Raw genomic sequence first — 55,860 nt, forward strand, 5'->3', positions numbered from 1 at the left:
AGCGTCTCGGCCGACCGCATCGGCACCTTGATGCACTATCACTACCCGACGACGTGGAACCACATCCTCATCGACCATGCCGTTACTTTCCGCGTGCTGCCGATCAGCGCCACGGAAACCGCGGTGACGACCAAATGGCTGGTGCACAAGGATGCGGTCGAGGGCGTCGACTACGATCTTGCCGAGCTCACCCATGTCTGGACCGAGACCAACGACCAGGACCGCCGCATCGTCGAGGAAAACGCCCTTGGCATCCTGTCGCCGGCCTATGAACCCGGCCCCTATTCGGAGCTGCATGAGGGCGGCGTGATCCAGTTCGTCGACTGGTACGCGCGCTTCATCGGTCCGCGCCTGGCCGAAGGCGGCCGGCCGGCGCTGCGCAGCGTGGCTTGAGAGGTTGAGGAATGAACGCCATGACTGACCTTGGGCTTTATCGCCATCTCGATCAGATGGCGCCCTGGAACGACAGGCTCCAGGTGCTGGAAGTGATCGGCGTCAGCGACGAGGCGCCTGACGTGAAGACCTTCACCTTCCGCTCCGACAACCAGACCTGGTTCCGCTACAAGCCGGGCCAGTTCGTGACGCTGGAGCTGCCGGCGCCAGACGGGCCGCTGATGCGCACCTATACGCTGTCGTCGTCGCCGTCACGGCCGTTCTCCATCGCGGTGACGGTGAAGGCGCAGGCGGGCAGCATCGGCACACGCTGGATGTTCGACCATCTGAAGCCCGGCTCGCACGTCAAGGCCTATGGACCGAGTGGCGACTTCTCGCTGCACAGCCATCCGGCGGCCAAATATCTGTTCATCTCGGCCGGTTCGGGCGTGACGCCGATGATGTCGATGCTGCGCTGGCTGAACGACTGCGCGCCATGGACCGATGTCGGCTTCGTCAATTGCGCGCGGCGCGCCGAAGAGATCATCTTCCGCAAGGAGCTCGAATTGCTCGGCGGCCATATGCCGGGCCTGTCGCTCGGCTTCATGATCGAGGAGCGGTCGAGCCGCGAGGGCTGGTACGGCCATATGGGCCGCATCGACGCCATCCGGCTGCCGCTGCTGGCGCCCGATTTCCGCGAACGTGAAATCTTTTGCTGCGGCCCCGATCCTTTCATGCGTGCAGTGCGTGGCATGCTGGACGCTTCTGGTTTCGACATGACGAAGTATCACCAGGAAAGCTTTGCCGCGCCTGCGGTGGAGGAAATCCCGGCGCCATTCGCAGCGCCGGCGCAAGACGGCGTTGCGGTCCCCGTCGAAGCCGCAACCCCGATCCGGTTCGCGCTTTCGGACGTCGATGCCGAATGCGTCGCCGGCCAGACCGTGCTGCAGACGGCGCGCTCTTCGGGCGTGCGCATTCCAGCCGCCTGCGAATTCGGCCTGTGCGGAACCTGCAAGGTCAAGAAAGTCTCCGGCGCTGTCGAGATGAGCCACAATGGCGGCATCCTCGATCATGAGATCGATGACGGCTTCATCCTGGCCTGTTGCTCGAAGCCGCTGTCGGCGCTCGAAATCGAAGCGTGATCCGGTTGGCGACCAACCTGACCCCCGAAAGGGCGGCACCTTGCCGGCACCGGTTGCCTTGCCAAGAAAGAACCGAGCGTTTACAGGCGTTGTAGGTGAAGCGATGCTGCTGGAGGGCAGAATTGCGGGGCGGGGCGACGATGATGCGTGATTCCAATGCCTATGCGGTTGCGAGCAGGGATATTGTCTTCGAATCCTTCGATGGCGAGGCCGTGGTGCTCAACCTTGCCAACGGCAAATATTTCGGCTTCTCAGATTCCGGCAGCAGGGTGTGGCAGGCGCTGTCGTCAGGGGTCGATGCCCAGGCCCTGATCGGGCTGACCGCCGGCGGCTCGACAATAGCCGCGGCCGAACTCGACCACTTCATATCGCAATTGCTCGACCTGGGGTTGCTGGCACGTCTGGAAGCGACGGCTCAGCCGCTGCCGGGCGAGCTTCCCGCCGAGCTTGCCGCCACGAGCGAGCCGCTCCATGTGAGCATTCACGACGACCTCGCCGACCTGATCATCGTGGATCCCATTCACGAGGTCGAGGAACCCCTGGGCTGGCCGGCGGTCAAGCAGGCATCCTGACGGGCCGATTGCGGCGGGGATAGAGGCGCAGGATGCCGCGCGTCACGCTCGAAACCTTGCCGGATTACGCCCGGTATCTCATCACCACCGCCGAAAGCGCGGCCAAGGATTATCCGGCCACGCGGAAGGTCCAGCTGCCCCGACTGGAACTGACCGCTCATGTCGGTCCCGGGGTGCTTGCGGATGCGCTTGGTCATGCTTTCGTGGAGGCCGCGCAAGACCAGCGGGAATCGCTGGCATGCCGCATCTTCATCCTCCATCCCGGCATCGCCGGCATCCCCGAGCCGGCGCGATGGGGCGACGCGCATTTCACCGAACACGGCTTTGCCGAACGGCTCGCCGAGGCCGGGCTGCGTGGCCACTATTTTCACGATCTGGATTTCTGGCAGGTCTACGATCCGCAAAGTCGCACTGGCGTGCAACTGATGGCCTCGGCCGATGCCTTTCCGCCCTGGGAACCGACAGCGCCGCTGCGGGCCTTCCTGCATTGGGAATATGCGGCGCGTAGCATGCGGCTGACCCATGCCGGCACGCTCGGTGCCAACGGCAAGGGCATGCTGCTCGCCGGTGCGGGCGGCGCCGGCAAATCCGGCACCGTCGCCGCCGGTCTGCTCAACGGGCTGGACAGCGTCGGCGACGACTACGTGCTGATCGATCTTGCCGGCGGCGTGACCGCGCGACCCTTGTTTTCAACGCTGAAACAGGATCCGCGAGGTTTCGCCCGGCTGGGCCTGAAGCAGCGGCTGAGCAATGAGAGCCCCTTGAACTGGCAGGGCAAGCACACTTTTCACATCGCCGACATCGCGCCCCGGCCAGTGCCCGCGGCGCTGGACATCGTCGCGCTGGTGGTGCCACATATCAGCGGTGGCGAGACGAGTTCGATCGTGCCAATGTCGCGTCGAGACGCCATGATAGCACTGGCACCGTCGGGCATCATGCAGATGCCGGGAGAGCGCGAAAGCGGCTTCCGTTTCTTCGGCGACCTCACCCGGCTGCTGCCAAGCTACCGTCTGTCCTTGGGAACGCATCCTGAGGAGATCGCCGGCACTATTGCGGATTTTCTAACGCGGGTTGCCTCGTGAAGTTGAGCGTGATCATGCCTGTCTACAACCGCGAACGCTATGTCCTTTCGGCCTTGCGCTCGCTGATCCGCCAGGGCGATGCGGCCGATCTCGACATCATCGTCATCGACGACGGTTCGACCGATGGCTCGGCGGAGGCCGTGCGCTCGATGATGGTCGAGAATCCCTGCATCCGCCTGTTCCGGCAAGAGAATATGGGCGTTGCCAAGACACGCAATGCCGGGCTGAGGCAGCTGCCCGCGGACGCCGAATTCGTGTCCTTCCTGGATTCGGACGACATCTCCCTGGCCGAGCGCTTCAAGACCGATCTTGCACATTTCCGCGCCACCCCCAGCCTGGAGTTGACCTATTCACTGATGACCCTGGCTGACCGGATTGACGACGAGCGGCTGGAGCCTACATTTGACAGCCGTATCGTCACGCTTCGGGGAATTTCGCTGAGCACCGCCCTGTTCCGCAGGAGTCTTGTCGAGCGCACGGGCCAATTCGACGAGGAGTTCGAGCAGTCCGAGGACACCGACTATCTGCTGCGGGTTTTCGAAAGGGGTCCGAACTACGAATTGTTGGACACCGTCGCGATCTACTACCGGCGCCACGCGGGGAATGTAACCAGGGAACACGGCGATAGGGTCCGGAATCATTTGCGCGCAATCCACAAGTCGATTCGCCGGCGCAAGGCCGATCCGTCGCTGCGCGAGATTCCGGGTATTTTCGAGATGAAGAGCCCCTTAAATGATTGGCCTATGACGTGATGCCGGGCGCAATCGGATCAGATCCAGCAGATTTGGAACGGTCGTGGAGGCTGAGCGTGATCATGCCCGTCCACAACCGTGAGGCCCTTGTCGGCCCGGCCCTGCGCTCGCTGCTCAGGCAGCGCGACGCCGCCGATCTCGACATCATCGTCATCGATGACGGCTCGACCGACGGATCGGCCGAAGCGGTGCGCTCGATAATGCGTGAGAACCCCTGCATCCGCCTGTTTCAACAACCCAACATGGGCGTGACCCGGGCGCGCAACACAGGGCTGAGACTGCTTGGGCCAGAAACGGGACTGGTCTCCTTTCTGGATTCGGACGATATTTCCCCGTTTGGGCGCTTTGCGGCCGATATCCAACTCTTCCGTGACGATCCCGAGCTGGATCTCACCTATTCAAGGATGATGCTGGTCGACAAGATCGACGACGAGCGCCTGGAGCCCGCCGCTGACAGCCGCAGCATCACGGTTCGCGGCATCCATTTGTCGGCGGCGATCTTCACGCGCCGGCTTGTCGAGCGTATCGGTGTCTTCGATGAAGCCTTCAATCAGGCAGAGGACACGGACTACCTGCTGCGCACTTTTGAAAGCGGGCCAAGATACGTTATGCCCGAGACCGTGGCCCTCTATTACAGACGCCATCCCGGTAACATGACTCGACAAACCGAGGTCCAGTCCCGTGAATTCATGCGCGCCATCTACAAGTCGATGACCCGCCGCAAGGCAGATCCGACCTTGCGGCGGATCGAAGGCATCTTCGAACTCAAGGATCTCGCTGACTGGCAGTTCATGTGATGAGTGGATACGGCGTCGTCATCCCGGCCTTCAACGCCAGCGGCACCATTGCCGAGACGCTGCGATCGGTCGGCGCCCAGACTGTTCGCCCGGACCTGGTGGTGATCGTCGATGATGGTTCGACCGACGATCTTGCGTCGGCGGTCAGCGATACGGACCTGCCGGTATGCTTGTTGCGGCAGGAGAATGCCGGGCCTGGCAGCGCCACGACCCGAGGCATCGCCGCGCTGTCGACGCAGCTCATTGCGACGCTCGACGCGGACGACCTCTGGCTGCCGAACAAGATCGAAAGACAGCTCGCGCATCTCGAAAAATCTCCCGCGACAGCGGGGGTTTTCTGTCATTGGCGCAATTTCCGCAACGACCAGCCCGACGCACCCGAGGCTACTTCGGTGCCCGGCTGGTCACGCACCACCATGATGATCCGCCGTGCGGTCGCCGAGACCGTTGGACCAATCGTTGATCCACCGGGCGGCCGTGGCGAAATGATCGACTGGATCGCCCGGGCGCGCGAGGCAGGCCTTGCTCTCGACATGCTGGAGGAGGCTTTGGCGCTGCGCCGCATCCGGCCGGGCAGCCTGTCCTATGGACGCGATGCGGCACGCGACCGCGGCTATCTCGAAGTGGCGCGGCTCGCCATGCTGCGGCGGGCACGCAACAAGGCCGGCTCGGGCTGATGACTGATATTCGCCGCGTCACCCGTCGCTTCCCGGATTATGGCTGGTCCTGGCCGACGGGCGGGCTCGACCAGTTGCTCAAGGCCGCACTTCTTCCAGACGAGGAAGCCGCAGCCGCTAGCGCCGGCCGCTGGCTGGACGAGAACGATATCGATCTCGTCTCGTTTCGCGAGCATCGGCTGCTGGCCGCGATCTCCGACCGGTTCGGCAGGAAGCTGGCCGGCCATTCCGCCTATCCGCGCCTCGTCGGCCTGCAAAAGATGCTGTGGACCAAATCGCGCATGGCGATGCGGGAAGCAGAACCGGCGCTGAAGGCGATGGCCGATGCGGGATGCCAGGTAATGCTGATCAAGGGCGCCAGCCGCATTGCGTTGAACGCCTCGGCACAGCGCGGCCGGGTGGCGCATGACATCGACATATTGGTGCGGCCGCAGGACATGCAAACGGCTTTTGACGTGCTGCGCGACGGCGACTGGCAGATCGCCACCGGGGTCAGCCCGCAATATCTAAGGACAAGACTGGCTTCACTGCGCTCGATGAATTTCTTCAAGGGCAATCTTGGCGACATCGACCTGCACCAGCTCGCCTATGACGGTTCGCAGCGCAGCGAGGAAGACGACCTGGCCATATGGCAACGGGCTGATAGCGCCGAGTTCAGCGACGTCGGCGTGCTGGTGCCGTCGCCCGCCGACCGCATCGCGCTTGCCATCGCGCATGGCGGGCTCGACGCCCACACGCATAGCGACTGGCTGGTCGATTGCGCCGTGGCCATCCGCGGCGACGACGTCGACTGGGATGTGTTCCTCGATGTTGTCGCCAGGCGCGGCCTTGCCGTTGCCGCGGCGGTGGCGCTCTCTTACCTCACGCTTGAAACAGGCGTGGCGGTGCCGGACCGGGTGCTGGCGCGCGTGCTTGATATGGCCGACCACACCGGCCTTTCGCGGTGGTCGGCCGTGCTGCAGGCCAAGCCACGGACCGATTTCGGCAGGCTGGTCTGGTTGTCGCGCGGCCTTGCCAAGCAGTTGCGGCTGCGGCGCAAGAGCGGCCGGCTGCGGCAGGAGCCGTCAGCCAAAGCCTGGCGCGGCAGGCCAGCCCGCCGCGAGCCACCGGAAGCACCATCGCCATCGGTGCTCTCCCAAATCATACCCTGCCCGCCAACGGCGGGGGAGATGATGCTGGACATCACGGTCAGGATCAGTGTTCCACCAGTCCGGCGCCGCATCGAGATGGAGATCAATGCCGATGACCACCATGTCGCGCGCCTGCGCGCCATGGCCATCAGCCGGTCCGGCAGGGAACGGGTGCTGCATTTTCGCGGCAAGGTGACGCTTGATGGGCAAAGGCATGCCTTGACACTGGAGGCGCGACCCTCCCGGCAATTCCGCCAATGGGACGATGCGGCGGCGGTCGCCGCCTATGGCGCGCTGCCGTTCCAGCTGATCTCGGCGACATTTTCACCGCTGCGCTGAGAATCGCGCGGCCCTGGGCTTATGATGCCTGACCGTCCGCCGCCGTCGAAACAATGTCCGTGCGTTCACGCGCCCTGATCTCGGCAAGCATCCATGCCGACAGCGACAACGGCACCAGGACACCGATGCCAAGCCCGACCCCGTTCACCAGATGAGCGATGGCCGGGTAGAGCCAGACCAGCGCCAGGAAGAGCCGAGGTATGTTGGCGCGCGTCGAAAACAGGTAGGCGACGGCAACGGCAAGACCGACCGTGTCGTAGCTGTAGCCATAAGGCGTCGCAACCGTTGCCAGCACGGCGGTGAGCACCACTCTTTCGCCATGCTGGACCTGCCGCCAGGGTAGCCAGACCCAGACGGCGGCGGCGATGGCCGCGATCGTCGCAATGGCCTGCATTGCATAGGCGACCGTCAGCCCTGCCCCGCTTGCGCGCGCCAGGAAGAACATGGTTGCGGCGTTGGCCTGGTAAGGCTGCGGATAGGGTGCCTCCAGTATCGCCGTCATCAAGGGGCGGGTTTCGGTCCAGAACAGCTGCCAGACGTCGAAGCCGAGCGAGGCGCCCGTCAGGATGAACAGCGCCGCCGATGACAAGGCGGCGGCAATGATGGCGCGCCAGTTGCCGCTGGCCAGCAGGCAGAACGGGACCAGAATGCCCAGATGCGGCTTGACCGTCAGCAACCCGAACAGCAACCCGGCCAAGATCGGCCGCCTTGGTGCGACGGCCAGTCCGCCGATGAGGAAGGCGGTGGTCAAGGCGCCGTTCTGACCGAAGATGGCGTTGATGAAGACGGCCGGGCACACAAGGATGGCCGCTTCGGCAAGCATGCCCAGTTTCAGCGGCCGCACCGCCAGCCACAGGCAGAAGACAGTGCCGAAGGTCCAGATGAAATAGGCCGAGAAAATCGGCAGCAGCGCAAGCGGCGCGCCGAAGATGAGGATGCTGGGCGGGTAGCTCCATTCCTGATTGGGAAGATCGGGCGAGAACATCCGACGCAAGGCCGCTCGATACGTGTCGACGTCGAACAGCCAGGCCACATGGCCGTCGAGCGCCATGCGCCCGCCGGCCCACAGATTGGTGAAATCCCAATAGGGCAGCCGGTCGCTTAGCTCCGAGAAACCATGCTCACCGAAGGTCCACAGAGCAAGATGGTAGCGCACCCCGATCAGAACCCCGGTACACAGCACAAGTGCAGCGAAACGCAAATCGGATCGATTGCGAACAGTTTGATTGACCGGTGTCATCGCGCAGTTTTCCAAGACCCTGGCAGCCTTGATAAGGTACGCGCGTTAAGATCGGCTTATGCGGAACCCTCGTCCAGCTTGGTCACCCGCCGCAGCGTCAGATTGATCCTGCCGCCGTTCTTGAGCAGCGCCGAGGTCGACGGGTAGATGCGGTCGACGCCGTGAAAGGCGAGACGACCCTCGCCGCCGAGCACGACGACGTCGCCACTCTTCAGCCTGAACGACTTGGTGCCGCCCTCTCGCGTCGTCTGGCCGACCCTGAACAGGCAATCGTCACCCAGCGAGACGGAGACGACGGGTGCCGAGAAGTCGGCCTCGTCGCGGTCCTGGTGCAGGCCCATCTTTGCTTCGGCCGTGTAGAAATTGATCAGGCAGGCCTGCGGCGGGCCCGGATAGCCCGATACCTGCCGCCACAGATCGAGCGGGCAGTCGGGGATCGGCGGCCATGGCTCTCCGGTCAGCGGATGCGTCGGCTGGTAGCGGTAGCCGCGTTCCTTGTCGGTGACCCAGCCGAGCGGGCCGCAATTGGTCATGCGCACGCTCATCTCCTTGCCGGTGCGCGGCATGGCGGGCACGAACAGCGGCGCCTGCTGGACGATGCCTCTGACCGCCTCGACGAGTGCCTCCTGAACAGGGCGGGAGAGATAGGCCGGCATGTGGCGGACGCCCTTTGGCAGAACGAGCATGGATTGACGCACCTCGAGATGGTTCGGCCCCGCAAGATGCCACCATCGAAAGAAAACGGCGACCCGAAAGCCGTCACCGATCTCACCACAATTGCAAATGCCGAAATGGGCGGTGAATTCGCCCCCCGACTGCGCGAAAGACGGTTGACGGATAAATATGAATTCCATAGTCAAGTTTTGAACTTGAGTGTTTAAATCAACAATTTGGATGCCGGCGAGAGGGAGAGGCCGTCGGCGGCGAATGGCAAAGAGCGAGGCATATCGACGTGACGTTTCATGAGGGATTTGACATGGTCAGGGGTGGCAAGGTCTGGGGCCGAGGGTTGCTCGCCACGACGTCTCTGGCGATGCTGCTAGGTGCTCATCCAGCGCTTGCTCAGCAAGCCGGCACCCATACACAAGATGGCACGCTCGAACCTATCAGGGTTGACGGCAAGGCCGGTCGAGACGATTCCCGGGATGACGACAAGACGGTGGCTGCCAAGCGCAGCGCCGGTGCTACCAAGACGGATACCCCGCTCATCGAGACGCCGCGCTCGGTCTCGGTGGTGACACGCAAGGAGCTCGAGGAGCGCGGCGCGCAGGATATCATCGAGGCGGTGCGCTATTCGGCGGGCGTCAGCACCGGCGCCTATGGCTTCGATCCGCGCTTCGACCAGATCTATATCAGGGGCTACGACGCCACCACGCTCGGCGACTACAAAGACGGACTGCGCCAACCCTACATCAACTACGGCACGTTCCGCACCGACCCCTATTCGCTCGAACGCGTCGAGGTCATCAAGGGACCGGTGTCGGTGCTTTACGGCGCGGGAACGCCGGCCGGCATCGTCAACAAGGTGCCCAAGCTGCCGACCGAGGACAGGATCCGCGAAGTCGAGTTGCTCTATGGCACGAAGGACAGGTCGCAGGCGGCCTTCGATTTCGGCGGCCCGGTCACGCAGGGCAGCGACGAGTTCCTTTACCGAATCGTCGGCCTGGCGCGAAACGGCGACACCAATTTCGACATCGCCGACGACCGCTATTTCCTGCAGCCGTCGCTGACCTGGAATCCCGATGCCGCGACCTCCTTCACCATCTACGGCCTGGCGCAGGCCGACGAGACCGATTCCAATGTCGGCGTGATCACCGACCCGGCGGGAAAGATCCACGCTCTGCGCGAGAGCGATCCGGACTACGACTATCAGAAGATCCGGCAGCAGCAGATCGGCTACAAGTTCGAGCACGATTTCGGCGACGGCATCACCGTGCGGCAGAATGTTCGATATTCTCACCTCGACCTGAGGTCGCGCTATCTAGCGGTCGCCAGTTGGACAGGCACTGTCGCGCATCGTTACGCGAATTCGATCCGCGACGAAATGAACGTGTTCCAGGCCGACAACCAGATCGAGGCCAAGTTCGACACCGGGGCGCTCGCCCATACGGTCCTTCTCGGCCTCGACTACACGAACCTGACCTCGTCTTTCGGCTACGGGATAGGTACCGTTAATCCTGCCTATGATTTCGACATCGCCAATCCGACCTACGGTGTTTCCGGTCCGACGCCGGACTACAATTTCACGACGTCCGATGCGGATCTGCGCCAGACCGGCATTTATGCGCTGGACCAGGTCGAACTGGACAAATGGCGCTTCACGCTTGGCGGACGCCAGACCTGGGTCGAGCAGACGCGTGAATACGGTGACGGCAGTTCCGAGGGCTTGAACAAGAACGCCTTCAGCGTCCAGGCCGGCGCCCTCTATCTGTTCGACAATGGCGTTGCACCTTTCGCGAGTTATGCGACCTCGTTCGAGCCGGTCACGAACCGGTCCGAGTCAGGCGACATTCTCGAGCCGACGAAGGGCGAGCAGTTCGAACTGGGGGTCAAATATCAACCGCTGGGAACCGACATCCTGCTGTCGGCTGTCGCCTATCATCTCGTTGAGAAGAACAAGCCGGTCGTCGTCAACGCCAACACGGGCACCTACCGCGCTCTGGGCGAAGTCACCAGCAACGGCTTTGAACTCGAGGCGCGCGCCGGCATTTTGGACGGGCTGGATCTGATCGCGGCCTATAATTACAATCGTGCCGAGATCACTGACGCCTTCGACACAACGGAGATCGGCAAGGTTCCGGCCGTCACGCCCGAGCACGTGGCGAGCCTCTGGGCCAACTACAAGTTCGATGAGGGCAGTGCCGTGCCAGGCCTTTCTGTCGGCGCCGGCGTGCGGCTGCAGAGCGCCATCTATACCGACACATCAAACACCGCCAAGAATGATGCCGCGGTCTATCTCGACGCCTCGGCATCCTATGATTTCGGCGCCATCGACAAGAAATATGAAGGTGTTTCCGCCGCCTTCGCCGTCCGCAACATCGCCGATGAGCGCGCCACGGTGTGCAACAGCGGCTATTGCTACATGGGTCAGGGCCGCAACATCACGGCTTCGCTGAAGCGCAGCTGGTAAAATCGAAAACGCCGCGCGTCCTTTCGGATGCGCGGCGCGAAATGGAAAGTCGCTTTATACACGCGTTGGTGTGACGCTTAATCGTTATCCACCCGGCCGCGCAATTTCTTGATCGTGCCGCGTCCGGCCTTGCTCTTCAGCCGCCGCTCCACCGCGCCCTTCGAGGGCCGCGTCTTCTTGCGCGGCGGTGGTGGCGGCTCCGCGGCCTTGGCGACGAGTGCTGTCAGTCTTGCCCGGGCGTCGGCCCGGTTCTGTTCCTGAGTGCGAAAGCGTCCGGCCTCGATGACGATGACGCCGTCCTTGGTGGCGCGCTGGCCGGCAAGCTTGATCGTGCGCTCGCGCACACGTTCCGACAGGCCGGCCGCGTTGGCCGCGTCGAAGCGCAGTTGCACGGCGGTCGCCACCTTGTTGACGTTCTGACCACCGGGACCCGACGAGCGGATAAAATCCTCGTGCAGGTCGCCCGGGTGGATCACGGCTTCGCCAGATATGATGATGTCGTCGTCGATCGGCATGGCGCAGTCATGGCGCGGCGCCGTGAAAAAGAAAAGGCCCGATCGAAATCGGGCCTTCACTGGTGCCGAGCGGCAATGATGCCAAGCGGTCTGACTGCTACTCCGCCGCTTCCTGCATACGGGGCGCCGCACCCATGACGGTTGCATCGACATGCGGCTCGAACTTCTCGAAATTGACCGCGAACATGCCGACCAGCCGTGCCGCCTGGCGGTCATAGGCTGCCTTGTCGGCCCAGGTCGAGCGCGGGTCGAGAATGGCGCTGTCGACGCCAGGCACGGACACCGGCACTTCGAAGCCGAAATTGGCGTCGCGACGGAAGGCGACTGTCTTCAGCGAGCCGTCGAGGGCGGCGGCAAGCAAGGCGCGTGTCGCCTTGATCGGCATGCGCTTGCCGGTGCCGTAGGCGCCACCGGTCCAGCCGGTGTTGACCAGCCAGCAATCGGCGCCATGCAGTGCGATAAGCTCGCGCAGCAGATTGCCGTATTCCGACGGGTGGCGCGGCATGAATGGCGCGCCGAAGCAGGTCGAGAACGTCGCCTCTGGCTCGGTCACACCCTTTTCTGTGCCCGCCACCTTGGCCGTATAGCCGGACAGGAAATGATACATCGCCTGCGCCGGGGTCAGCCGCGCGATCGGCGGCATCACGCCGAAGGCATCGGCGGTCAGCATGATGATGTTCCTGGGATGACTGGCTCGGCCCGTCTTCGAGGCATTGGGGATGAAATCGAGCGGGTAGGCGCAGCGCGTGTTTTCGGTGAGGCGGCCGTCGTTGAAATCCGGCACGCCATCGGCGTCGAGCACGACATTTTCCAGCACAGTGCCGAAGCGCTGCGTGGTGGCGAAGATCTCCGGCTCGGCTTCGGCCGACAGCTTGATCGTCTTGGCGTAGCAACCGCCCTCGAAATTGAAGATGCCGTGCGGCCCCCAGCCATGCTCGTCATCGCCGATCAGCGTGCGCGACGGATCGGCCGACAGCGTCGTCTTGCCCGTTCCGGAAAGGCCGAAGAAGATGGCGGCGTCACCTGCCGGCCCCTCATTGGCCGAGCAATGCATCGGCATCACGCCCTTTTCCGGCAGGAGATAGTTGAGCATGGTGAACACCGACTTCTTCATCTCGCCGGCATAGGAGGTTCCGCCGATCAGCACGATCTTGCGGGTGAGATCGACGGCGATCACCGTCTCGGTGCGGCTGCCGTGGCGGGCCGGATCGGCGCGGAAGGACGGCAGGTCGATGATCGTCATCTCAGCCACGAACTGCTCGAGTTCGGCCTTGTCGGGACGGATGAGCAGGTTGCGGATGAACAGCGAGTGCCAGGCAAATTCGGTGATTACCCGGGTGGGCAGCTTCAGGTCGGCGTCGGCGCCGCCGACCAGGTCCTGCACGTAGAGATCCTTGTCCGCGGCGTGGGTAAGGAAATCGGCAAACAGCGTCTCGAACTGGGCCGGCGAGATCGCCTTGTTGTTGTCCCACCAGACATGTGGCTCGGTGGCACCGTCGCGGACGACGAACTTGTCCTTGGGCGAGCGGCCGGTGTGCTGGCCGGTCTCGGCCACCAGCGCGCCATGCGCGGTCAGTCGGGCTTCGCCACGCCGGATCGAGTCCTCGTAAAGGGCTGCCGCGCCGAAATTGTAGCGCACCACGCCGGTGGTTTTCAGGCCGATACGATCGATCGGGCAAGCAGGATTGCGTTTGCCGACTTCCGACATTGGTGTCCCTTCTTCGATTTTCCGCATCTTTGCCGGCGCGTTTCCGGCACGCCCACTACGAAGGCTGACATGGTCAGAACCAGAAAAGCCAAATGATATCAAATCATTAATCGATTTAAATATTTTGAAAGTTGTTTAAATCGTTTATATATGCGAAAAGTTTCACGGTTGCCCAAAGGATTGGCGATGTTCGTTCGTCCAATCCATGTCGAGGTTGAATTGTGGCCGGCGGCACCCCGCGCGTGACAGCGGACAAGGCCTATGCCACATTTTGTACCTAATTTGTCCTGCAAAAGCCCCTTCTCTACGAAAGAAGGGACAGCTCATGAGGGAGCCGCTTGAAATGGCAACAATCGCGCTTGTCGATGACGACCGCAACATTCTGACGTCTGTGTCGATCGCCCTGGAATCCGAGGGGTATCGCGTCGAGACCTACACGGATGGTGCGTCTGCGCTGGAAGGCTTGGCGGCACGTCCGCCGAATCTTGCCATTCTCGACATCAAGATGCCGCGCATGGACGGCATGGAGCTTTTGCGCCGGATGCGCCAGAAGTCCGACCTGCCCGTGATCTTCCTGACCTCCAAGGACGACGAGATCGATGAATTGTTCGGCCTCAAGATGGGCGCCGACGATTTCATCCGCAAACCGTTCTCGCAGCGCCTGCTGGTCGAGCGGGTGCGCGCCGTGCTGCGCCGGGCCAGTGCCCGTGAGGCAGCCGCCAAGACACCCAGCCAACAGGCCCGCTCGCTCGAGCGCGGCCAGCTTGTCATGGACCAGGAACGCCACACCTGCACCTGGAAGGGCGAGCCGGTGACGCTCACAGTCACCGAATTCCTGATCCTGCATTCGCTGGCGCAACGTCCCGGTGTCGTAAAAAGCCGTGATGCGCTTATGGATTCGGCCTATGATGAACAGGTCTATGTCGATGACCGCACGATCGACAGCCACATCAAGCGGCTGCGCAAGAAGTTCAAGGCTGTCGACGACGACTTCGAGATGATCGAAACCCTTTACGGAGTCGGATATCGGTTCCGCGAAGCGTAATTTGATGTATGTCGCCCATAAGCGGTCCCGGGTTTGGGGCCGCGACATGCGTCAAACCACGGATTAGGCGGGAGCTGCTATTCGATGGCAGTGGAAGCACAGCGAACACGACCGACGGGCGCCGCCAGGCGGCCGTCGCGCATCATGCCGTCCTTCGTGTCGAAGTTCACGGTGCCGATGCGCCGCTTCCTCGGCCACCACATCTTTTCCAGCCTGACGCGGCGCATCCTCTTCCTCAACCTTGCTGGTCTGGCCGTCCTGGTCACCGGCATCCTCTATCTCAACACCTTCCGCGACGGGCTGATCGACGCCCGCGTCGAAAGCCTGATGACGCAGGGTGAGATCATCGCCGGCGCTATCGCGGCTTCGGCAACGGTCGAAACCGATTCGATCAGCATCGACCCGGAGAAGCTGCTTGAGCTGCAGGCCGGCGAGAGCCTGGGACCAGGCTCGGACCAGCTCGACAATCTCGATTTTCCGATCAATCCCGAGCGTGTCGCACCGGTGCTGCGGCGACTGATCTCGCCGACGCGCACGCGCGCCCGTATCTATGACCGCGACGCCAACCTGCTGCTCGATTCGCGACATCTCTATTCGCGCGGCCAGATCCTGCGCTACGACCTGCCGCCGGTCGACGAAGAAGAGCCCGACCTTGTCGAACGCGTGCAGAAATTCATCTTCGACTTCTTCCGCAACACCGACCTGCCGGTCTATCACGAGCAGCCAGGCGGTAACGGCGCGGCCTTCCCGGAAGTGGTCAAGGCGCTGACAGGCAGCCCGTCGACCATCGTGCGCGTCTCGGAACAGGGTGAGCAAATCGTTTCGGTGGCGGTGCCGATCCAGCGCTTCCGCGCCGTCCTCGGCGTGCTGATGCTGTCGACGGAAGGCGGCGACATCGACAAGATTGTTGCCGCCGAGCGCAAGGCGATCCTGCGCGTCTTTGGCATCGCGGCCCTCGTCACCGCCATCCTGTCGATGCTTCTCGCCTCGACCATCGCCAACCCGCTGCGCCGGCTCTCCGCCGCGGCGGTGCGGGTCAGGCGCGGCGTCAAGAGCCGTGAGGAAATCCCCGACTTTTCCGACCGCCAGGACGAGATCGGCAATCTGTCGATCGCCGTGCGCGACATGACCAACGCGCTCTACGCCCGTATCGAGGCGATCGAAAGCTTCGCCGCCGATGTTTCCCATGAGTTGAAGAACCCGCTGACCTCGCTGCGCAGTGCGGTGGAAACCCTGCCGCTGGCCAAGAACGACAATTCGCGCAGCCGGTTGATGGAGATCATCCAGCACGACGTCAAACGGCTGGACCGCCTCATCACCGACATTTCCGACGCCTCCCGGCTCGACGCCGAGCTCGCGCGGGAGGATGCAGGCACGGTCGACCTGAAGAAATTCATCACCGATCTTGTCGCCGTGTCGCGTGAGGCCACGCGCAACAAGAAGGCGGTCGAGATCGAACTCAAGGTCGCCAAGCTGCCGCAAGGCGTCAAAGGCTATGTCGTCGTCGGCCATGATCTGCGCATCGGCCAGGTTGTCACCAATTTGATCGAGAACGCCCGCTCCTTCGTTCCCGATGACCACGGCCACATCAGCCTGTCGCTGGCGCGCGCCGGCAAGTTCAACATCCTGACCGTCGACGACAATGGTCCCGGCATCCGCGCCGACAACATCGACCGCATCTTCGAGCGCTTCTACACCGACCGGCCGGCCGGCGAGGCGTTCGGCCAGAATTCGGGTCTTGGCCTGTCCATATCCAGGCAGATCGTCGAGGCCCATGGCGGCACGCTGACGGCCGAAAACATCCCCGGCACCAAGCCCGGCGAGATCAAGGGCGCGCGCTTTGTCGTGACACTTCCGGCCGAAGCATGAGGCCAGGTTCGCACGATCCCCAGAGATGACCGGTCCGATCGTGCCGCCTGAAAACATTCATGCAACGGCAATCCTTATTGGCGAACGTGGCATTCTCGTCAGTGGGGCCTCCGGTTCTGGCAAGACGACGCTGGCGCTTACTCTCATCGATCATTGCCGCCAGCGCGGACTGTTTTCGCGGCTGGTCGGCGACGATCAGCTTTTCGTCGAGGCGCATGTCGGGCGCCTGGTGTGCCGCGCTCCCGCCACCATCGAAGGCCTCGCCGAGGTGCCGGGGCTCGGGCCACGGAAGCTGCCGTTCGAAGCGGCCTGCGTCATCGACCTGCACGTGCGCCTGCTGCCGGCCGGTGAAATCGCACGCTTCCAGGAGGACACCAGCGACGACATTGCCGGCTGCGCGGTGCCGAGGATCGATCTGGCCGAGCGCAATGTCCAGGCTGCCTTGCCGGCCGTGATGGCGCGGCTGTCGATCCCGCCTTTTCTATGATCCGCCCCGGATTTTTTGCTGCAATGCGTCAAAATGGCATGGGCCGGCGCAATTTTGGGCTTGTCAACGGGCCGCGCGTCGACAAGATAGCGCTCCCGCCGCCTGGAATGGTTGGCGAGCATAAAATACGCCTGTGAAGCGGCGATGACGGGAGCCACCAAAGAATGATCGGACTCGTGCTTGTAACGCACGGTCAACTGGCCACCGAGTTCCGACATGCCGTCGAACATGTCGTCGGGCCACAAGACAATTTCGAAACCGTGGCGATCGGTGCCGATGACGATATGGAGCAGCGTCGCCGCGACATCGTCGACGCTGTGGCGCGCGTCGATACGGGGACTGGCGTCATCGTGCTGACCGACATGTTCGGCGGCACGCCGTCGAATCTCGCCATCTCGGTGATGGAGTCCGGCCGCACGGAGGTGATCGCCGGCATGAACCTGCCGATGCTGATCAAGCTGTCATCGATCCGCAAAGGCGACAACATGGCGGCCGCGCTCGACGAGGCGCAGGCCGCCGGCCGCAAATACATCAATGTCGCCAGCCAGCTTCTGAGCAGCAAATGAGCGCGCTATCCCCGGAAAAAGACCAGATCGCCAAAGATCCGATCACCCGGGAATTTCCGATCGTCAACCAGCGCGGCCTGCACGCGCGCGCCTCGGCGAAATTCGTCCAGCTCGCCAGCGGCTTCGACGCTTCGGTGCATGTCGAGAAGGATGGCGTCAAGGTCGGCGGTACGTCGATCATGGGCCTGATGATGCTGGCCGCGAGCCCGGGCTACTCGATCCGCGTCACCGCGAGCGGCCCGGAGGCGCTCGAGGTCATGGACGCGCTGGAGCAATTGGTGGCCTCCCGCTTCGGCGAGGAATGCTGATCCCGCATACCGCCCAAGCATGCCCGAGAGACATGCAGGGATAAAGATTTCTTTATATCCCATTGTCGTCTTGAGCCTGATCTGCTAGTCAGGCCGGCAATTCGCGCCCTTCGACGCGCCGACCGGCGCGGGCGCATCCGCAACCAATTCGCAAGCACATCAAATCGCAGGGAGACTGCCATGACGGGTAGCAAGGACTATGTGGTCGCCGACATCTCGCTTGCCGGCTGGGGCCGCAAGGAGCTCGATATCGCCGAAACCGAAATGCCGGGCCTGATGGCCTGCCGCGAGGAATTTGGCGCCAAGAAGCCGCTCAAGGGCGCGCGCATCACCGGCTCGCTGCACATGACCATCCAGACGGCGGTGCTGATCGAAACGCTGAAGGAGCTCGGCGCCGATATCCGCTGGGCTTCCTGCAACATCTTCTCGACCCAGGATCATGCCGCCGCGGCCATCGCCGAGGCCGGCATTCCCGTCTTCGCCGTCAAGGGCGAGAGCCTCGAACAGTACTGGGACTACACCGACCGCATTTTCCAGTGGACCGATGGCGGCCTCTCCAACATGATCCTCGACGATGGCGGCGACGCCACCATGTACATCCTGATCGGCGCCCGCGCCGAAGCCGGCGAGGACGTTCTGTCCAATCCGCAGAGCGAGGAAGAGGAATATTTCTACGCCCAGGTCAAGAAGCGCCTGAAGGCTTCGCCCGGCTTCTTCACCAAGCAGAAGGCGGCGATCCGCGGCGTCACCGAAGAGACGACCACTGGCGTCAACCGGCTTTACCAGCTGCAGAAGAAGGGCCTGCTGCCCTTCCCGGCCATCAACGTCAACGACTCGGTCACCAAGTCGAAATTCGACAACAAGTATGGCTGCAAGGAATCGCTGGTCGACGGCATCCGTCGCGGCACCGACACGATGATGGCCGGCAAGGTCGCGGTTGTCTGCGGCTATGGCGACGTCGGCAAGGGCTCGTCGGCCTCGCTCAAGGGCGCCGGCGCCCGCGTCAAGGTCACCGAAGTCGACCCGATCTGCGCCCTGCAGGCGGCGATGGACGGCTTTGAAGTGGTCACGCTGGAAGACGCGGCCCCGACTGCCGACATCGTCATCACCACCACCGGCAACAAGGATGTCGTCACCCTCGACCATATGCGCTCGATGAAAGACATGGTGATCGTCGGCAACATCGGCCACTTCGACAACGAGATCCAGGTCGCCTCGCTGCGCAATCTGAAATGGACCAACGTCAAGCCGCAGGTCGACATGATCACCTTCCCGGACGGCAAGCGGATGATCCTCTTGTCGGAAGGCCGCCTGCTCAATCTCGGCAACGCCACCGGTCATCCGAGCTTCGTGATGTCGGCATCCTTCACCAACCAGGTGCTGGCCCAGATCGAGCTGTTCACCAAGGGTGAGCAGTACCAGAACCAGGTCTATGTCCTGCCCAAGCATCTCGACGAGAAGGTCGCGCGCCTGCACCTCGACAAGCTTGGCGCCCGCCTGACCGAATTGTCGGGTGAACAGGCCGCCTATATCGGCGTCACTCAGCAGGGTCCGTTCAAGCCGGAACACTACCGCTATTAACCAAAGCTAGATTTACTACCAGATATTGAAGCCGGGCGATTGACTTTTCGCCCGGCTTTATTTTTGCGCGCAATCGCCTTCACGGCGATTCGGCGAGGGTTTATTGTCAGGTGATTCGCGACGCTTCCGGCCCGAGAGGGGATCAGAGAGGCGCGTATCAGGGCGGTCTTGCATTCAGGCGGCGGAGAGGACCAAGACATGCCGGGGCAAAACCCGCACGGAGCGGGATCGGCCGTTTCCGGCGGCCATGACGATTCGGGGACCATACAGTCAGCCACCGAGGGCGGGCGCCTTTCATGGCGTGCCCGCGCGGGCCTGTTCCTGGCCAGTTCCGTGCTGTCCTATCCGTTGGCCAGCGCCGTCGCGCATGCCGAGAACGCCGCTGTCGCGACTGCCAGCCTGTCAATCAGCACAGTCGAGGTCATGCAGCTCGCCGTGTTCGTCGGCGTGACGGGCGCGGCACTTTTGTCTGCCATCGTTCTCATCCGTGAACGCGCCCGCACCTCGGCGGAAAATGTCGAGTTGAGAAGCCGCGTCGCCGATGTCAACGCGGCGCTGCGCCGTTCGGAAGCGCTGCTCAATTTGCGCGACCAGCGGGTGATCGTCTGGGCCTCGGAAAACAAGAAGCCCGAACTCATAGGTACATTGCCGGTCGAAAGCGGCGCGCCAGAGGAGCGGGCGGCTTTCCTCGCCTTCGGCCGCTGGCTGATGCCGCGCTCGGCGGCGGCGCTCGAACATGCCGTTGCGGGCTTGCGCGAAAAGGCCAGGCCCTTCGACCTCGTCATCGAATCGCAGGCCGGCGCGCCGCTCGAAGTGCATGGCCGCAAGAGCGCCGCGCATATACTGGTGCGGTTTGTCTCGCTTTCCGAGACGCAGCGCAGCCAGGCCCGGCTGAAGATCGAGAACCAGCGCCTTGCCGCCGATCATGACACGATGATCGGCCTGCTCGAAGCGCTGAAGATGCCGGCATGGCTGCGCGACGAGCACGGTCGCCTGAAATGGGTCAACCGGGCCTATGCCGACGCGGTCGAAGCCGAAAGCGCGGAAGCCGCCGTGCGCGACGCCAAGGAATTCCTTGGCGGCCAGGCGCGTGAAGCAATTGCCACCCAGCACAAATCGCACCCGATCTTCGAGCAGTCGCTCTCCACGGTGATCGAAGGCGACCGCCGCGTCTTCGCGGTGACCGATTTTGCCGGTGCCGACGGTTCGGCCGGCCTTGCCAGCGACACCAGCGCCATCGAAACCATTCGCGGCGAGTATGAGCGCACGGTGCGCAGCCACGCCGACACGCTCGACCAGCTCAACACCGCGGTTGCCATCTTCGACACCGACGAGAAGCTGCGCTTCTTCAACCAGGCGTTCCAGAAACTGTGGGGCCTCGACAGCGGCTTCCTGCACAGCGCGCCCGACAATGCGCTGTTGCTCGACCGGCTGCGCAGCGAAGGCAAGATCGCCGAGCAGCCCGAATGGCGCCGCTGGAAGGAAGGCCTGCTCGGCGCCTACCGCGCGGTGGAATCGCAGGAACATTGGTGGCACCTGCCTGACGGCAAGACCATCCGCGTCGTCGCCAACCCGCAGCCCAAGGGCGGCGTTACCTGGGTTTTCGAAAACCTCACCGAAAAGATGGACCTGGAAAGCCGCTACCGCACCGCGGTGCGCGTCCAGGGCGAAACGCTCGACAACCTCGCTGAAGGCGTGGCGGTGTTCGGCCCCGACGGCCGGCTGCGGCTGTCGAACCCGGCCTTTGCCACGCTGTGGGGCCTGGGTGGCGAAGCCGCCAAGCCCAATGTGCACGTCTCGACGATCCGTGATCTTAGCGACCGGCAAGCGGTCGACAGCCCCTGGCCCGGCTTCGTCGCCGCCATCACCGGGTTCGACGACGAGCGCCGCGAGCGTCACGGCCAGACCGAGCTCAACAACGGCACGGTGCTGCGTTATGCCGTGATTCCGCTGCCCAATGGGCAGGTGATGATGACCTTCGTCGACGTCACCGACAGCGTCCATGTCCAACGCGCCCTGAAGGACAAGAACGAGGCGCTGGAGAAGTCGGACCAGCTCAAGAACGACTTCGTCCAGCACGTGTCCTATGAGCTGCGCTCGCCGCTGACCAACATCATCGGCTTCACCGAACTGCTTTCGGTGCCAGCGACCGGACCGCTTACTCAAAAGCAGCGCGAATATGTCGAGCATGTCAGCTCGTCCTCCTCGGTGCTCTTGACCATCGTCAACGACATACTCGACCTTGCGACTGTCGATGCCGGCATCATGCAGCTCGACATTTCCGAGGTGCAGGTCGACCGCACCATCGCGGCCGCCGCCGAGCTGGTTGCCGACCGGCTGCAGGAGCATTCGATCCGGCTCGAGGTCGACGCCGCTGCTGCGCCGAAGACGTTCCACGGCGACGAAACCCGCATCCGCCAGATCCTCTACAATCTGCTCAGCAACGCCGCCAATTACGCGCCGGAGGCCAGCACCATCCGGCTCGCGTGCCGCCAGCTGGCAAACGGGGTGGAATTCTCGGTTCATGATGACGGCCCTGGCATGCCGCCGGATGTGCTGGATTCGGTGTTCCGCCGCTTCGAACCGCGCACCAATGGCGGTCGCCGGCGCGGCGCCGGGCTCGGCCTGTCGATCGTCAAGAGCTTCGTCGAACTGCATGGCGGCAACGTTCGCATCGAAACCGGCAAGGACAAGGGCACGACCGTCATCTGCACCTTCCCCGACATGCCGGGCATCCGCGCCGCGGCCGAGTAGCGCGCTCGATGACGGGTTTGGTGATCGAGCGTCTGCTCGCCGATGAGACACAGACAGCGAGGCTGGGCGAGGATCTGGCGCTGGCCCTGCGCGCCGGCGACGTGCTGGCGCTCAAGGGCGATCTCGGCGCCGGCAAGTCGACGCTCGCACGCGCCCTGATCCGGACGCTGGCCGACGATGCCGGTCTCGATGTGCCGAGCCCGACCTTCACCTTGGTGCAAAGCTACGACACCCGCATTCCGGTGCATCATTTCGATCTCTATCGCCTGTCCTCGGCGAGCGAACTCGACGAGCTCGGCTTCGACGAAGCGCTGACGCAAGGTGCTGCCCTGGTCGAATGGCCCGAGCGCGCCGAAGCCTATTTGCCGAAGACGACGCTTTTGATCGAACTCGTCGAGCATGGCGAGGGCCGGCTGGCGCGGCTCTCGGGGCAAGGAGCGACCTTCGACCGCGCGGCGCGATCGTTGGCCATGCGCGGTTTTCTAAGAGATGCCGGCTGGGGCGAGGCTCAGCGGCGCCATTTCATCGGCGACGCCTCCGCCCGCTCCTATGAGATCGTGACGCTCGCTGGCCAAGAGCCGCGTGTGCTGATGAACTCGCCGCGACTGGTGCTCGGCCCACCCGTGCGCGACGGCAAGCCCTACGCCGTGATCGCCCACACCGCCCAATCGGTCTCCGCCTTCGTCGCCATCGACCGGGCGTTGAAAGCCGGCGGTGTCAGCGTTCCCGAAATCCATGCCGAGGATCAGGACCAGGGCTTCCTGCTCATCGAACATCTCGGTTCCGAAGGGTTTCTCGGTGGGGATGGCGAACCGCTGGCCGAGCGCTATGCGGCGGCGGCAGAACTGCTGGCCATGATGCATGGCAAGACCTGGCCGCAGCGTCTGCAAGCCGGACCGGGCAGCTTCCATGAGGTGCCGCCCTTCGACCGCGATGCGATGATGATCGAAGCCGATTTGCTGGTCGACTGGTATGTGCCGGCGATATCGGGTGGCCCGGCGAGCGACGAATTGCGCACTGGCTACGCCCGGGAATGGAACGCGCTTTTCGACCGGCTCAAAGCCAGCGAATACACGCTGATGCTGCGCGACTTCCATTCGCCGAACATCATCTGGCGTGGCGACCGCGCCGGCCATGATCGGCTGGGTATCGTCGATTTCCAGGATGCGCTGATCGGGCCTTCATCCTATGACGTCGCCTCGCTGGCCATGGATGCCCGCGTCACGATCTCGTCCGGGATCGAGAAAAGGACGCTCGATGCCTATATCGCGGCGCGGCACGCAGCGGGTGCTTTCGACGAAGCGGGTTTCCTGGAGGCCTACGCAATCATGGCGGCGCAGCGCAATTCGAAGATCCTCGGCATTTTCGTGCGGCTCGAAAAGCGCGACGGCAAACCCTATTATCTCAGGCACCTGCCGCGCATCCGCGACTATCTGCGCCGGGCGCTGTCCCACCCGGGGCTCGCAAGCCTGCGGGATTTCTACAACGCGCACGGGCTGCTTGAGGAACGAACGCTGTGACAGCAAGACCGGACACTGCCATTGTGCCCAGGACTGCAATCGTACTCGCAGCCGGGCTCGGCAAGCGCATGCGGCCGATCACCGACACCATCCCCAAGCCGCTGGTCAAGATCGCCGGCAAGACGCTGCTCGACTGGGGCCTCGACAGCCTCGCCACCGCCGGCGTAACCAAGGCCGTGGTCAACGTCCACTACCTTCCCGAACAGATCGTCGCCCATGTCACGGAGCGCCGCGCGCCGCGCATCATCATTTCCGATGAGAGTGACCGGCTGCTCGATTCGGCGGGCGGTATCGTCAAGGCGTTGCCGGAACTGGGTCAACAGCCGTTCTACATCCTCAACGCCGACACCTTCTGGATCGACCACGGTCCGCTCAATCTTGGCCGCCTCGCCCTTGCGTGGGACGCCGCGAAAATGGATATTCTGCTGATGCTGGCGGATCTCCATCAGGCGACAGGACACTGCGGCTCCACCGATTTCCTGGTGGCGTCGGACGGTGCCTTGCGGCGTTCAAAGGGCGACCCGGCCGGCCTGATCTATGCCGGCGCGGCGATCATCCATCCGCGCCTGTTCAAGGGTGCACCCACTGAACCGCATTCGCTCAACGCCTATTTCGACACGGCAATAGCCGCCGGCCGCCTGTTCGGCATGAAGATGCAGGGCCACTGGATCACTGTCGGTACGCCTGATGCCATTCCGCTGGCGGAAGAAGCCGTCGCCGGCGCGCTAGCCGAGATGCAATGAGCGGCTCAAGCCGCGTTTTCTCGATCCCCCCCGGAGCGCCGTTTCTGCCGACGCTGGCCGAGGCGCTGCTTACCGGCCGTCTGGTTCCCGGATTTCGTTTCGACGGCGACCCGCTCGCTCTGGCCGATGTCACCATCTACGTGCCGACACGCCGCGCCGCGCGCGCCTTGCGCGGTGTCTTCGTCGACAGTTTGAAGGAACGTGGCGGCGGCGGTTCGGCGATCCTGCCGGTCATCCGCCCGCTCGGCGAGTTCGACGAAGATGAAGCCCTGTTCGAGGCCGAGCCGGCGGCGGCGATCGATCTTGCACCGCCGATCTCGGCAACCGAACGCCTGTTGCTGCTGACGCCACTGGTACGGGCGTGGAAACGCCGGCTGCCGGAGCATGTGGCGAAGCTTTTCGCGGAAGAGATCGTCATCCCCGCCTCCACCGCCGACGCGATCTGGCTGGCACGCGATCTTGCGGGGCTGATGGACGAGATCGAGACCGAAGGCACCGACTGGGCAAAGCTCGAGGGCATGGTGACCGGCAACCTTGCCGGATGGTGGCAGGTGACGCTCGAATTCCTCGGCATCGTCACCGAGGCCTGGCCGAAATTCCTGATCGAGAGTGACCGCTCCAATCCGGCCGCGCACCGCAGCGCGTTGATCCGCACCGAGGCGGCGCGGCTGCGGCGCAATCCACCGGCCGGACCGGTCATTGCCGCTGGCTCCACAGGCTCGATACCGGCCACGGCCGAACTGCTTGCCGCGATCGCCCGCTTGCCCGGCGGCGCCATCGTGCTGCCCGGGCTCGATCAAACTCTGGATGAAGCGTCCTTCCAGGCGCTTGTCGCCCCCGGCGCTCGCCCTGCCGTGCTTGGCCACCCGCAATACGGCCTGGCCAGGTTGATCGGCAAGATCGGCGTGCTGCGCTCGGATGTCGAGGAGGTAGGCGTGCCCGGGCCGCACCTTGCACTTCGCGCCGCCCTTGTCGGCGAGGCGCTGCGGCCGGCCGAAACCACCGAATTGTGGGCCGAGACGCGCAACGGATTTTCGGCGTCTGATATTGCTGGTGCCTTCGCCGATGTGACGTTGCTTGAGGCGGCGAGTGAACGCGACGAGGCCATCGCCATTGCCGTCGCGCTAAAACAGGCTGTCGAACAGCCCGGCCAAAGGGCAGCTCTCGTGACCGGCGATCGCGCGCTGGCACGGCGCGTCTGCGTCGAACTCCAGCGTTTCGGCGTCGTTGCCGACGATTCCGGCGGCACGCCCCTCGCCAACAGCCCGGCCGCCAGCCTGCTCCGGCTGACGCTCGAAGCGGTGTTCCGGCCGGGTGATCCGGTCGGCCTGCTGTCGCTGCTCAAGCATCCGCTGCTCGGCCTTGGCCTTGAGCGCGCCGATGTGCGCAACGCGGCGGCACTGGTCGAACTGGTGGCGCTGCGCGGCGGCACCGGCCGCCCCGACATCGTTTCGCTGCCGGACTTGTTCGAGGCCCGCCTCACTGGACTGAGCGATGACAGCCGGCCGCCCTTCTGGTTTTCCCGGCTGACCGTGCGCTCCATCGAAGATGCTCGCAACCTGCTCGCACGCCTGACAGGAGCGTTAGCGCCGCTTTCGGCCTTTCGCGGCCAGGCGGATGCTGATCTTGCCGCGCTGGTCAGAACCAGCATTGTGGCCCTGGAAAATCTCGGCCTTTCCGCCGATGGCGGTCTGGGCGACCTCTATGCCGGCGACGCCGGTGAAAAACTGGCCGAATTGTTGCGCGGGCTGGTCGCAGCATCGGCATCGCTGTCTTTTGCGGTGAGCGAATGGCCCGATGTGATGGACGCGCTGATCGCGCCCGAGACGGTCAAGCCGGCGCAAGGCACCGACCGCAACATCGCCATCTGGGGCGCGCTGGAGGCGCGGCTGCAGGATGTAGACACGCTGGTTATTGGTGGGCTCAACGAGGGCGTGTGGCCGCGCAAGCCGGAGAGCGACCGCTTCATGTCGCGGCTGATGAAGACCGGCATCGACCTCGAGCCACCCGAACGGCGCATTGGCCTCGCGGCGCATGACTTCCAGATGGCGATGGGCGCGAGACACGTCGTGCTGGCCCGCTCGGCGCGTTCCGGCGACGCGCCCGCCGTACCGTCACGCTGGCTGCAGCGCCTGCTCACCTTCATCGGCACCGACCAGGCGTCGGCGCTGCGCCGGCGCGGCAACGAATTGCTGGCCTGGGCTCGCGCGCTCGATACCGGGCCGAAGCAGGATTTCGCGCCGCGACCGCAACCGAAGCCGCCATTGGCGGTGCGTCCGACGCATTTCTCGGTCACCGAGATCGAGACGTTGCGCCGCGATCCCTACGCCGTCTATGCAAGGCGAATCCTCGGACTGCTGCCGCTCGACCCGCTGATCCGCGACCCTGGTGCTGCCGAACGCGGCACGCTGTTTCACGCCATCCTGCATCTGTTCTCGTCCGAGGTGGCCGATCCGCGTGCGCCGAATGCGCTGACCAGCCTCATTGCCGCCGGCCGCACCTGCTTTGCCGAAGCCGCCCTTCCTGCCGATGTCGAGGCGGTGTGGTGGCCACGCTTCGAAAAACTCGCCGCCAACATCATCGAGTGGGAGCGCACGCGTGCCGACGCGGTGGTCGAGCGGCATGCCGAGGAGCGGGCGGGCAAGACCGTCGTCGGCCAGTCCGGCGTGACGCTGTCCGGTTATGCCGACCGCGTCGACCTGCTCGCAGGCGGCATGGCCGATATACTGGACTACAAGACCGGCTCCTCGCCCTCCAAGGCGCAGGCGCACACGCTGCTGGCGCCGCAACTGGCGCTGGAAGGCGCGCTGCTGCGGCGTGGCGCCTTCAAGGATTTGGGCGCGCGTGAACCGTCGCAACTGGCATTCGTGCGGCTGAAGCCGAATGGCGAGGTGTTCGAAGAGTCCATCCTCGAACACAACCGCCAGCCGCGAACCGCCGCCGATCTCGCCGAAGAGGCCTGGGCGCGGCTGGAAAAGCTTCTGATCCACTATGCCGATCCGGCGACCGGATATCTGTCGCGCGCGCTGCCGTTTCGCGAAGGTGAGACCGATGGCGACTACGACCATCTCGCCCGCGTGCTCGAATGGTCTGCCGGCGGCGACGCCGGCGACGAGGGAGGGGAGGCGTGAAGAAGGCCTATCCCATCCCGAGCGATACCGCCAACAGCCAGGCCCGCGCCGCCGATCCGCAGAATTCCGCCTGGGTGTCGGCCAATGCCGGCTCCGGCAAGACCCATGTGCTGGCGCAGCGCGTCATCCGGCTGCTGCTCAACGGCACCGACCCGTCGAAGATCCTGTGCCTGACCTATACGCGCGCCGCCGCCGCCAACATGTCGAACCGGGTTTTTTCCACGCTGTCCGATTGGACGGTTCTCGGCGACGCCGAGCTTTCGGCAAAGGTCGAGGCACTGGAGGGACGCCGGCCAGACCGCGACACCATGCGCCGGGCGCGGCGCCTGTTCGCCGAGGCGCTGGAAACACCCGGCGGGCTGAAGATCCAGACCATCCACGCCTTCTGCGAATCCGTGCTCCACCAGTTCCCGCTGGAAGCCAACATTCCCGCCCATTTCGAGCTGCTCGACAGCCAGATGGAGGCATCGCTCTTCGCCTCGGCGCGTCGCGAGATGATCTCCGGCACGGCTGCCGGCAACGCGGATCTGGCAAACGCCTTCGCCGCTGTGCTGGAGCGTGGCGGCGAAGCCGGTCTCGATGCCCTGCTCGGCGAGATCGTGCGCAAGCGCGACGGGTTGCGCGATTTCCTCGATGCCGTCGGGCGTGACGGCTTCCAGCCGCTGTTCGATGAGTTCCATTTCCACCCCGGCCAGACCGCCGAGGGGATAGCGGCATCGGCATGGCCGCTGCCGGGCTTCCTGCCCGACTATTTTGCCGGCTTCGCCCAGGCCGCCGAATCCACCGACGCCAGGTCGGTGCTGAACAACATCCTGCCCTATGCGCGTCAGGCTTTCGCCGAGAGCGATCCTGTTCGCCGCCTGCAACTGCTTGCAAGGGCCTTCCTCAAGACCGATGGCGACCCCTACGATCCAGCAAAGGCCTTCAAAAAAGCGCTGACCGACCGATTGCCGGATCTCGCCGAGCGCTACCTTTCGACGGCCGGCGCCATCATCGAAACCGTCGACCGGCTGGCGCTGTTCCGGATGCTGGAAGGCACGCGCGCGGCACTGACCATCGCCGACTGGCTGATCGCCCGCTACGAAGTGCTGAAGCGCAGCCGCGGCTTTCTCGACTTCAACGATCTGATCACGCGCACAGTCAACCTTTTGGCGCGACCCGATGCGGGTCCCTGGGTGCAGTACAAGCTCGACCAGGGCATCGACCACATCCTGCTCGACGAGGCACAGGACACCAGCCCGGACCAATGGGAGGTGGTGACGCGGCTGGCGGAAGAATTTTTCGCCGGTTTCGGCGCGCGCGACCGGGTCCATCGCACGGTCTTTGCCGTCGGCGACGAGAAGCAGTCGATCTACTCCTTCCAGGGCGCGGCCCCGGACTCCTTCGCCGACAGCCGGCTGTTGTTCGCCGGACGCGTGCGCGATGCCGAGGCGTCCTTCGCCGACCTCAAGCTGACCTGGTCGTTCCGCTCGACCGACGACGTGCTGGCCGCTGTCGACCGCGTGTTTGCCGACCCAACCGTGCGGCGCGGCATCAGCCATGATCCCGATCCGCTGAACCACAAGGCGATCCGCACCGATGCGCCGGGCTATGTCGAGGTCTGGCCGTCGATCGGCACTGAAGCCATCGACGAGCCCGACGACTGGACGAAATCCATCGACCACGCCCATGCGCCGGCGGTGCGCGTTGCCGAGAATGTGGCGGCGACCATTGCCGGCTGGATCGGCAAGGGCGAGATCATCGAAGGCCGTGGCCAGCGGCTGCGGCCGGGCGATGTGCTGGTGCTGGTGCGCAAGCGCGACAGCTTCGTTCATGCACTGACCCGCGCTTTGAAACGCCGCGACATTCCGGTCGCCGGCGCCGACCGGCTGAGCCTGCCCGGCCATATCGCGGTCAAGGACCTGATCGCGCTTGGCCATCTGCTGATCCAGCCGCAGGACGATCTGTCGCTCGCCGCCGTGCTGCGCAGCCCGATCTTCGACCTGCCAGAGGAGACGCTGTTCGCGCTTGCCGCGCAAAGGCCGCCAGGTATGTCGCTGGCCACATCGCTGCGCCAGCATGCCGGTGACGATGAAGTCCTCACAAAGGTCGTCGCCCAGCTTGACGTCTGGACAAACGAGGCCGCCTTCCAGCCGGTGTTCGAGTTCTATGCCGGCCTGCTGGCGCGCGACCGCGTGCGCCGGAAAATGATCGCTCGCCTCGGGCCGGAGGCAGGCGACATTCTCGACGAGTTCCTGAGCTTCTGCCTTGCCGAGGAACGAACCGGTCTGCCCGGGCTGGAAGCCTTCCTGTCGGCGCTGGAGAATGCCGGCCCCGAAATCAAGCGCGAGATGGACCAGACCCGCGACGAGGTCCGCGTCATGACCGTGCATGCCGCCAAGGGCCTGGAGGCGCCGGTGGTGTTCCTGGTCGATGGCGGCTCCGCCCCGTTCAGCGACCAGCATCTGCCACGGCTGATGCCCTTCAAGGGCTCGGGTAGCTACTGGGAGGGCAAGGGCTATCTCTGGCGTTCGGCCAGCGATGTCGCCAACGGCTTCTCGAAGGCGGCAGCAGCGCGGGCAAGGGAACTGGCCGACGACGAATATCGCCGGCTGCTCTATGTCGGCATGACGCGCGCCGAGGACCGGCTGATCGTCTGCGGCTATCACGGCAAGCGGGCGCCGAATGCCGGCACCTGGCATTCGATCGTCAGCCGCGCGTTGATCGGTGCGCCGGAAAGCGAACAGCGCCCGCATCCAGCCGGTGGCGAGCCGGTGCACCGTTTCCACGTGACCAAATTGCCGCCGGTCGCGCCAAGCGCCAGTGAACAGGCGCGGCAAGCCGACGCTTTCGCGCCATTGCCGGCGGGCCTGTTCCGGCCCTTGCCGCCTTTCGAGGACTTGCCGCGACCGCTATCCCCATCCGGCGCCTCGGCACTGATCGACGAAGGCAAGGAAGCGGTGGTCGACAAGGCTTCACCCGTGCTGGACGCCGATGCCGAGCCAGGTTTTGCCGTGCTGCGCGGGCTCGCCTTGCATAAACTGCTGCAGATGTTGCCCGGCATTGCCGAGGATGAGCGCCATGGCGCAGCGGAGCGCTATCTAGCGAGGGTCGGTGTCGAGTGGCCGGCGTCAGAACGGGAAAAGGCCCTGGCATCGGTTGTCGCCATCCTGGCCGATCCAGACCTTGGCCAGCTGTTCGCGCCATCGTCGCGTGCCGAGGTGGCCATCATGGGCAGCCTGGACGTGAGAGGAAAGAAGCGCTCCATTTCCGGCAAGATCGACCGGCTGGCAGTGACAGCGCATACCGTCTCGATCGTCGACTACAAGACCAACCGGCCGTCGCCCGCCTCGCTGGCCGAGGTTCCGCCGGCCTATCTGCTGCAGCTCGCGCTCTATCGTGCCTTGCTGCAGCCGCTTTATCCCGGGCGCGAGGTCAAGGCGGCTCTCTTGTTTACCGAAGCGCCACGGCTGATCGAACTGCCGGCCAGGGCCATGGATGACGCCCTTGCCCGACTCACGGGAGCGTGACACAAGACCTGCTTGAAGAAGGGCCCGACAACCACCACATTTGGTGCGACAAAGAACTCTCGAAAGGATTTTCCGCATGGGTGCCACCGTCAAGGTCGACAAGAGCAATTTCCAGGCCGATGTGCTTAACTCCAGCGTACCGGTCGTGGTCGATTTCTGGGCGGAATGGTGCGGCCCTTGCAAGATGATTGCGCCAGCGCTTGAAGACATCGCCACTGAGCTCGGCGCCAAGGTCAAGATCGCCAAGCTGAACATTGACGAGAACCCCGAACTCGCTGCGGAATTTGGCGTGCGTTCGATCCCGACGCTGATGATCTTCAAGGGCGGCGAGCGGACCGATGTGAAGGTTGGCGCCGCGCCAAAGACCGCGCTTTCGCACTGGATCAACGGCAACCTCTGATCCGTCCGAAATACATGATATCAAGCCCGGCTTCGTGCCGGGCTTTTTTGTTGGTGTCATTTCTGCCGGGCTCTGGCCCTCGCGCCCGCGCTCTCCATGTCTTCTGTTGGCAGCAGAAACAGGGAGAGCGACATGACCGGATCCGCCAAGGCCACCGTCTTCATCGACAATGAGCGTGTCATCGTCACCGAGTACCGCTTCCAGCCGGGCGAAAACACCGGCTGGCATCGTCACGGCCACGACTATGTCGTGGTGCCGCTGATGGACGGTAAGCTGAAGTTGGTGACTAAGGACGGCGAAACCTTCGCCGAGATGAAGAAAGGCGCGCCCTATTTCCGCAAGGAAGGCGTCGAGCACGACGTCATCAGCGCCAATGAGGGCGAGTATGCCTTCATCGAGATCGAGCTGAAGTAACAGTGGGTCTTTGGTCACTGGCCACTGGTCGCCGCGCTGCATGTGTGATGGCCTGCCATCAATTGCCATCTTGATGGCAGCGATGGATCGACCTATATTCTTCTTCCAAAGGGAGTTTGAAATGGCTGAACCACAGCTCTCAGTCCGCAGCGCAAAAGCACGCGACCTAGCTCATAGGCTTGCCCGTCGTGAGAACCGCTCGATAGCCGACGTGGTCGAACGCGCGCTTGAATCCTACGAGATTCGTGAAGCTGGCCGCGAGCCCGCCTCCGCCTTCTACGCCAGCCTGACCGCAAGCAGTGGCGTCGACATCGATCTGGATAAAATCATTCGCGAAGGTCGCGAGGTCCATCCAGGAGTTGAGCTTTGATTTTCGTCGATACCAACGTGATTTCGGAGTCCCTCAAGAAGGCGCCGGACCCAGCTGTCCTGGCGTGGCTAGTCCGCAATGACGCTGAACTGGCCCTTCCCACAGTGACGATTGCTGAGATCGCCTTCGGTATTCAAAAGATACGACCTGATGAGCGTGCGGATCGGCTGGAACAGGGGCTTTCCCGATGGCGCCATCGATTTGCAGACCGGATTTTTGGACTGACAGAAGAGGCTGCCTTGGCATACGGCGAGCTCATGGGGGCCGCGACGCGCCAAGGTCGCGGCATGTCCGCTCCCGATGGCATGATTGCGGCGATAGCGCGCGTGAATGGGGGCCGGCTGGCAACGCGCAATCTCAACGACTTTGGCACTATCAGCCTTGACCTGATCTCACCGTGGGATTTCTGAGAGGCCACCCGAACCCGGACCGTCGGATTGAAATCGACCTAGGACTGATTTCCGACAGAGGCGCCGAACCACCTAAGGTGTCTCACGTCGGCGGCGTGCCGTTCTCGGCCAGCACTGCCCCTGCCAGGTATAGCGATCCCCCGATCAGGATGCGGGGTGCAGGGCCGTCCCAGGTGTCGCGCAGCAGCATCAGCGCGCTGGCGACAGAGCTGACCGGCTCGGCTGTCAGCCCGGCTTCCGTGGCGCGGATGGCCAGTTCGTCGTTCGGCACGCCGGCTTCGCTCATGCTCACCGGCACCGTGTAGACATGCCGGGCCAGGCCCTTGAAGGCGCGGAAATAGCCACTCTGGTCCTTGGTGTTGATCATGCCGGAGATGAGGAAGAGCGGGCGCGGGTTCTTTTCTTCCTGCTCGGCCAGTGCTTCGGCGACGACCACGCCGGCGCCCGGATTGTGGCCACCGTCGAGCCAGATATCGGCACCCTTCGGCGCCAAATCCACTAGCCGGCCCTGCGCCAGCTTCTGCATGCGGCCGGGCCAGGCGACATTGGTCATCGCCTTTTCGGCGGCACGGTGGCTGATCTCGAAGCCGGCGGCTTTGACGGCGGCGATGGCCGCCGCCGCATTGGCGAATTGGTGGCGCCCGGGCAGGCGCGGCGGCGGCAGGTCCATCAGGCCGTCCTCGTCCTGGTAGACCATGCGGCCGTTTTCCTCGAAGGCAAGGAAATCCTGGCCATAGACGAAGGTCGGGCATTCCAGCCGTTCGGCGGTCTCGATCAACACCTGCAGTGCCGTGTCGCTTTCCTGCGCGCCGATCACAACCGGGCAGCCGCGTTTCATGATGCCGGCCTTTTCAGCCGCGATCAGTTCGACACGGTCGCCGAGATAGGCCTCGTGGTCCATCGACACCGGCATGATCACCGACACGGCAGGCCGGGCGACGACGTTGGTGGCATCGAAGCGGCCACCTAGGCCGACCTCGATGATGGCGGCTTCGGCGGGATGTTCGGAAAACAGGATGAAGGTGACAGCGGTGAGGATTTCGAAGACCGTGATCTTCTGACCTTCATTGGCCTTGGCGACGCGGGCGATGGCCTCGGCGAAGGTCTCATCGTCAACGAGTTTGCCCCCACCCTCCGCGGCGAGCCGGTAGCGCTCGGCCCAGTTCACCAGATGCGGCGAGGTGTGGACATGGACAAGGTGGCCGGCGGCTTCGAGCAGTGCGCGCGAAAAGGCGGCGCAGGAGCCCTTGCCGTTGGTGCCGGCGATATGGATGACCGGCGGGAGCAAGTCCTGCGGATTGCCAAGCCGCTCCAGAAGCCGCGTGATGCGGTCGAGCGAAAGGTCAAAGCCTTTCGGATGAAGCGCCATCAGGGCTTCGATTTCACGGTCTGCGGCAAGCGTTGTCATAGGCGAACCCTACCGTATGACCCCGAAAACACGAATCGGTTTTCGGAACGGGTCATGCGTAACAAGAGGATACCGCGCGACGGGTCGCGCGCAATTGCTGATAGCGGCCAGGAATGTCGCGTCAGGCCTGCGGCCGGGCTTCCATCGGGATGACCGCCGGCGGCAGGATTTCCGGCTCCAGCGGCTTTTGCTCGACCGGCATCTTGAGCAGCATCTTCAACAGCCGTGCGATCGTTTCGCGCATCTCAAGCCGCGACACCACCATGTCGACCATGCCGTGCTCCATCAGATATTCGGAGCGCTGGAAGCCGTCCGGCAGTTTTTCGCGGATGGTCTGTTCGATAACCCGCGGCCCGGCAAAGCCGATCAGAGCGCCGGGCTCGGCGATGTGTACGTCGCCCAGCATGGCGTACGAGGCGGTGACGCCGCCGGTGGTTGGATTGGTCAGAACGACAATGTAGGGAAGACCGGCTTCCTTCAGCCGGTCGACCCCAACCGTGGTGCGCGGCAACTGCATCAGGGACAAAATACCTTCCTGCATGCGGGCGCCACCGGAGGCGGCAAACAGGATCAGCGGCCGCTTGCGCTGCAAGGCGACTTCGAAACCGTGGACGATGGCGTCACCGGCGGCCATGCCGAGCGAGCCGCCCATGAAGGCGAAATCCTGGACCGTCACCACCACCGGCAGGCCTTCAACCGTGCCCAGCGCGTTGATGATGGCGTCTTCCAGGCCGGTCTTGGCCTTGGCATCCTTCAGCCGGTCGACGTAGCGCTTCTCGTCGCGGAATTTCAGCGGATCCTGGACGACCTTGGGGTTCTCAAGCTGTTCGTACTTGCCGTCGTCGAAGAAGAATTTCAGCCGTTCCTTGGCCGAGATCTTCATGTGGTGGCCCGAAGACGGGATGACGAACTGGTTGGATTCCAGATCCTTGTGGAACACCATCTCGCCGGTCTCGGGATCCTTGATCCAGAGATTTTCGGGCATGTCAGTGCGCCGGCCGAGCATCGAATTGATCTTCGGGCGAACGTAATTGGTGATCCAGTTCATCGCTTCGGCTCCTGTCCTGACGAAGATTTGGGAAGAGAGGTAGGAGAACTATTCGGCAGCAGCAAGGCGGGCTGAGCGCACGCCTTGCGCCAGGCCGCTGACCAGCGTGGCCACGGCCTCGGCCGGGTCGGCGGTCTTCTCACCCTTCGGCCCGAGCACGTTGGCGACCGCGTTGACGATTGCGGTGCCAACGACGACGCCATCGGCATTGGCGCCGATCACACGCGCCTGTTCGGCGGTCTTGACGCCGAAGCCGACGCAGACCGGCAGGTCGGTGTGGCCCTTGATGCGCTTGACCGCCGCCGCCACCTTGCCGGTGTCGGCCAGCGCCGAGCCGGTGATGCCGGTCATCGACACGTAATAGACGAAGCCGGATGTGTTCTGCAGCACCTTGGGCAAGCGCTTGTCGTCGGTGGTCGGCGTCGCCAGACGGATGAAATTGATGCCGGCCTTGAGCGCCGGAATACACAGTTCCTCGTCCATTTCCGGCGGCAGGTCGACGACGATCAGGCCATCGATGCCGCTTGCCAAAGCGTCGCTGAGGAAGCGGTCGACGCCGTAGACGTAGATCGGGTTGTAATAGCCCATCAGCACGATCGGCGTTTCATTGTCGCCGGCGCGGAAGTCCGACGCCATCTTCAGTGTCTTCACGAGGGTCTGGCCAGCTTTCAGTGCGCGCAGGCCCGCCGCCTGGATCGCCGGGCCGTCAGCCATCGGATCGGAAAACGGCATGCCTAGTTCGATGATGTCGGAGCCGGCGCCCGGCAGGGCCTTCATGATCGACAGCGAGGTGTCGTAGTCCGGGTCGCCGCCCATGAAATAGGTGACGAGCGCCGGCCTGCCTTCGGCCTTGAGTTTCGCCATGCGGCGATCGATGCGGGTGGTCATCCTAAAGCTCCATCCCCAGAATTTTGCCGACAGTGAAAATGTCCTTGTCGCCGCGGCCGCACAAATTCATGACGATGATCTGGTCCTTGCCCATCTTCGGCGCGCGCTTGATCACCTCGGCCAGCGCATGCGCCGGTTCCAGCGCCGGAATGATGCCCTCCAGACGGGTCAGCAACTGGAACGCCTCGAGTGCCTCCGAATCCATGATCGGCACGTATTCGACACGATTGGATTCCTTCAACCACGAATGTTCCGGGCCGATGCCGGGATAGTCGAGGCCGGCCGAGATCGAATGGCCTTCCATGATCTGGCCGTCGGACGTCTGCAGCAGGTAGGTGCGGTTGCCGTGCAGAACGCCAGGCGAACCGGCGGTAAGCGACGCACAGTGCTCGTCGCCATCAAGGCCCTTGCCGCCGGCTTCGACGCCGACGATCTTCACATCCGTGTCGTCGAGGAACGGATGGAACAGGCCGATGGCGTTTGAGCCGCCGCCCACCGCTGCGACAAGCAGGTCCGGCAGCCGGCCTTCCGCCTCCAGCATCTGCTCCTTGGCCTCGCGGCCGATGACCGACTGCAGCTCCCGCACGATCTCGGGATAGGGGTGCGGACCTGCGGCGGTGCCGATCATGTAGTAGGTGTCGTCGACATTCGTCACCCAATCGCGAAGCGCCTCGTTCATGGCATCCTTCAATGTGCCGTGACCGGAGGTTACCGGCACAACCTCGGCGCCGAGCAGCTTCATGCGGAAAACGTTGGGCGCCTGACGCTGCACGTCGGTCGCCCCCATGTAAACCACGCAAGGCAAGCCGAAGCGCGCGGCAACCGTCGCCGACGCAACGCCGTGCTGGCCAGCGCCGGTCTCGGCGATGATGCGCGTCTTTCCCATGCGCTTGGCCAGCAGAATCTGGCCAAGGCAGTTGTTGATCTTGTGTGAGCCGGTGTGGTTGAGCTCGTCGCGCTTGAAATAGATTTTTGCGCCGCCGAGATGCTGGGTGAGCCTTTCGGCGAAATAGAGCGGACTGGGCCGGCCGGTATAGTGCTTGTTGAGATGCTCGACCTCGGCCTTGAAGGCCGGGTCGGTCTTGGCGAAGGTCCAGTGCTTTTCGAGGTCCAGAATCAGCGGCATCAAGGTTTCGGCGACGAAACGGCCGCCAAACATGCCGAACATGCCTTGCTCGTCAGGTCCGGTGCGGAAGGAATTGGGTGTCGCCGGCTTGTTCATCGCCGATCTCCTAGCTGCTATGTTTTGAGCATGTCCTCATCGGAAAACCGGATACCACTTTTCCGCGACATGCTCTGATTGGAAACACTTTCAGGCGGCGCGGTCGTCGCGTGCTGCCCGGACGGCCCGGAAAAACTGTTCGATCAGCGCCGGATCCTTGACGCCCGGGGCGCTTTCCACGCCCGAGGAAATGTCTATTCCGGGCGGGTTGGCTAGCCGAAGGGCATCGCCGATGTTGGCGGCGTTGAGCCCACCGGAAAGCATGTAATCAACGCCGGCGTCAAGGCCGGCAAGGATGCGCCAGTCGAAGGCGACGCCGTTGCCGCCTGGCAACTGTGAGCCCTTCGGCGGCTTGGCATCGAACAGGAACCGGTCGGCGACGCCGATGAACGGCTTGATCCGGTCGAGATCGGCAGCCTCGCTGAGTGGCAACGCCTTCATCACCGGCAGGCCATAGCGGGCCTTGACCTCAGCCACGCGCTCAGGTGTTTCCGAGCCGTGCAACTGCAGCACGTCGGGCCGCATCTTTTCGACGATGTCATCCAGGAACGCGTCGCTGGCGTCGACCGTGACGGCAACGGCCAAGGCCTTGCCGCGCGCCGCTTCGCGCAGACGCCCGGCTTCCACCGGCTCGACATAGCGAGGGCTTTTCGCAAAGAAAATAAAGCCGACATGGCTGGCGCCGCCGGCCAGCGCCGCGGCCATTGCCTGGTCGGTCTTCAAGCCGCAGATTTTGATATCGAGCGCCATGGCGCGGGAATTGGCACGAAAAGCTCCAAGAGTCGAGAAAAAGCATGCTGTTTGCCGGCAAGGCCAAAGGCGCTACCTATTGATGGAGAGTATGCAAGGCGGGAGTAGAAGCATGGCCGACAGAACCGTTGCCGAACTGAAGCAGAAGATCGCGCAGGCGCATGAGGTCATTGCGCATCTGATGGACAAGTCCGCCTTCAACGGTGCCGAGGCGCATCGCGCGCTGGATTATTTCGGCAGCGATGCCTTCGACGGCAACTTCCTGCCTTGGCCGCACCATGGCGATGAGGGTCTGCGGCCGGACGAACTGAATGCGGCGAATGACGATTGAGGCCTACTCGAACACGATCGCCTGCAGCGCGCCGCCGTTGCGCTTCAGCCAGTCCTTGCAGCGGTCGGTGTCGGGGCAGAGTTTTTCGCACAGTTTCCAGAATTTCGGCCCATGGTTCATCTCCTTGAGATGCGCCACCTCATGCGCGACGAGGTAGTTTATCACAGGCTGCGGCGCCATCATGATGCGCCAGGAGAAGGACAGATTGCCCTCCGAGGTACAGGAGCCCCAGCGGCTGGACGTGTCCTTGTAGCGGATCGCCTTGGCGCGCTTGCCGAGTGCCTCGGTGTGTTTGATCACCAGCTTCTCGATTTCCTTCTTGGCCTCGCGCTTCAGGAAATCGGCGATGCGGCGCGGCAGATGTATGCGGTCGCCATGCACGATCAGCAGCGGGCCGCGCTCGTCGCGCGATATGGTGACGGTGCCGCGCTTTGACGGTTCGTGGACGATGCGATGCGCCACACCGCGCACCGGGATCTTGATGCCCGGCCGTACCTGCGGGCGCGTCGGCACCTTGGCCAGGCGCTGCTCCAGCCAGTCCTGGTGGCGTTCGAGGAACCTGTCCACCTCGCCGCGACGCAGGCCCGGCGGCACGGTGATGCGCAGGCCCTGGCCGCCGGAATCGATACGCAACGTCAGGCGTCGTGCCCTGGCGCTCTCGACGATCTTGAGCGGCAGCGTACGGCCGGCGACACAATACTCACGCTCGACGACAGGCGTGGGTTTGGGCTTCGTCAGATTGCGGAAGAATCCGATGGTCATGGCGGGACGATACGCGATTCGAGAAAAACGACTAGAACAAAAAAGAAACGGCGCCGCTCGCGCGACGCCGTTTTTTACGTCAGGCCCTGTCGCCGGGCCTTAGTCGTCAAGCAGGTTCGAACCCTTGCCACGCTTGGTGGTGGTCGTTCCGGTGCCCGGATCGGTCTTGGCCGGCGCGGTCGACTTGTTGCGGTTCGCCATGAAGCGATCGAACTCGTCCTGATCCTTGGCGCGGCGCAATTCGCGGGCATACTCGTCGAACTGCGTCAGCATCTCGTCGAGCTTGGCGCGCTCTTCATTCAGGCGCTCAAGTTCCTTTTCGCGCCAGTCGTCGAAAGCGACGTTGCCGGTGCGAGCGGAGCCATTGCCCCAGCGCGCGGCCTTGTCGGAACCACGGCGGCAGCCGGCGAAGATGCCGTCTGTGGCGCGGTTGACGTCACGCTTGAAGCCGTCGAGCCGATCGCCCCAGATGATGTAGGCGAGCATGGCGAAGCCGAGCGGCCAGAACACCATGAAACCGATGACCATCAACGCGATGGTTGCCGGCGTCCAGGCTGGGCGGATCAATGCAGATGTGTTCATTTTCTCCCATTCCTTCGGTTGGAGACAGCCAAACCCGGCTGCGTGGAATCGAAATGGGAAAGGGAAAACGGCGATTCAAGACAATGCCGGCCAAAACCGGACAAGGGTCTGAAATGATTATCGCTTTTTAAGCATATCGAGGAAAAGCACGACCAGCCCGGCGATCAGGCCCCAGAATGCGGCGCCGACGCCAAACAATGTCAGCCCGGACGCGGTGACGACGAAGGTGACGGTTGCGGCCATGCGGTCGCCCTCGTCTTTCAGAGCGATCGCCAGCGCGTTGGCGAGCGACGCCATCAGCGCCAAGCCCGCCACCAGCACGATCAGGCTCTGCGGCAGGACGGCGAAGATCGCCACCAGCGATGCACCGAAAATCGCGAAGACGAGATAGGCGAGCGCATAGAACGGGCCGGTTTTCCAGCGCTCGGCGGGGTCGGGGTGGACGTCCGGCCCGGTGCAGATTGCCGCCGAAATGGCCGCCAGATTGGTGGTCGAGCCGCCGAACGGTGCCGACAACAGCGAAAACAGGCCGGTGATGCCGATCAACGGGCCGGGCTCGGGGTGATAGCCGGCGGCGCGCAGCACGGCGAGGCCGGACAGGTTCTGTGAAGCCATGGTGACGAGGTAGAGCGGCAGCGCCAGGCCGATGATTGCCTTGGCGGTGAAATCAGGTGTGATCAGCGTCAGCGTCGACAGTTCGGGTGTCGGCAGGCCGCCGACACGGCCGGTGAGGAAAGCGGCGAGACCGCCACCGATCAGCACCGCCAGCACGGACAGCGCCGGGTTGAACAGGCGGATAATGAAGAAGGCCGCGATCAGAGGCAGGATCAGCCACGGGTCGACAGGAATGGTCTTGACCGCATTGAGGGCGAAGGTGACGACGATGCCGGCCAGCATTCCGGAAGCGACGGAAGGCGGAATCCTGGAGATCAACTGCGTCAATGGCCGAAACAGGCCGGTGGCGATCAACAGGATGGCGGTGACGATGAAGGCGGCGACCGCCTCGCCGATCGAAAAGCCGCTCGATGCCGCCATCAGCGCCAGGCCCGGCGTCGACCAGGCTGTGATGACGGGCATTTTCGTGCGCCAGGACAGCCATAGGCTTTCGATCGCCATGGCCAGGCAAATGGTTGTCACCCAGCTTGCCGTTTGAATCTGCGTCGCACCGACCGCGTGGGCGGCGGCAATGACGATGGCCAGCGTGCCGCCGAAGCCGACGATGGCCGCGACAAAGGCCGAGATCGGGATGGAAAGGCGCATTGTCAGCTGCCCCGCCCGGCCATGTCACCGACCGCCCGCAGCAGCATGTCGAGGTCCTGCGGCCGCGACAGGCGATGGTCGCCATCAGGGATAAGCGACAGGGTGACATCGTCGGCGGGCAGCAGGCTGACCAGTTTCAATGCATGGCTCGACGGCACGTCCGGATCGGCCAGGCCCTGCAGGATGTGGACCGGGCAGTGCGTGTCGATCGGGCCGCTCATCACCCGGTTGTTGCGCCCGTCCTCGATCAGCGCACGCGTGTAGATATAGGGTTCGGCGGAATAGTCGGATGGCTCGGCGAAAAACCCCTTTTCGGCGAGGTCGCGCTTTTGCGCCTCGGTCAGCACTGGTTCGACCAGCTCAGAGGTAAAATCCGGCGCCGGCGCGAGCAGCACCAGACCAACGGTTCTGGCATCGCCCGCCTTGCGCAATTCCTGCACCATGCGCAGCGCGATCCAGGCGCCCATCGAGGAGCCGACCAAGATCTGGCTGCCGCTGGTGAAATGCCGGAACACGGCAAGGCTTTGCGACAGCCATGTCGAAATGGTGCCGTCGGCAAAGGCACCGCCGGATTCGCCGTGGCCGGAATAGTCATGGCGCAGAAAGGCACGGCCCTCTTTTGCCGCCCAGTCCGACAGCGTCTCGGCTTTCGTGCCCAGCATGTCCGACTTGTAGCCGCCGAGCCAGACGATGCCAGGCGCCGAGCCCGCGGTATGGCGCACCGCAATGCGTGATCCCCCAACATCCAGAAAGATTGGGACGTCGAGAAAGGTTGGGGGCGTGGCGGTCATGGCTATTTCCTCAGGCCCTCTTTTGGCACGGGGTTCTTGTGACACAGCCACAGGCGTGGCGAAAAGTGCTCGCGCTGCTTCTTTGTTTGGTACAGGCAGTGATCAGGGTGATTTTCTGTCAATGCTGTGCTATTGACTCCGCCCGCGCGCTCACCACATTGGCGCGTCCAGACATCAGACCGACAAAACCCGGAACGAAACGGCCAAGGAGACCACGACCATTCGCAGACCTTTCAAAGCAGCGGCGCCGACCAAGGATGGGCCGCGCTCCAACCGTGATATCCGGGTTCCCCGGGTCCAGCTTATCGACGCCGATGGCCAGAACCGCGGCGATATTTCCATCAACGACGCATTGCTGCTCGCCGAAGAGGCCGGGCTCGATCTGGTCGAGATATCGCCCAACGCAGTGCCCCCCGTCGTAAAAATCCTCGATCTCGGCAAGTTGAAATACGCCAACCAGAAGAAGGCGGCCGAGGCGCGCAAGAACCAGAAGGTCATCGAGATCAAGGAGATCAAGATGCGCCCGAACATCGACAGCCATGACTATGAGACCAAGATGAAGGCGGTTCGCCGCTTCTTCGAGGAAGGTGACAAGGTCAAGCTGACGCTGCGCTTCCGTGGTCGTGAGATGGCGCATATGGAACTCGGCATGCAGCTTCTGAACAAGGTGCGCGAGGAAGTGGCGACCATTGCCAAGGTCGAGGCGGAGCCGAAGCTCGAAGGCCGCCAGATGATGATGGTGCTGGCGCCGCGCTGAAGCGCGCCGCCGGCGACATGCATCAGATCACGGCGTGGTCACGTTAAGGTTAGGCGTGGTCATCTCGCGCAAAATCCGCCTGAATTGTGTTACAGGCCGTCCCGGCGATTGGCGGGACGCCTGTTTGCCAGCAAAAGCTGCGATCGCCGGCTCAGCTTCTCGACGATCGGACTCCTGACATGGTCGAAGACGTAAAATCCCCGGATGCCAAGCCCTTGAAGCACGAGCTGGGCAACTACCAGCAGATGCGCCGGCTGGTGCTTGCCGTGCTCGTGGTGGTGCTGTTCCTGGCGCTGCTGTTCGGGCAATCGACCTTTCCGCCGGATACGCCGGTGCACGAGTCGATCGAGATGTTCGGCGTGCTCCTGATTTTTCTCGGTATCTGCGGGCGCCTCTGGGCGACGCTCTACATAGGGGGACGCAAATCCTCCGAAGTGGTGACGGGCGGGCCCTATTCGATTACCCGCAATCCTCTCTATGTCTTCTCGACCGTGGCCGCGGCCGGCGTTGGCGCGCAGATCGGCTCGTTCTCGGGCATCATCCTGTTCGCACTGCTTTGCGCGGGCGCCTTCCACATCGTCATCCTGCGCGAGGAAAAATTCCTCAAGGTGGCGCTCGGCGCGCCCTACCAGGCCTATCTGGACAAGGTGCCACGCTTCTTTCCCAAGCTCTCGCTTTACGAGGAAGGCGATACCGGCAGTTTCAAGCCGCGCCTGCTGCTCACCACGCTGCTCGATGGGCTGGTGTTCCTGATCGCGCTGCCGGCCTTCGAACTGATCGACGGCGCGCAGCTGTCGGGCATGCTGCCGGTCTGGTTCACCCTGCCCTGACCGGGGACACAGCGTCGCACGGCTTCAGGTGTTGCGCGCTGGCCATCTTTGACGTATAGGACCGCCGTTCAAGAAAACCGCCCGGCAGGGCATGCCGTGGCGGTTTCATTTGCTTTTCGGGCTTTGGTCGGCCTGAAGCGAACAAGAAGCGCGATAGTGCGCCAACGAGACGGAGTAGCAAAATGCCCAAGATGAAGACCAAATCGGCCGCCAAGAAGCGGTTCAAGATCACAGGTACGGGTAAAGTCCTGTCGGCTGCTGCCGGCAAGCGTCACGGCATGATCAAGCGTTCCAACAAGTTCATTCGAAATGCCCGCGGCACGATGGTTCTGGCTGAACCGGATGGCAAGAAGGTCATCAAGAATTTTCTGCCGAACGGCCTCTAAGGCATTCGGTCCGGACACGCATCAGTTTTACGCAATTCGGAACGGAAAGCCGCCAGGCACCTGGAATTGCTTTTAAGGAGATCATGACATGGCACGCGTAAAGAGAGGCGTCACCTCGCACGCCAAGCACAAGAAGGTCCTGAAAGCCGCGAAAGGCTTTTACGGCCGCCGCAAGAACACCATCCGCATCGCCAAGCAGGCGGTGGAAAAGTCGCTGCAGTACGCTTACCGCGACCGCAAGAACCGCAAGCGCTCGTTCCGCGCGCTGTGGATCCAGCGCATCAACGCCGCGACGCACGAGCATGGCCTGACCTATGGCCGCTTCATTGACGGCCTCAACAAGTCGGGCATCGAGATCGATCGCAAGATCCTTTCGGACATGGCCATCCATGAGCCGCAGGCTTTCGCAGCCCTGGTCGCCAAGGCCAAGGTCGCGCTCGAATATCTGAAGAACACCACGCCGAACGCTTTTGAAAGCGCTGTCGCCTAGAGCATGATGCCAAAAAGTTTCTGACTTTTTGGACAACATCATGCTCCAGGGAAATTAGCGAGGAGCACGATCTCTTCCGAAAAGTCTGCAACTTTTCGGGATCGAGCTCCGAGCCCAGCGCTTCCCAAGCATTCGCAATTCTGATTTGGGGAACCCGCGCTGGCACGGCTGGCGCGGGTTTTTCTTATGCCTGATGTAACCAAAATGGTGACACCGAAACCAAAATGGTGCCGGTCGCCGATCGAGAGAGTTTCGCCGTGAACGCCACCGCTGGAAATCTTGAAACCCTGGAAGCTTCACTGCTGGCCGACATCGCGTCGGCAGCCGATGAGCCGGCCATCGAAGCCGTGCGCATCGCTGCCTTCGGCAAGAAGGGCACCGTGTCCGAGATGCTGAAGACGCTCGGCGCCATGACCGCCGAGGAGCGCCAGCTCAAGGGCCCCGTCATCAACGGGCTCAAGAACCGCGTCACCGAGGCGCTGACGGCCCGCAAGGCCGAACTCAAGGACGTGGCGATCGCCGCCCGCCTTGCCGCTGAAAAGGTCGACGTGACGCTGCCGGTGCGGCAGTCGCCGGCCGAGCGCGGCCGCATCCATCCGATCAGCCAGGTCATCGACGAGATCGCAGCGATCTTCGGCGATCTCGGCTTCGCCATCGCCGAAGGTCCCGATATCGAGACCGACTACTACAATTTCACCGCGCTGAATTTCCCCGAGGGGCATCCGGCGCGCGAAATGCACGACACCTTCTTCTTCCAGCCGGACGAGAAGGGCGAGCGCAAGCTTTTGCGCACGCACACCTCGCCCGTGCAGATCCGCACCATGGAGAAGCAGAAGCCGCCGATCCGCATCGTCATCCCGGGCAAGACCTACCGGCAGGATTCCGACGCCACGCACTCGCCGATGTTCCATCAGGTCGAGGGCCTGGTGATCGACAAGACGGCTAACGTCGCCAACATGAAGTGGGTGCTGGAAGAATTCTGCAAGGCGTTTTTCGAGGTGCCCTCGGTCAAGATGCGTTTCCGGCCGTCCTTCTTCCCGTTCACCGAGCCAAGCCTCGAGGTCGACATCCAGTGCGACCGCTCGCGGCCCGGCGAAGTGCGCTTCGGCGAAGGCTCCGACTGGATGGAGATTCTCGGCTGCGGCATGGTGCATCCCAACGTGCTGCGCGCCGGCGGGCTTGACCCGGACGAGTATCAGGGCTTTGCCTGGGGCATGGGCATCGATCGTATCGCCATGCTGAAATATGGCATGCCGGATTTGCGCGCCTTCTTTGACGCCGACGTACGCTGGCTGTCGCATTACGGCTTCCGGCCACTCGATATGCCGACATTGTTCGGAGGCTTGAGCGCATGACAGCGCCCCATATCGGCGGCTGTCGCTGTGGCGCCGTGCGGTTCGAGGCTTCGGCCGAGCCGCACCACGTCAGCTATTGCCATTGCGGCGATTGCCGTCGGGCGAGCGGCGCGCCGGTATCGGCCTTTGTCGGCTTCCTGATCGACAAGGTGGCGTTCACGGGCAAGGCGCTGAAGATGTACGAGAACGGGCCGGTGACGCGTTCGTTCTGCGGCATCTGCGGCTCGCCGATCGCCTATGTCGACGAGCGGCTTGAGGATGACATCTACTTCATGCTCGGCGCGATGGACATGCCGGCCGATTTCGAACCGACGCAGCATGCCTATGTCAGCGAGCAGCTCCCTTTCCTGCATATGTCCGACGAGATGCCGAGACATCTGAAAACAAGCGTCAAAAGACCAGACGGAACAATCCAATGAAATTCACCCTCTCCTGGCTCAAGGATCATCTCGAGACCGATGCCTCGCTCAACGAAATTGTCGAGCGGCTGACGTCGATCGGCCTCGAAGTCGAGCATGTCGACGACAAGTCGAGCCTGAAACCCTTCGTCATCGCCAAGGTGCTGACGGCGGTGCAGCATCCCGATGCCGACCGGCTGCGCGTGTTGACCGTCGATACGGGCGACGGCAAGCCGCCCGTTCAGGTGGTCTGTGGTGCGCCCAATGCCCGCGCCGGTCTGATCGGCGCCTTTGCCGCGCCCGGCGCCTATGTGCCCGGCATCGACGTGACGCTGACGGTCGGCAAGATCCGTGGCGTCGAGAGCCATGGCATGATGTGTTCCGAGCGCGAGCTGGAGCTGTCCGACGAGCACAATGGCATTATCGACCTGCCCGAGGATGCGCCGGTCGGCACCAGCTTCGCTGCCTATGCGCATCTCGACGATCCGCTGATCGAGATCAATTTGACGCCGAACCGGCCCGATGCCACCAGCGTCTACGGCATTGCCCGGGATCTGGCGGCGAGCGGGCTCGGCATACTGAAAAGCGCTACCGTTGCGGCAATCCCCGGCAAAGGCGAGACGCCGGTCAAGGTGACGATCGAGGCGCCGGAGCTTTGCCCCGGCTTTGCGTTGCGGCTTGTGAAGGGCGTCAAGAACGGCCCGTCGCCGAAATGGCTGCAGCAGAGGCTGATCGCCATTGGGCTGAGGCCGATCAGCGCGCTGGTCGACATCACCAACTACGTCACCTTCGACCGCGGCCGGCCGCTGCATGTGTTCGATGCCAAGAAGGTCGCCGGCAATCTCGTCGTGCGCCGTGCGCGCGACGGCGAGAAGGTGCTGGCGCTCGATGGCCGCGAATACACGCTGACGCCTGAAATGTGCGTCATATCAGATGACAATGGCGTCGAGTCGATCGCCGGTGTTATGGGCGGGGAACATTCCGGCTGCGACGAGAACACCACGGACGTACTGATCGAATCGGCCCTCTGGGATCCGATCACCACGGCCCGCACCGGCCGCACGCTGGGCATCATCACCGATGCGCGCTACCGGTTCGAGCGCGGCGTCGACCCCGAATTCATGGTTCCCGGTGTCGAGCTGGCGACCAAGCTGGTGCTCGATCTCTGCGGTGGCGAGCCAACCGAGACCGAGGTCGTCGGCTATGCCGGTCACACGCCCAAGATCGTTTCTTTCCCATTGTCGGAAGTGAAGCGGCTGACCGGAATCGAGGTGCCGGGCTCGACAAGCCTCGACATCCTCTCGCGCCTTGGCTTCAAGCCGCAGGGTTCGGGCGATGTCGTCGATGTGGCGGTGCCGTCCTGGCGTCCCGATGTCGATGGCAAGGCCGATCTTGTCGAAGAGGTGATGCGCATCCACGGCGTCGACAACATCGCGCCGCAGCCGCTTGGCGCACATGATGCGGTCAACTCGAAAATCCTGACGACGCTGCAGGTCCGCACGCGTACGGCCAAGCGGGCGCTTGCCGTGCGTGGCATGATGGAAGCCGTCACCTGGTCGTTCATCCCGGCCAAACACGCCGAACTGTTCGGCGGTGGCCAGACTGCGCTCAAGCTTGCCAACCCGATCGCCGCCGATATGTCCGACATGCGGCCGTCGCTGCTGCCGGGGCTGATGGCGGCTGCCCAGCGCAACGCCGACAAGGGCATTGGCGATGTGGCGCTGTTCGAGGTGTCCGGCACCTATGAGGGCGACGGCGCCGACCAGCAGCGGCGCGTTGCCGCCGGCGTGCGCCGCGGCACGGCCAAGCTCGACGGCTCGGGCCGCAACTGGGCCGGCAATTCCGGCCCGGTCGGTGTGTTCGACGCCAAGGCCGATGCGATCGCCGCGCTCGAAGCCTGCGGCGCGCCGGTCGACCGCCTGCAGATCGAGGCGGGCGGCCCGGCCTGGTACCATCCCGGCCGTTCCGGGACGATCAAGCTCGGGCCGAAAACCGTGCTCGGCACATTCGGCGAGTTCCATCCGAAGACGATGGAAGGGCTCGATGTCTCCGGACCGCTGTGCGGCTTCGAAGTGTTCGTCGATGCCGTGCCCGAGCCGAAGGCAAAGCCGACCAAGACCAAGCCGAAGCTCGAGCTCTCCGCCTTCCAGGCGGTGAAGCGCGACTTCGCCTTCGTCGTCGACAAGGCGGTCGAAGCCGGCACGCTGGTGCGTGCGGCGCTGGCCGCCGATAAGAAGCTGATTACTGCTGTCTCGGTGTTCGACGTCTTCGAGGGCGCTTCGCTTGGCGCGGCCAAAAAATCGATCGCCATCGAAGTGTCGATCCAGCCGGTCGAAAAGACGCTGACCGACGAGGATTTCGAGGCGCTGGCCAAGCGCATCGTCGAGAATGTCAGCAAGCAAACGGGCGGTGTTCTGAGGACGTAGACGAGACGATGGATCACAAGCTCTCCATCACCTGGCTGGCGACACATATCGGGATGATCGACGGTTTCCTGGACGACCAGGAATGCGCCGATCTGATCGCCGACAGCGAACGGCGTGGGTTCGAGGCTGCCAAGGTAAACAGCGCTGGCGGTGCAAGCGTGATGACGGAGCTCCGCAACAATGACCGGGTCGTCTTCGATGACGAGGATCTTGCGGACCTGCTTTTCGCACGCGCCCGGCCGATGCTCTATCGCGGCCTCGGCGACTGGCGATTGACGGGACTGAACGAGCGTTTTCGTTTCTATCGCTACGGGCCGGGCCAGAAGTTCGATTGGCACAATGACGGCTATTTCGAACGCGGCGCGTCGGAGCGCAGCCAGTTCACCTTCATGATCTATCTGTCAGACGATTTCGAAGGCAGTGGAACCTCGTTTCGCGGCGAGATGCCCGGCTATGCCGGCAGCAGTCTCGTGGTGAAACCCAGGAAAGGCATGGCGCTGGCCTTTTATCACCCGATCGAACATCGCGGCGACGAAGTGCTGTCGGGACGCAAATACGTCATCCGCACGGATGTGATGTACAAGCGGCAGTGACAGGCATGACGCATTTGACCCCGCTCGAAATGATTTTCGTTAAGGAGTTTTGTCGTTCGGTAGGCATTTCTCCCGACACGGCGAATGAGCTCGACGTCAAAGACCGCAACCCTGATCCTGTGGGATTCATGACCACACTCATTCCCTCGTCGGTTCCCCCGGAATTGCGATTTGCGAGTCGGGTGTTCAGTCCACTGTGGACAGCGCATGTCGGGCCAGACCGGCTTCCTTGTGGCATGGTTCTGTTCTTCGACGAGGTTACCGGAAGACTCGATGCTATCGAAGGCTTTGCATATGGCGAAGAGTGGCCTTCTATCGAAGAACCCGTCATCTGGTCAGAACCTAACGAGCAACAATGAGCTGAGGGATTGCCGGAAGGTGGCGAATCGCCCTCCAAAGGGCGATGGACCATCTGCGCTATTCCGGGCTGGCTTTCGAAGCACAACGTGCGGCGTTTCTCGACATCGTGTCGAGAGATGCGCTGATCCGTGAGGCGCTGGATCGGGCACGAAGCCTTGACCTGCCGGACTGGTTGATCGTTTCCGGTGCGCTCTACAACAGCATCTGGAATCAGCTGACGGGAAAGCCTTCGGGCTACGGCATCAAAGACGTCGACCTGTTTTACTTCGACGACAGCGACCCGTCCTACGAGGCTGAGGACGGCGTGATTGCCCGCGCCGCTGCAGTCTTCGCCGGTCTGCCGCTGCCGGTGGAGGTGCGCAACCAGGCGCGGGTGCATCTTTGGTATCCGCAGAAATTTGGCCGATCCTGCCCCCGCTATACCAGCTCCAGCCACGCGCTCGGCTTTTTCGCCTCGAGGACCCACGCGGTTGGCGTTCTATACGGCGCGGATGGACAGCTTGAGCTGGTGGCGCCGTTTGGTCTGGACGACATCTTCTCGTTTCGCATCACGCCCAACCGGGTGATGGATAATCGGCAAACGCATGAGGCGAAGGGGGCGAGGGCGAGAGAGAACTGGCCGGAGATTACGGTTGTGCCGTGGTAGGAAATGTCGGCGCGAGACACCCCCTCTGCCCTGCCGGGCATCTCCCCCTCAAGGGGGGAGATTGGCAGCTTCGCCAATGGCGCCTTTCCTCCAATGTTGGTGATTGGCGAAAGCCGGCGTGACAATCCGATCTCCCCCCTTGAGGGGGAGATGTCCGGCAGGACAGAGGGGGGTGCCTAGCGCGAACGTTTGGCATCCTTCTCCCCTGCCAGATACGAAACAGGGGCGCCGAAGCGCTCCTGTTTCCGTAAATTGCGATAGTCACCCATTCACCAGCGCGAGCAGCTCCTCGGTGTAGCGCTTGCCGGTGACCTTGTCGGGCGACAGCGCGTCACCGATCGCCGCTACCTCCGCCGCGCTCAGCTCGATCCCGGCTGCCGCCGTGTTCTGCTCGAGATGGCGGATCTTTCGCGCGCCGGGGATTGGGACGATGAAGTCGCCCTGATGCAGCACCCAGGCCAGCGCCAGTTGCGCTGAGGTGACGCCCTTTTCAGCCGCCAGCTTTTCCAGTGTGGCAATAACCTTGGCATTGGCTTCCATGGCCTCGGCCTGGAAGCGCGGCAAGGTCCGGCGCCAGTCGCCATCGTCAAGCGTTTCCGGCTTGGCGATCGTCCCGGTCAGCAGGCCACGGCCGAGCGGGCCGTAGGGAACAAAACCGATGCCGAGTTCGCGGCAGACGGCAAACACGTCGTCTTCCGGGTCACGGGTCCACAGCGAATATTCGCTCTGCACGGCCGCGATCGGATGCACGGCATGCGCCCGGCGGATGGTCGCGGCACTCGCCTCCGACAGGCCGAGCGCCCGCACCTTGCCTTGGCGCACCAGTTCGGCCATGGCGCCGACCGTGTCCTCGATCGGCACGTTGGGGTCGACACGGTGCTGGTAGTAGAGGTCGATGACATCGGTGCCGAGCCGCTTCAGCGAAGCCTCGGCAACAGCCTTGACGTGCTCGGGGCGACTGTCGACGCCAGCCATGCGGTCGAGGCCCGTGCCTTCCTCCAGGATCTTGAAGCCGAATTTCGTGGCGATGGTCACCTTGTTACGAACGGACTTCAGCGCCTTGCCGAGCAGGATCTCATTTTCGTAGGGGCCGTAGACTTCCGCCGTGTCGAAAAAGTTGACGCCGATCTCGACGGCGCGGTGCAGCGTGGCGATCGCTTCGGCCTCCGGCTGGCCGCCATAGGCGAAGCTCATGCCCATGCAGCCGAGGCCGACGGGATAGACGTTCAGTTCAGTTCCTAGCTTGCGGGTTTGCATCACGCGTCTCCGTGTTGTGATGCTTAAAGGGCGTCTGCGACGCGCTTTAAGTCTTGTCCTTGTGCATGTCGTTGCCCCAAAACCGCAGAGCACTTTTGGGCGACATGCAGCATGAGATAGCGTCTTGCCTTACGTTCGATAATCGGCTCATCTGCGCACGGGGTGTTCTAAGAAATAGATCAATGAATCGAGCACATCTTTCGCAGCTGGCAGTTCTGGCAACCGTCGCACAATGCGGCAGCTTTCGCGGCGCGGCCAGGGAATTGGCCATCGCGCCCTCGGCGGTCAGCCATGCGGTGTCCAGCCTGGAGGCGCGGCTTGGCGTGCGGCTTTTGGCACGCAGCACGCGCAGCGTTGCGCCGACCGAGGAAGGCGCGCAGTTGCTGGAGCGATTGCGGCCGGCGCTTTCCGAGATCGACCTGGCGCTGGAGACGGCGGTCGAGTCGCGTGACCGGCCAGCCGGGAATCTCAGGCTCAGCGTGCCGCGCACGGCAGCGCATCTGGTGCTGACGCCGCGGCTTGGCGCCTTTGCCAGGGCCTATCCCGACATCGTTCTGGAGATCGTCATCGAGGACCGCTTCACCGATGTGGTGGAAGGTGGTTTCGATGCCGGCGTGCGGCTTGGCGAGAGCCTGCAGCGCGACATGATCGCGGTGCGCATCGGGCCGGACATGCGCGGCGCGGTGGTCGGCGCGCCATCCTATTTCGAGGCCATGCCCAGACCGCATCATCCGCGCGACCTAGCCGACCATCGCTGCATCCGCTTCCGCTTCTCCAGCGGCATCCTCTACCGCTGGGAATTCGAAAAGGGCGGCGAGGAGATCGAGATCGCTGCGCAAGGGCCGCTGATCCTCGACGAGGACCATCTGATCGCGCAAGCGGCGGTCGACGGCGCAGGACTTGCCTTCGTCTTCGAGCCTTATGTGCTGGCCCCGCTCGCCGACGGCAGGCTGATCCGCGCGCTGGAGGACTGGTGCCCGTCTTTCGAGGGGTTCTTTGTCTATTATCCCAGTCGCCGGCAGATGCGCCCAGCGCTGAGAGCGTTTGTGGATTTCTTCAAAGTGAGTGGTTAGGGAACGGCGGCGCAATCGTCTCCCGTTTGGGGGCCATGCATTGCCAAGGTTGGCGCCGCCCCTCACCTGCCTGCCGGCATCCTCTCCCCGTAAACGGGGCGAGGGGCGCTCCCAGAAACGCTTTCGCCGCTCGTGGTGGCAGAGCCCTTCGATAACACACACTTCTAAGGGTGCTCGACGCGGCGAGTTGGGCACTTTACGAAGGCCCCTCTCCGTCCCGGCTTCGCCGGGCCACCTCTCCCCACTTCGTGGGCCGAGGAAACCGACACCCCGCATTGGCTTTTCCGCAGATTTCAGGCAAATCTCCTCGCCTGTAATTCGGCATGGAGAAGCGTGATGTTCCGATGGGGTGTTCTGTCGACGGCCAAGATCGGCCGCGAGCATTTGTTGCCGGCAATGGTCGAGGCCGAGAACGGCGTGCTGTCGGCGATCGCCAGCCGTGACCTGTCTAAGGCCAAGGCCTTGGCCGAGCGCTTCGGAGCGCGTCATGCGTTCGGCTCCTATGAGGAACTGCTAGCCTCGAAGGACGTCGATGGCGTCTACATCCCGTTGCCGACATCGCAGCATGTCGAATGGGCGGCGAAAGCAATCGAGGCGGGAAAACATGTGCTGGTCGAAAAGCCGCTGGCACTCGACGCCAAGGACATCGCCCCCCTGATCAAGTTGCGCGACGCCAAGAAAGTACTGGTCTGCGAAGCCTTCATGGTCATCTATCACCCGCAATGGATCAAGGTGCGCGACCTCATCGCCAGTGGCGCCATCGGCCGGCTGCGCCATGTGCAGGGCGCGTTCTCCTACTACAATGTCGACCCCAACAACATGCGCAACCAGCTCGATCTCGGCGGCGGCGCGCTGCCCGATATCGGTGTCTACCCGACGGTGTCGACGCGGTTCTCTACCGGCAAGGAGCCTAGCCGTGTGCAGGCGACGATCGAGCGCGACAAGAAATTCGGTACCGACATCTATTCCTCGATCCGCGCCGATTTCGGCGACTTCGAGCTGTCCTTCTATTTGTCGACGCAGATGGCGGCGCGCCAGGTGATGGTGTTCCACGGCGAGAAGGGTTTTATCGAGGTGTTCTCGCCATTCAATGCCGGACTTTACGACCATCACCGCGTCGAACTGCACAACCAGAACCACACCGAAGCACAGGTGTTTCGCTTCCCCGGCACCCAGCAGTACCGGCTGGAGGTCGAGACCTTCGCGCGCACGGCACAGGGCGGCAAGGAGCGCGTCTTCACGCTGGAGGAGTCTGTGCTCAACCAGAAGGTCATCGACGCCATCTTCCGCGCCGGCGGCAAGGATGGCTGGGAAGCTGTCTAACTCTTTGTTTGACGCAATTCCGGACGGAAAACCGCTCACACTTTTCCTGGAATGGCGTTAGCCGGCTAATCCTGGGGAGGAAAAATGGCTGACGACGCGGACGTGATCATTGTCGGTGCCGGCCTTGCCGGGCTGGTTGCCGCCGCCGAGCTTGCCGAGGCCGGCAAGAAGATCATCATCGTCGACCAGGAGCCGGAGCAGTCGCTGGGCGGCCAGGCGTTCTGGTCGTTCGGTGGGCTTTTCCTCGTCGATTCGCCTGAACAGCGGCGCATGCGCATCCGCGATTCGCATGATCTGGCGCTCGAGGACTGGATGGGCACCGCCGCCTTCGACCGGCCGGAGGATTTCTGGCCGCGCAAATGGGCGGAGGCCTATGTCGGCTTCGCCGCCGGCGAAAAGCGCTCCTGGCTGATGCAACGCGGCTTGAAATTCTTTCCCGTGGTCGGCTGGGCAGAGCGGGGCGGCGGCAATGCCATCGGCCATGGCAATTCGGTGCCGCGCTTCCACATCACCTGGGGCACCGGACCCGGTGTGCTTGAACCTTTTGTCCTGCGCGTGCGCGAGGCGCAGAAACGTGGGTTGATCGACTTCAAGTTCCGCCACCGGGCCAATGAACTGACGCGGACAGGCTCAACCATAACCGGCGTTCGCGGCGATATCCTCGGGCCGAGCACGGTCGAGCGCGGCCACAAGAGCTCGCGCGACATAGCAGGCGATTTCGAGCTGCATGCGCAAGCGGTGATCGTCGCCTCCGGCGGCATCGGCGCCAACCATCAGCTGGTGCGGGAAAACTGGCCCAAGCGGCTGGGCGCCGCTCCCAAGCGCATGATCACCGGCGTGCCCGACCATGTCGACGGCCGCATGCTGGCCATCACCGAAGCGGCCGGCGGCTCGATCATCAACCGCGACCGCATGTGGCACTATGTCGAGGGCATCAAGAACTGGGCGCCGATCTGGACCGACCATGCCATCCGCATCCTGCCCGGTCCGTCGTCGCTGTGGCTCGATGCCAGGGGAAAACGCCTGCCGGTGCCGCTCTATCCCGGCTTCGACACGCTGGGCACGCTCAGCCATATCATGAGCACCGGTTTCGATTATTCCTGGTTCATCCTGACCAGGAAAATCATCCAGAAGGAGTTCGCGCTGTCGGGCTCGGAACAGAATCCGGATTTGACGGGCAAGAGCTGGCGCCAGGTGCTCGGCCGCGCCACTTCGGGGATTCCCGGCCCGGTGAAAGCGTTCATGGAGAAAGGCGAGGACTTTATTGTCGAGGCCGACCTTTCGAAGCTGGTGGCGCGCATGAATGCGCTGGCCGGCGGCGAGCCGCTGCTCGACGTCGCACAGGTGGAGCGCGAAATCCGTGCTCGCGACCGACAGCTCGACAATCCGTTCTCCAAGGACATGCAGGTCACCGCCTTGCGCGGTGCGCGCGCCTATCTCGGTGACAGGCTGATCCGCACGGCCAAGCCGCACAAGATGCTCGACCCGGCAAACGGCCCGCTGATCGCGGTGCGCCTCAACATCCTGACGCGCAAGACGCTGGGCGGCCTACAGACCGATCTCGACAGTCGCGTGCTGGGCGCCGATGGCCAGCCGGTGCCCGGGCTCTACGCCGTCGGCGAAGCCGCCGGATTCGGCGGCGGCGGCGTGCATGGCTATGCGGCGCTGGAAGGCACCTTCCTTGGCGGCTGCATCTTTTCCGGCCGCAGCGCCGGCCGGGCAGCTACTGCCTCGGTGGCGTAAAACGACGCCATCGCTGTCGCCTGAGGCCCTATACGCCCGGGCGATAAACATATGACTTTTTTATATTTTTCAGATTTCGCCCGCCTCGAATACAAATGCCGATGCTTTTATCTTTCTGAGTGCAGCCGGTGCTGAGCCGCTGCAGGCAGTCGCCACCTCGTGGTGGCAGTTACAGAAAGAAGGAAGTCTTCGATGTTCCTCTCAGACGGGCTCTATCTGCCCACCCATCGTCCGTTGCCGGCGTCGCAGGTCGAACAGATCAGGCGTGCGGCCAACAGCAATCGCGCGCCGGTCAGCCTGGTCGCGCCGTTCACACCGACATGGTGGCTCCTGGTCGTCGGCGCCTTGCTGGCCGCCGCCGCGATCGCTGCCCAGCTTTCCTGAGAGACAGGAGATAACCATGCAAAGTTCCCCTATTCCTCCCGACGGAAATGCCCTTCACCGCTTCGTCGTCGGGCGCGATGGCGAAGGCCACTGGATCGCGCGTGACGAGGAGGGCCAGACCGGCGGCGTTTTTGCCGACCGGAATTCCGCTGTCCGTTTCGCCACGATGGAAAGCGGCCATCGCGCCGGAGCGATCCGCTTCGCCCCGGCAAGTGTGCGGCTTTCCCTGTTCAA

55 protein-coding genes (2 of these 55 cut by a window edge) are annotated in these 55,860 nt (G+C 63.4%); 41 read left to right on the forward strand and 14 right to left on the reverse strand.

Features of this window, described 5'->3' with window-relative positions:
• The 8 genes from EB235_RS02105 to EB235_RS02140 form a co-directional block, all read left to right on the forward strand.
• On the forward strand, nt 1–393 hold the 3' portion of the coding sequence (locus tag EB235_RS02105; RefSeq protein WP_027032599.1) for an aromatic ring-hydroxylating oxygenase subunit alpha. The gene continues 855 nt to the left of window position 1, outside the view; only the last 393 of its 1,248 coding nucleotides appear in the window; the start codon falls outside the window, past its left edge; its stop codon occupies nt 391–393.
• Nucleotides 394–413: 20 nt separating this feature from the next.
• Nucleotides 414–1,514 (forward strand): hybrid-cluster NAD(P)-dependent oxidoreductase, encoded by a 1,101-nt coding sequence (locus EB235_RS02110; RefSeq protein ID WP_027032598.1) that lies wholly within the window; start codon nt 414–416, stop codon nt 1,512–1,514.
• 140 nt (nt 1,515–1,654) lie between these two features.
• On the forward strand, nt 1,655–2,086 hold the full coding sequence (locus EB235_RS02115) for a PqqD family peptide modification chaperone (protein ID WP_080680900.1): 432 nt from the start codon (nt 1,655–1,657) through the stop codon (nt 2,084–2,086).
• A gap of 32 nt (nt 2,087–2,118) precedes the next feature.
• Entirely contained in the window at nt 2,119–3,168 is a 1,050-nt protein-coding gene (locus EB235_RS02120; RefSeq protein ID WP_027032596.1) for a hypothetical protein, read from the forward strand.
• Between the two features lie 14 nt (nt 3,169–3,182).
• A complete protein-coding gene (locus EB235_RS02125; RefSeq protein ID WP_080681069.1) occupies nt 3,183–3,920 on the forward strand; it encodes a glycosyltransferase family 2 protein in 738 nt (245 codons plus the stop codon).
• Nucleotides 3,921–3,982: 62 nt separating this feature from the next.
• Nucleotides 3,983–4,717 carry a glycosyltransferase family 2 protein gene (locus EB235_RS02130; RefSeq protein WP_027032594.1) on the forward strand — a complete coding sequence of 245 codons (735 nt, stop codon included), beginning with the start codon at nt 3,983–3,985 and terminating at the stop codon, nt 4,715–4,717.
• Entirely contained in the window at nt 4,717–5,394 is a 678-nt protein-coding gene (locus EB235_RS02135; protein ID WP_027032593.1) for a glycosyltransferase family 2 protein, read from the forward strand. Before EB235_RS02130 ends, EB235_RS02135 begins: the two co-directional genes overlap by 1 nt.
• The gene (locus EB235_RS02140) at nt 5,394–6,863 is read left to right on the forward strand and encodes a nucleotidyltransferase family protein (protein WP_027032592.1); all 1,470 of its coding nucleotides are present in this window, start codon (nt 5,394–5,396) and stop codon (nt 6,861–6,863) included. The genes EB235_RS02135 and EB235_RS02140 overlap by 1 nt, the downstream gene beginning before the upstream one ends.
• 19 nt (nt 6,864–6,882) lie before the next feature.
• Here the strand turns inward: EB235_RS02140 and EB235_RS02145 are convergent, their stop codons facing one another.
• The gene (locus EB235_RS02145; protein ID WP_051429752.1) at nt 6,883–8,103 is read right to left on the reverse strand and encodes a glycosyltransferase family 87 protein; all 1,221 of its coding nucleotides are present in this window, start codon (nt 8,101–8,103) and stop codon (nt 6,883–6,885) included.
• A gap of 56 nt (nt 8,104–8,159) precedes the next feature.
• Nucleotides 8,160–8,789 (reverse strand): alpha-ketoglutarate-dependent dioxygenase AlkB family protein, encoded by a 630-nt coding sequence (locus EB235_RS02150; protein ID WP_032926624.1) that lies wholly within the window; start codon nt 8,787–8,789, stop codon nt 8,160–8,162.
• Between the two features lie 3 nt (nt 8,790–8,792).
• Between EB235_RS02150 and EB235_RS02155 the strand changes: the two genes are divergently transcribed.
• Nucleotides 8,793–8,984, forward strand: a complete 192-nt coding sequence (locus EB235_RS02155) for a hypothetical protein (RefSeq protein ID WP_155256456.1) — start codon at nt 8,793–8,795, stop codon at nt 8,982–8,984.
• A gap of 95 nt (nt 8,985–9,079) precedes the next feature.
• A complete protein-coding gene (locus EB235_RS02160; protein ID WP_027032590.1) occupies nt 9,080–11,233 on the forward strand; it encodes a TonB-dependent siderophore receptor in 2,154 nt (717 codons plus the stop codon).
• Between the two features lie 77 nt (nt 11,234–11,310).
• Here the strand turns inward: EB235_RS02160 and arfB are convergent, their stop codons facing one another.
• On the reverse strand, nt 11,311–11,748 hold the full coding sequence (gene arfB / locus EB235_RS02165; protein WP_027032589.1) for an alternative ribosome rescue aminoacyl-tRNA hydrolase ArfB: 438 nt from the start codon (nt 11,746–11,748) through the stop codon (nt 11,311–11,313).
• 97 nt (nt 11,749–11,845) lie between these two features.
• Nucleotides 11,846–13,456, reverse strand: a complete 1,611-nt coding sequence (locus tag EB235_RS02170) for a phosphoenolpyruvate carboxykinase (RefSeq protein ID WP_027032588.1) — start codon at nt 13,454–13,456, stop codon at nt 11,846–11,848.
• A gap of 343 nt (nt 13,457–13,799) precedes the next feature.
• Here EB235_RS02170 and EB235_RS02175 point away from each other — a divergent pair, with 343 nt between their 5' ends.
• The 15 genes from EB235_RS02175 (at nt 13,800) to EB235_RS02245 (ending at nt 32,563) form a co-directional block, all read left to right on the forward strand.
• Nucleotides 13,800–14,501: a response regulator transcription factor gene (locus EB235_RS02175; protein WP_013528337.1), complete on the forward strand. Its 702-nt coding sequence runs from the start codon at nt 13,800–13,802 to the stop codon at nt 14,499–14,501.
• 84 nt (nt 14,502–14,585) lie between these two features.
• On the forward strand, nt 14,586–16,370 hold the full coding sequence (locus EB235_RS02180; RefSeq protein ID WP_027032587.1) for a sensor histidine kinase: 1,785 nt from the start codon (nt 14,586–14,588) through the stop codon (nt 16,368–16,370).
• 25 nt (nt 16,371–16,395) lie between these two features.
• Nucleotides 16,396–16,857, forward strand: a complete 462-nt coding sequence (locus EB235_RS02185) for an HPr kinase/phosphorylase (protein ID WP_027032586.1) — start codon at nt 16,396–16,398, stop codon at nt 16,855–16,857.
• Nucleotides 16,858–17,021: 164 nt separating this feature from the next.
• Nucleotides 17,022–17,423, forward strand: coding sequence for a PTS sugar transporter subunit IIA (locus EB235_RS02190; RefSeq protein WP_027032585.1), 402 nt, complete (start codon nt 17,022–17,024; stop codon nt 17,421–17,423).
• A complete protein-coding gene (locus EB235_RS02195; RefSeq protein ID WP_027032584.1) occupies nt 17,420–17,731 on the forward strand; it encodes an HPr family phosphocarrier protein in 312 nt (103 codons plus the stop codon). The genes EB235_RS02190 and EB235_RS02195 overlap by 4 nt, the downstream gene beginning before the upstream one ends.
• Before the next feature lie 180 nt (nt 17,732–17,911).
• Entirely contained in the window at nt 17,912–19,312 is a 1,401-nt protein-coding gene (gene ahcY / locus EB235_RS02200; protein ID WP_027032583.1) for an adenosylhomocysteinase, read from the forward strand.
• Nucleotides 19,313–19,510: 198 nt separating this feature from the next.
• Nucleotides 19,511–22,066, forward strand: coding sequence for a sensor histidine kinase (locus EB235_RS02205; protein ID WP_027032582.1), 2,556 nt, complete (start codon nt 19,511–19,513; stop codon nt 22,064–22,066).
• Nucleotides 22,067–22,074: 8 nt separating this feature from the next.
• Nucleotides 22,075–23,586: a tRNA (adenosine(37)-N6)-threonylcarbamoyltransferase complex ATPase subunit type 1 TsaE gene (gene tsaE / locus EB235_RS02210; RefSeq protein WP_027032581.1), complete on the forward strand. Its 1,512-nt coding sequence runs from the start codon at nt 22,075–22,077 to the stop codon at nt 23,584–23,586.
• Entirely contained in the window at nt 23,583–24,329 is a 747-nt protein-coding gene (locus tag EB235_RS02215; RefSeq protein ID WP_027032580.1) for a nucleotidyltransferase family protein, read from the forward strand. The genes tsaE and EB235_RS02215 overlap by 4 nt, the downstream gene beginning before the upstream one ends.
• Nucleotides 24,326–27,460, forward strand: coding sequence for a double-strand break repair protein AddB (gene addB / locus EB235_RS02220; RefSeq protein ID WP_027032579.1), 3,135 nt, complete (start codon nt 24,326–24,328; stop codon nt 27,458–27,460). The genes EB235_RS02215 and addB overlap by 4 nt, the downstream gene beginning before the upstream one ends.
• Nucleotides 27,457–30,969, forward strand: a complete 3,513-nt coding sequence (gene addA / locus EB235_RS02225; RefSeq protein WP_027032578.1) for a double-strand break repair helicase AddA — start codon at nt 27,457–27,459, stop codon at nt 30,967–30,969. Before addB ends, addA begins: the two co-directional genes overlap by 4 nt.
• 76 nt (nt 30,970–31,045) lie before the next feature.
• The gene (trxA, locus tag EB235_RS02230) at nt 31,046–31,369 is read left to right on the forward strand and encodes a thioredoxin (protein ID WP_027032577.1); all 324 of its coding nucleotides are present in this window, start codon (nt 31,046–31,048) and stop codon (nt 31,367–31,369) included.
• A 132-nt stretch (nt 31,370–31,501) separates the two neighbouring features.
• Entirely contained in the window at nt 31,502–31,783 is a 282-nt protein-coding gene (locus tag EB235_RS02235; protein WP_027032576.1) for a cupin domain-containing protein, read from the forward strand.
• Nucleotides 31,784–31,904: 121 nt separating this feature from the next.
• Entirely contained in the window at nt 31,905–32,153 is a 249-nt protein-coding gene (locus tag EB235_RS02240; protein WP_080681068.1) for a type II toxin-antitoxin system VapB family antitoxin, read from the forward strand.
• Complete coding sequence (locus tag EB235_RS02245) at nt 32,150–32,563, forward strand: type II toxin-antitoxin system VapC family toxin (RefSeq protein ID WP_027032574.1); 414 nt, start codon at nt 32,150–32,152, stop codon at nt 32,561–32,563. Before EB235_RS02240 ends, EB235_RS02245 begins: the two co-directional genes overlap by 4 nt.
• An 82-nt stretch (nt 32,564–32,645) precedes the next feature.
• On the opposite strand, the gene EB235_RS02250 is transcribed toward EB235_RS02245, so the two are convergent.
• The 5 genes from EB235_RS02250 to EB235_RS02270 form a co-directional block, all read right to left on the reverse strand.
• Nucleotides 32,646–33,971 (reverse strand): bifunctional folylpolyglutamate synthase/dihydrofolate synthase, encoded by a 1,326-nt coding sequence (locus tag EB235_RS02250; RefSeq protein WP_027032573.1) that lies wholly within the window; start codon nt 33,969–33,971, stop codon nt 32,646–32,648.
• 121 nt (nt 33,972–34,092) lie between these two features.
• Nucleotides 34,093–35,019, reverse strand: a complete 927-nt coding sequence (gene accD, locus EB235_RS02255) for an acetyl-CoA carboxylase, carboxyltransferase subunit beta (RefSeq protein WP_027032572.1) — start codon at nt 35,017–35,019, stop codon at nt 34,093–34,095.
• Nucleotides 35,020–35,067: 48 nt separating this feature from the next.
• Complete coding sequence (gene trpA / locus EB235_RS02260; protein ID WP_027032571.1) at nt 35,068–35,907, reverse strand: tryptophan synthase subunit alpha; 840 nt, start codon at nt 35,905–35,907, stop codon at nt 35,068–35,070.
• Nucleotide 35,908: 1 nt separating this feature from the next.
• A complete protein-coding gene (gene trpB, locus EB235_RS02265) occupies nt 35,909–37,129 on the reverse strand; it encodes a tryptophan synthase subunit beta (protein ID WP_027032570.1) in 1,221 nt (406 codons plus the stop codon).
• Nucleotides 37,130–37,219: 90 nt separating this feature from the next.
• A complete protein-coding gene (locus EB235_RS02270) occupies nt 37,220–37,879 on the reverse strand; it encodes a phosphoribosylanthranilate isomerase (protein ID WP_027032569.1) in 660 nt (219 codons plus the stop codon).
• A gap of 112 nt (nt 37,880–37,991) precedes the next feature.
• Here EB235_RS02270 and EB235_RS02275 point away from each other — a divergent pair, with 112 nt between their 5' ends.
• Nucleotides 37,992–38,210 carry a hypothetical protein gene (locus EB235_RS02275; protein ID WP_027032568.1) on the forward strand — a complete coding sequence of 73 codons (219 nt, stop codon included), beginning with the start codon at nt 37,992–37,994 and terminating at the stop codon, nt 38,208–38,210.
• Nucleotides 38,211–38,213: 3 nt separating this feature from the next.
• Here the strand turns inward: EB235_RS02275 and EB235_RS02280 are convergent, their stop codons facing one another.
• The 4 genes from EB235_RS02280 to EB235_RS02295 all read right to left on the reverse strand — a co-directional run bounded on the left by EB235_RS02280 (nt 38,214) and on the right by EB235_RS02295 (nt 41,605).
• Nucleotides 38,214–38,972 (reverse strand): M48 family metallopeptidase, encoded by a 759-nt coding sequence (locus tag EB235_RS02280; protein ID WP_027032567.1) that lies wholly within the window; start codon nt 38,970–38,972, stop codon nt 38,214–38,216.
• Nucleotides 38,973–39,071: 99 nt separating this feature from the next.
• Nucleotides 39,072–39,554, reverse strand: coding sequence for a DUF2852 domain-containing protein (locus tag EB235_RS02285; RefSeq protein WP_027032566.1), 483 nt, complete (start codon nt 39,552–39,554; stop codon nt 39,072–39,074).
• A 117-nt stretch (nt 39,555–39,671) separates the two neighbouring features.
• The gene (locus EB235_RS02290; RefSeq protein WP_027032565.1) at nt 39,672–40,814 is read right to left on the reverse strand and encodes a benzoate/H(+) symporter BenE family transporter; all 1,143 of its coding nucleotides are present in this window, start codon (nt 40,812–40,814) and stop codon (nt 39,672–39,674) included.
• 2 nt (nt 40,815–40,816) lie between these two features.
• Nucleotides 40,817–41,605, reverse strand: a complete 789-nt coding sequence (locus tag EB235_RS02295) for an alpha/beta hydrolase (protein WP_027032564.1) — start codon at nt 41,603–41,605, stop codon at nt 40,817–40,819.
• A gap of 220 nt (nt 41,606–41,825) precedes the next feature.
• On the opposite strand from EB235_RS02295, the gene infC reads away from it, so the two are divergent.
• The 10 genes from infC to EB235_RS02345 all read left to right on the forward strand — a co-directional run bounded on the left by infC (nt 41,826) and on the right by EB235_RS02345 (nt 49,846).
• The gene (gene infC / locus EB235_RS02300; protein WP_023772325.1) at nt 41,826–42,362 is read left to right on the forward strand and encodes a translation initiation factor IF-3; all 537 of its coding nucleotides are present in this window, start codon (nt 41,826–41,828) and stop codon (nt 42,360–42,362) included.
• A 179-nt stretch (nt 42,363–42,541) separates the two neighbouring features.
• Entirely contained in the window at nt 42,542–43,192 is a 651-nt protein-coding gene (locus EB235_RS02305; protein ID WP_027032563.1) for a methyltransferase family protein, read from the forward strand.
• Between the two features lie 182 nt (nt 43,193–43,374).
• On the forward strand, nt 43,375–43,578 hold the full coding sequence (gene rpmI / locus EB235_RS02310) for a 50S ribosomal protein L35 (RefSeq protein ID WP_006201248.1): 204 nt from the start codon (nt 43,375–43,377) through the stop codon (nt 43,576–43,578).
• Nucleotides 43,579–43,666: 88 nt separating this feature from the next.
• Nucleotides 43,667–44,068: a 50S ribosomal protein L20 gene (rplT, locus tag EB235_RS02315; RefSeq protein WP_013528310.1), complete on the forward strand. Its 402-nt coding sequence runs from the start codon at nt 43,667–43,669 to the stop codon at nt 44,066–44,068.
• 224 nt (nt 44,069–44,292) lie between these two features.
• Nucleotides 44,293–45,423 carry a phenylalanine--tRNA ligase subunit alpha gene (pheS, locus tag EB235_RS02320; protein ID WP_051429751.1) on the forward strand — a complete coding sequence of 377 codons (1,131 nt, stop codon included), beginning with the start codon at nt 44,293–44,295 and terminating at the stop codon, nt 45,421–45,423.
• Nucleotides 45,420–45,842: a GFA family protein gene (locus tag EB235_RS02325; RefSeq protein WP_027032561.1), complete on the forward strand. Its 423-nt coding sequence runs from the start codon at nt 45,420–45,422 to the stop codon at nt 45,840–45,842. The genes pheS and EB235_RS02325 overlap by 4 nt, the downstream gene beginning before the upstream one ends.
• A complete protein-coding gene (pheT, locus tag EB235_RS02330; RefSeq protein ID WP_027032560.1) occupies nt 45,839–48,247 on the forward strand; it encodes a phenylalanine--tRNA ligase subunit beta in 2,409 nt (802 codons plus the stop codon). The genes EB235_RS02325 and pheT overlap by 4 nt, the downstream gene beginning before the upstream one ends.
• Before the next feature lie 8 nt (nt 48,248–48,255).
• Entirely contained in the window at nt 48,256–48,840 is a 585-nt protein-coding gene (locus EB235_RS02335) for a prolyl hydroxylase family protein (RefSeq protein WP_032925803.1), read from the forward strand.
• A 5-nt stretch (nt 48,841–48,845) separates the two neighbouring features.
• Nucleotides 48,846–49,199 carry a hypothetical protein gene (locus tag EB235_RS02340; RefSeq protein WP_155256454.1) on the forward strand — a complete coding sequence of 118 codons (354 nt, stop codon included), beginning with the start codon at nt 48,846–48,848 and terminating at the stop codon, nt 49,197–49,199.
• 44 nt (nt 49,200–49,243) lie between these two features.
• The gene (locus EB235_RS02345; RefSeq protein ID WP_027032557.1) at nt 49,244–49,846 is read left to right on the forward strand and encodes a nucleotidyltransferase family protein; all 603 of its coding nucleotides are present in this window, start codon (nt 49,244–49,246) and stop codon (nt 49,844–49,846) included.
• A gap of 261 nt (nt 49,847–50,107) precedes the next feature.
• Here the strand turns inward: EB235_RS02345 and EB235_RS02350 are convergent, their stop codons facing one another.
• A complete protein-coding gene (locus tag EB235_RS02350; RefSeq protein ID WP_027032556.1) occupies nt 50,108–51,103 on the reverse strand; it encodes an aldo/keto reductase in 996 nt (331 codons plus the stop codon).
• A gap of 182 nt (nt 51,104–51,285) precedes the next feature.
• On the opposite strand from EB235_RS02350, the gene EB235_RS02355 reads away from it, so the two are divergent.
• The 5 genes from EB235_RS02355 to EB235_RS02375 all read left to right on the forward strand — a co-directional run.
• On the forward strand, nt 51,286–52,176 hold the full coding sequence (locus tag EB235_RS02355; RefSeq protein ID WP_027032555.1) for a LysR family transcriptional regulator: 891 nt from the start codon (nt 51,286–51,288) through the stop codon (nt 52,174–52,176).
• Between the two features lie 336 nt (nt 52,177–52,512).
• Nucleotides 52,513–53,499, forward strand: a complete 987-nt coding sequence (locus EB235_RS02360) for a Gfo/Idh/MocA family protein (RefSeq protein WP_027032554.1) — start codon at nt 52,513–52,515, stop codon at nt 53,497–53,499.
• An 84-nt stretch (nt 53,500–53,583) separates the two neighbouring features.
• On the forward strand, nt 53,584–55,242 hold the full coding sequence (locus EB235_RS02365; protein ID WP_027032553.1) for an FAD-binding dehydrogenase: 1,659 nt from the start codon (nt 53,584–53,586) through the stop codon (nt 55,240–55,242).
• 192 nt (nt 55,243–55,434) lie between these two features.
• Nucleotides 55,435–55,626, forward strand: coding sequence for a hypothetical protein (locus EB235_RS02370; RefSeq protein WP_027032552.1), 192 nt, complete (start codon nt 55,435–55,437; stop codon nt 55,624–55,626).
• 16 nt (nt 55,627–55,642) lie between these two features.
• A protein-coding gene (locus EB235_RS02375) for a hypothetical protein (protein ID WP_051429750.1) crosses the window boundary here: on the forward strand, nt 55,643–55,860 show its 5' portion. It continues 4 nt past the right edge of the window; only the first 218 of its 222 coding nucleotides appear in the window; it begins with the start codon at nt 55,643–55,645; its stop codon lies off the right edge, out of view.

Source organism: Mesorhizobium loti R88b (assembly GCF_013170845.1).
Lineage (GTDB): Bacteria > Pseudomonadota > Alphaproteobacteria > Rhizobiales > Rhizobiaceae > Mesorhizobium > Mesorhizobium loti_B.

What these genes read in the sequence shown, in the direction of transcription:
- EB235_RS02180 (WP_027032587.1), top strand. Translation starts at nt 14,586, where the DNA reads ATGGCAGTGGAAGCACAGCGAACACGACCGACGGGCGCCGCCAGGCGG.
- addB (WP_027032579.1), top strand. Translation starts at nt 24,326, where the DNA reads ATGAGCGGCTCAAGCCGCGTTTTCTCGATCCCCCCCGGAGCGCCGTTT.
- EB235_RS02140 (WP_027032592.1), top strand. Translation starts at nt 5,394, where the DNA reads ATGACTGATATTCGCCGCGTCACCCGTCGCTTCCCGGATTATGGCTGG.
- ahcY (WP_027032583.1), top strand. Translation starts at nt 17,912, where the DNA reads ATGACGGGTAGCAAGGACTATGTGGTCGCCGACATCTCGCTTGCCGGC.
- EB235_RS02365 (WP_027032553.1), top strand. Translation starts at nt 53,584, where the DNA reads ATGGCTGACGACGCGGACGTGATCATTGTCGGTGCCGGCCTTGCCGGG.
- EB235_RS02280 (WP_027032567.1), bottom strand. Translation starts at nt 38,972, where the DNA reads ATGACCATCGGATTCTTCCGCAATCTGACGAAGCCCAAACCCACGCCT.
- accD (WP_027032572.1), bottom strand. Translation starts at nt 35,019, where the DNA reads ATGAACTGGATCACCAATTACGTTCGCCCGAAGATCAATTCGATGCTC.
- EB235_RS02360 (WP_027032554.1), top strand. Translation starts at nt 52,513, where the DNA reads ATGTTCCGATGGGGTGTTCTGTCGACGGCCAAGATCGGCCGCGAGCAT.
- EB235_RS02145 (WP_051429752.1), bottom strand. Translation starts at nt 8,103, where the DNA reads ATGACACCGGTCAATCAAACTGTTCGCAATCGATCCGATTTGCGTTTC.
- EB235_RS02160 (WP_027032590.1), top strand. Translation starts at nt 9,080, where the DNA reads ATGGTCAGGGGTGGCAAGGTCTGGGGCCGAGGGTTGCTCGCCACGACG.
- EB235_RS02295 (WP_027032564.1), bottom strand. Translation starts at nt 41,605, where the DNA reads ATGACCGCCACGCCCCCAACCTTTCTCGACGTCCCAATCTTTCTGGAT.
- EB235_RS02290 (WP_027032565.1), bottom strand. Translation starts at nt 40,814, where the DNA reads ATGCGCCTTTCCATCCCGATCTCGGCCTTTGTCGCGGCCATCGTCGGC.
- rpmI (WP_006201248.1), top strand. Translation starts at nt 43,375, where the DNA reads ATGCCCAAGATGAAGACCAAATCGGCCGCCAAGAAGCGGTTCAAGATC.
- EB235_RS02340 (WP_155256454.1), top strand. Translation starts at nt 48,846, where the DNA reads ATGACGCATTTGACCCCGCTCGAAATGATTTTCGTTAAGGAGTTTTGT.
- EB235_RS02240 (WP_080681068.1), top strand. Translation starts at nt 31,905, where the DNA reads ATGGCTGAACCACAGCTCTCAGTCCGCAGCGCAAAAGCACGCGACCTA.
- EB235_RS02150 (WP_032926624.1), bottom strand. Translation starts at nt 8,789, where the DNA reads ATGCTCGTTCTGCCAAAGGGCGTCCGCCACATGCCGGCCTATCTCTCC.
- EB235_RS02205 (WP_027032582.1), top strand. Translation starts at nt 19,511, where the DNA reads ATGCCGGGGCAAAACCCGCACGGAGCGGGATCGGCCGTTTCCGGCGGC.
- pheT (WP_027032560.1), top strand. Translation starts at nt 45,839, where the DNA reads ATGAAATTCACCCTCTCCTGGCTCAAGGATCATCTCGAGACCGATGCC.
- EB235_RS02185 (WP_027032586.1), top strand. Translation starts at nt 16,396, where the DNA reads ATGACCGGTCCGATCGTGCCGCCTGAAAACATTCATGCAACGGCAATC.
- EB235_RS02130 (WP_027032594.1), top strand. Translation starts at nt 3,983, where the DNA reads ATGCCCGTCCACAACCGTGAGGCCCTTGTCGGCCCGGCCCTGCGCTCG.
- arfB (WP_027032589.1), bottom strand. Translation starts at nt 11,748, where the DNA reads ATGCCGATCGACGACGACATCATCATATCTGGCGAAGCCGTGATCCAC.
- EB235_RS02135 (WP_027032593.1), top strand. Translation starts at nt 4,717, where the DNA reads ATGAGTGGATACGGCGTCGTCATCCCGGCCTTCAACGCCAGCGGCACC.
- EB235_RS02275 (WP_027032568.1), top strand. Translation starts at nt 37,992, where the DNA reads ATGGCCGACAGAACCGTTGCCGAACTGAAGCAGAAGATCGCGCAGGCG.
- EB235_RS02350 (WP_027032556.1), bottom strand. Translation starts at nt 51,103, where the DNA reads ATGCAAACCCGCAAGCTAGGAACTGAACTGAACGTCTATCCCGTCGGC.
- EB235_RS02115 (WP_080680900.1), top strand. Translation starts at nt 1,655, where the DNA reads ATGATGCGTGATTCCAATGCCTATGCGGTTGCGAGCAGGGATATTGTC.
- EB235_RS02335 (WP_032925803.1), top strand. Translation starts at nt 48,256, where the DNA reads ATGGATCACAAGCTCTCCATCACCTGGCTGGCGACACATATCGGGATG.
- rplT (WP_013528310.1), top strand. Translation starts at nt 43,667, where the DNA reads ATGGCACGCGTAAAGAGAGGCGTCACCTCGCACGCCAAGCACAAGAAG.
- trpB (WP_027032570.1), bottom strand. Translation starts at nt 37,129, where the DNA reads ATGAACAAGCCGGCGACACCCAATTCCTTCCGCACCGGACCTGACGAG.
- EB235_RS02125 (WP_080681069.1), top strand. Translation starts at nt 3,183, where the DNA reads ATGCCTGTCTACAACCGCGAACGCTATGTCCTTTCGGCCTTGCGCTCG.
- EB235_RS02305 (WP_027032563.1), top strand. Translation starts at nt 42,542, where the DNA reads ATGGTCGAAGACGTAAAATCCCCGGATGCCAAGCCCTTGAAGCACGAG.
- EB235_RS02355 (WP_027032555.1), top strand. Translation starts at nt 51,286, where the DNA reads ATGAATCGAGCACATCTTTCGCAGCTGGCAGTTCTGGCAACCGTCGCA.
- tsaE (WP_027032581.1), top strand. Translation starts at nt 22,075, where the DNA reads ATGACGGGTTTGGTGATCGAGCGTCTGCTCGCCGATGAGACACAGACA.
- EB235_RS02120 (WP_027032596.1), top strand. Translation starts at nt 2,119, where the DNA reads ATGCCGCGCGTCACGCTCGAAACCTTGCCGGATTACGCCCGGTATCTC.
- EB235_RS02270 (WP_027032569.1), bottom strand. Translation starts at nt 37,879, where the DNA reads ATGGCGCTCGATATCAAAATCTGCGGCTTGAAGACCGACCAGGCAATG.
- EB235_RS02345 (WP_027032557.1), top strand. Translation starts at nt 49,244, where the DNA reads ATGGACCATCTGCGCTATTCCGGGCTGGCTTTCGAAGCACAACGTGCG.
- EB235_RS02175 (WP_013528337.1), top strand. Translation starts at nt 13,800, where the DNA reads ATGGCAACAATCGCGCTTGTCGATGACGACCGCAACATTCTGACGTCT.
- EB235_RS02170 (WP_027032588.1), bottom strand. Translation starts at nt 13,456, where the DNA reads ATGTCGGAAGTCGGCAAACGCAATCCTGCTTGCCCGATCGATCGTATC.
- EB235_RS02190 (WP_027032585.1), top strand. Translation starts at nt 17,022, where the DNA reads ATGATCGGACTCGTGCTTGTAACGCACGGTCAACTGGCCACCGAGTTC.
- EB235_RS02325 (WP_027032561.1), top strand. Translation starts at nt 45,420, where the DNA reads ATGACAGCGCCCCATATCGGCGGCTGTCGCTGTGGCGCCGTGCGGTTC.
- EB235_RS02110 (WP_027032598.1), top strand. Translation starts at nt 414, where the DNA reads ATGACTGACCTTGGGCTTTATCGCCATCTCGATCAGATGGCGCCCTGG.
- pheS (WP_051429751.1), top strand. Translation starts at nt 44,293, where the DNA reads ATGGTGCCGGTCGCCGATCGAGAGAGTTTCGCCGTGAACGCCACCGCT.
- EB235_RS02195 (WP_027032584.1), top strand. Translation starts at nt 17,420, where the DNA reads ATGAGCGCGCTATCCCCGGAAAAAGACCAGATCGCCAAAGATCCGATC.
- trpA (WP_027032571.1), bottom strand. Translation starts at nt 35,907, where the DNA reads ATGACCACCCGCATCGATCGCCGCATGGCGAAACTCAAGGCCGAAGGC.
- EB235_RS02250 (WP_027032573.1), bottom strand. Translation starts at nt 33,971, where the DNA reads ATGACAACGCTTGCCGCAGACCGTGAAATCGAAGCCCTGATGGCGCTT.
- EB235_RS02235 (WP_027032576.1), top strand. Translation starts at nt 31,502, where the DNA reads ATGACCGGATCCGCCAAGGCCACCGTCTTCATCGACAATGAGCGTGTC.
- EB235_RS02285 (WP_027032566.1), bottom strand. Translation starts at nt 39,554, where the DNA reads ATGAACACATCTGCATTGATCCGCCCAGCCTGGACGCCGGCAACCATC.
- trxA (WP_027032577.1), top strand. Translation starts at nt 31,046, where the DNA reads ATGGGTGCCACCGTCAAGGTCGACAAGAGCAATTTCCAGGCCGATGTG.
- EB235_RS02370 (WP_027032552.1), top strand. Translation starts at nt 55,435, where the DNA reads ATGTTCCTCTCAGACGGGCTCTATCTGCCCACCCATCGTCCGTTGCCG.